We start from the raw sequence: 48,262 nt of genomic DNA, 5'->3' as shown, positions 1-48,262 counted from the left end.
AATCCTTACCAACATAGCCAATATCCATAAAAATCTCAAGACTTCAAAGGAATTACAACATCTTGTCGCTGTTATCGGTGCTTACACCAAAAAAGAGCTGGGTTTTATGTGCGAAAGTTGAGTAAGTTGATCAATTCACGATGAATTTCCTTAAATGGATTATGCATCATTGCAATAATCAAATTAAAGATAGTTTGGACCTAAACTAGATTTTAATCATTTTAGAAAAACTTTAAAGCTCATAGTGCTTTCAAACTTACTTAATATACATTTTAGTTTTCGTTTTTCTCTTAAATTCGCAGATAAAGCAAGATACGAATTCGTTCCTTTCATTTTGAGAATTTCGTCTACTTCTTGCGTGAGTTGAATTTTCTCTATAATAATATGCAAAACTAATCTGCTTTTTGTTTTGTGCTAAACTTATAAAGTTGGCATTTTAGTAATTTAATTCATTATGCATAATCCGAAAATGTCAACTATGATTTCATCCTCTCTTTATGTTATGCATTTACATAATCTTAAAGTAGTATCTTCAATTTTGTCAAACTTTTTGTTTGAACATAAAAATTTTAACTAAGAAAAGTAAATTTGTAAAAAGATGGGTAGCAATAGGGTAACAATGAAGCTTTTACGATAAGCTTAAAGAGTTGTTTTGAGCCTGTATTTTGGGGGTTTTAAAGGGTTTAAAAGTGGTGGACCCTCAGAGATTCGAACTCTGGGAGGTATTACCCTCGCCGGTTTTCAAGACTGATTTTATATAAAAATGAATAAAACTTAAACTTCATTAAATACGCTTAATCATCCCTATTTTAGGGCTTGATAAAGTGTCTGCTAATATTGTATAATACCTAATAAAAAGCGATAAAACTCTTCTAGGGGTGGAAATAGGGTGGAAAGATTTGGCTAGAGTTAAAACAAATTTAACAGGTGTATATTATAGAACATCTACTACAAATGGAAAAGAAGATAAGACATATTATATTACTTTTTATGACAATGATTCGAAAAAAAAAGAGCTAAAGATAGGAAAATACAGTGAGGGTGTGAGAGAAGCTTACTGTAATCAAAAGAGAAATGAAATCATAACAAAGTTACGACTTGGTGAAGAGCCGCCCGTTGCTTCAAAGCATAAAAAAAAGAATAAAGTTTTACTCGCGGATATTGCAGATAAATATTTTAAAAATCGAAAAGAAGGCAAATCAAAAGAAAGTGATATAGCTACTTTTAACAAACATCTTAAAGACTATTTTACAGATTTAGAAACCGTAACAAAATCAGATATCGAGAAGCTAATTTCTACTTTAGAGCAAAAAAGAAATATAAGCGGCAATACACTATCAAAGCAGACAGTAAAAAATATATTAGGTATTTTGAGTGCAGTTGTAAACTTTGGCTTAAAAGATAATCTTTTAAAAAATAATATAACGAAGTATTACAAGAGAACCGGAGTTGACAATGCCAGACAAAGCTATTTAAGTAAATCAGATATAAAAGCATTATATGAGAGATTAGAGATAGAAGAAGAATTTTATTTGATGTTTGTAAAACTCTCTTTGAATACAGGCGGCAGAGCGGCTACTATAATGAATATTAAAAAGAAAGATATAAATTTTAATCATAACACCATTACTTTAAAAGATTTTAAAAACGACAGTACTTACACGGGCTTTTTTAATGATGAACTAAAAGCTTTATTATTACGATATACGCAGAACTTGAAATTAAATGATTCACTGTTTACTTTAGGGCAAACAACACTTTTACGAAATCTAGGAAACATACTTAATGAATTGTTTAATATTGGGATAGACAGAGACGACAGAAAAAACAAAGTTGTTGTTCACACTCTTAGACACACATTTGCTTCTTATCTGGCAATAAACGGTACTCCTATATTTACAATTCAAAAATTAATGAACCATAAAGATATTTCTACGACGATGAGATACGCAAAATTAGCACCTGATAGCGGAAAAGAATCAGTAGTAGCTTTAGGGTTCTAGGATATAATTACGACGCGGTTCTGCTGTGGCTATATGCAACAGCTGTAACTGTGCATATAGTTTTAGTAAATCTTTAACCGCGAAAGGTGTTGATTTACATGTCAAAGATTGTTCTCGCAATCCTTGAAGTCATTCGTGAGATACTAAGGTATCTTAACAATGATTAAAACAAAGAGAGAGGTTTAAAAGCCTCTTTCGTATGCAAATTATAACATAAATAAAAAAATCTTCAAATTCTTCATAAAAATCTTCAAATTCTTTTACAAACTAATTTAAAAATTTAAGTTTCAAAAAAAATCAATTAAGTTTGATACATTGTTTTTAATGATTATAAAGTTTGTTTTATAGTCATTAAGTCTATAAAAACAGCATTTTGCCTTTATGGTATTTCGGCACGAATTAATCTACAATTTGCTTATATCGAATCTCTGTAATTAAGGGGGTTTGATTGAGTTAGATACGAGAGAGAAAAAAACTTTTCAGCTTGCAGGCAATCGTTTTATTCTCCCAAAGAAGATTAAAATCTTACAGTTTAAAAGCTGAAATCTCTCTTAGTATCTTTCACTAAATCAATAAAAAGATTAAAAGATGGAAGATTTTCAAGAACAAAACGAACTTAACAAAACTCTCAAGCGCTTTAACAAGATAAGACTCTACCATACTCACGGATGGATGAATATCTTACCAATGAAGTACCTCAAAAAGAACCCTCAAAGATATAATCAAATTCAGCTCAATACAGATACCCACTTTAACGCTATTATAATGGATATAGACGACGAAGAACTGCTCACGGAGTGGAACGCTGTCGGCTTACCTACTCCCACAATCCAAACATTAAACAAACACAACGACAAAGCTCATTTAGTATGGCTTTTGAATGTACCTGTAAGCAAAAAGAACCGCAAAGCAAGCAAATACTACAAAGATATAGTAAACAGCATTAAGCAGCTCATTGGAGCGGATAAAGCATACCAGAACCATCAAACTAAAAACTTTTTAAATGAAGAGTTATACAGAACCACTTACAATGATGTAGCTTATGACTTAGGCGACTTTCAAGCATTCATAATAAAAGATGAGAAATATCAAGATAATTTATCCGAGTTACAAAGCACAGGAAGCAGACATATAGACCTCTTTAATGAGCTAAGACGCTACGGCTATACAATCGCAAAAAATAAGAACCTACAAGAGAAACTAGAAAAACGAGCAGAGCTTATAAATGAGCAATTTGATGAACCTATAAAACCAAAATCAATAGTTAAATCTGTTTATCAGTTTTGTCATGAGAACTCAAATAATTTTAAATCAGCTGCTAAAGCTCAAGCAGGTGTTATGAAGTTTAAAAAGATAAAAAATCTATCTCAAGAACAATATAAAAATGAAGTACATAAACGACAAAGTAAATCAGCTGTAAGAACAGCAGATATAAAGCGTTTGAAAGCTTCTGTACGCATCAAAGTCACAGTTGAAACACTATTACGCAAAAAGATAAAACTAACCTACGCGAACATCGCAAAACACGCAAAAATGGCACTTAGAACAGTTAAAAATCACACAAAGATAGTCAAGTTTTTTACTCAAAAAATCAATGGTGCAATTAGCTCTATAAGGGTAATAGCACTTGGGGCAGGCGGCGCCTGCACTTTACCTCTAAAGTGCTTTTTTAATGAGGTTATGTGGGCAGAGAGTTTAAATTTAAAAACAAAAGGAGACAAAAGATGTCAAGTGCATCTTATATCAGGATAGATTCTCGAGAGTTTGAAGCTAGATTGTCAGCGGTACTTACACCATTTGAAGATTATGAGCATAGAGCACGGTACGGAATTATAGAAACCTATGAACCCATGGAGATAGAACCTCTTTTTTATCGCTGGAAAATAAATCTAAGCGTGATAAGAAAGAAAAAAGAGCTAACTAAAAAAGAAAGAAAGATGATTGACGATTATTTAGCTGCTCATAGTGTAACCGAATGTGAGATAGATAAAACGAGTTATGAGAACATTGATTTATACGAGTCATTAATCTTAGAGCCTTTTGAACCAGATAAAGAAGATGGTGTAAATTAAATAGCTTGACAACGAGTTATCAAATATGATAACATTTCTCTATGAATAAATGGAATATATCTTTTTATAGTGCAAGAGTTGAAAAAGAGACTTTATCGTTTCCTGATGGAATCTTAGCAGACTTTATCAGAATAGGCGAAATGATAGAGAAGCACGGACCAAACCTTGGTAAACCTCATACTGACTCTTTAGGTAATAAACTCTTTGAAATAAGAGCAAAAGCCAAAGAGGGCATAGGTCGTTCTCTCTTTTGCTATGCAATTGATAAAACTAATGAGATAGTGATACTTCATTCGTTTATCAAAAAAACTCAAAAGACACCTAAGAAAGATATAGAAATAGCACTAAAACGAAAAAAGGAGCTTGAAAATGGAAACTAGACCGTCATTTAAAGATTTTAAATCAAAAGCACTTTCTAACGAAAATGTAAAAAAAGAGTATAACTTACTAGAAGAGAGATATAAAATAATAGATATGCTTATTTCTATGAGAAAGGAAGCAGGCTTGACACAAGAAGAGATAGCCGCTGCACTCCATACTAGCAAGAGCAATATATCTAGACTAGAGAGCCATAGTTACACTTCTTCTCCTAAACTCTCTACACTTGTGGAGTATGCTCATGCAACAGGGCATAAACTAGAGTTGAGTTTTGGGAGAGCTTGAAGAGTCTTGAATTTTATTTAGCAATAGCTCTTCTATCGCGTTTGCCATATGCACGGATTGAACGCTAAATTCAATATATGGAAATATTTTATTTTCATGATATACATAGATTGAATACCCTATCAAATCACTCATTTTAAGATAGCTCCTTATATTGCTAAAATTAATTTTTTTATCACCGCTTTTTTCATGAAGAACAATCTCATTTTCGTTGATACTTATTTGCAAACCAGAGAAGTACCATCTTTTAGTCAAGGTGAGAATAATAATTATTAATATGATAATCGAGAATATTAGGGTAAAAAGAGATAAATCATATATTTCAAAATTTTTAGAAAAATAGATTTTTGGAATGGCAACGATGATACTAGCAGAACTCAAGCTTCCGATAAGTGAAAGAAAAAAGAGAGGGGCGATATTTGACCAATTCAAAACATTTTTGTGTACCTTTCGATTTTCGATTTTGCCTTTGTATGGTTTGATAATTTTCAAGGAGTAAAAATTATTTAAAGTACCAATTTCTGCTCCTTCATAATTTTGCGCAGTTTCATTATTCGAATTTTGAAAATTATTAGTTTGTATTGTCATTTTAAAACTCACATATATTTTGGTAATAGCATTGATAAATCATTTTTTAATTCATCAATTTTACCTTTTGAGACTGCAAAACTATATAAAGTATCAACAAGTTTTAAAATATTAGGTTCAATGTTTGTGATTTGACCTATGTTTTGAGTATGTGAACTTTTGCTTTTTTTACTAAAATCTTGACCTATCACATTATTACTATTTTGAAAATTATTAGTTTGTAAATCCCCAAATATCTCATTGTAAATGCCCAGTTCACGGCACTTTTTTTTGATTGCGCCTACGGAATTATTTTTTTTCCATTTCGAAAGAGCTGGTTGACCTATATCAATTTTATCAGCAAGCTGAGAAACAGATACGACATCATAGTATTTAATTAATAAATCAATTAGTTTTTCGGCATCATTCATTAAATATCCTAAAAATTACTAAATATTCCATTATTTTATTTTATCTTAAGGAAATAAATGGAATAATATGGAAAGTAAAGAAATAAAAATGTAAATTACTTACAAAATAGTAAATTACAGGAATTATAACTCACTTAACCTTAAAGGACTAAAAATGACAAAAGAAGATTATGAAAACGAAATACAAAAGCAAATAAAAGATATGGCGACTTTGGGATTCAAAAAAATGGCACTCTCTCCCGAGGATGTCTCTCAAATTTTGGATGTTGATATTTCCACTTTATATAATTGGCGCAAAAAGGCAATAGGACCTGCCTTTTCTCAACAGGACACAGGAAAAAGAAACAAGGTTATTTACACACCGCGGGCGATTGCAGCATTTCTTATGAATTCACAGCTCAAAACAGTTTAGAGAGAGAAAGCTCGCCACTCTCTCTAAATAAAGCCCTATTTTTAGAGCTTTATCGAGGATTTTATATCTCGTGTTTTTTCACTTATCAGCCCACCGCGTTGTCTATCTTGGGCTCATACACACACCACTGGCTTGGGGAGCGGAGCCATGTTTAATTCGTTATTTTTTAAAAAAGAAAAAAGAAAAGGAAAAAAAATGAAAACAACAATATTGTATTTTTTAGTGTTTTTAAACCTGCTGCTATTGCTTGGTTTAGGACTTTTGACCCGCGAATCAAACCTCATATTTTCGGAAAATTTGAGAGTTTTGGAAAAAAAAGTACACGCTTGGAGCCCTCTAAAATACGAGGGTAGTGAGCTTTTGGAAATGGAAATAAGCGATTTGAACAACCTCGATGAAATTAGAAAAGAAAAAGGAAAAAAACATGAGTAAACACATAGCAAAAATTAACAAAGTACCATATTTACTATGGTTCAATCATTCGACAATCGTTGAAGCGGATTGGAAACGAGAGCAGATATGGAACGATTTTGGAACGAAATCCAAAATTCAAAAAGTCAACAAATGGCTCATATTCCTATTAAAATATGTCCCGCTTTTCTTGCTTCTCTTGATTGGCGGCGTTGCCCCTGAAAACACACAAGATTATGGGTTTTTCACACTTGGCGGCATGATAGCTTTCCTTTCAATTTGGGTTTTTATGAAATACCCGAATTGGATTAAATTATACATAATCGCAATTTGTGGAATGGGGGTTTGGTTCCTTACGAAATCCGAGATTCATGGCATTCATGGCATTGCCTACTATATCGACCGCGTTTTTATGTTTGGAACTGAGGCATTGTTTTTAGGTTACATCGTCTATGAAATTTTAACAGGAAAATGGGATAAATATTACTTTTTAAGACACGTTTGGAGTGATATTACGCTCAAAACTGAGCGCAAGTCAAAGCCTCTCTTGAAAATCGGAAATCGTGAAATTTTGAACATCAAAACAGGCGTCGATTATGTTGCAACTGCTCGTGCAGGCGGGTTTTTCGCGATGATTGATAAGGACGAGGAGATACTCGAGGGGGAAGAAAATGAAGAGGATAATCACTAGCTTTTTGCTGCTTGTTGTGCTTGTTGCCTCTCTTTTTGGAGAGGTTGAATCGACCCACGAAAATAAGTATTTGGCTCAGGAACAGCCAGAATTTACAGAAAAGTTCACATGTCCGAAAGTGAAAGATGGCTTTTTTACGCGCATTTACTCGGTCGACTACTGGTCGGGAACGACCACTTGTCTCGTTTTTGACCAGAGCGGTGCGCTCGATAAAGTTCAACTTGCAAATCCGCTTTTGATGGAAAAAATGCAGGACAATCTCAAAAAAATCAAGGATAGTGCAATCGTTCCAAAATCTCAAAACAACGGGGTTGACCGTTATAAAAGTATTGAAAATATAAGAGAGAATTATATTTCAAATTACACAAACGGAAGCGGTTACTTAAACCTACCTTCGTTTTTGATTGCAGGCTTGACCCTCGACAACAAGGTTATTGACCTCGCCTCAACCGTTTCGACAAATACCATTAAACTTCAAAATGGGTACAGCTTGTACCCAAATTCTTACATAAATTTTGATGTTGAAAATGATTCGCACAACTTGTTTATGAGTGTTGTTTATCGAATCGGTAATGACCTAGCTGGACTAGTTGGGATTGACGCAAAATTTGGAGCAGCAACTTACGAAAAACTTGCTGAAGAGGAAGTTACGATTTTCTCCTCAACCAAAGAAATGTTGACAAACATTATCATCTTCATTATTCAATTTTTAGAACGCTACAACCCTACGATGTTGGAGATTAAGACCTTTCTATTATTTACCGTCGTGCCAATCACTACGCTCTTTTTGGTCACTTCAAAAGCCACCAAAAAGCTATCAAAAATCCAAGATAGAGACGATATTTTAGAGCGCGCAGTGGTGGCGGGAGTGGCTTTGTTTTGCTTTTATTTTACAACAAATACCGTCAAAATTGACGATGAGAGCGGTATCAATCAAGTGAATTACCAATCATGGTATCGCGGAATCTTGCGGAGCGGTTCAGGCTTTGCCGACAGCGTTGGAGAAGCCGCTCTCGATGCGTTTATTTTGTACAAAACCCGCGATGTCGGAGTAGTTGGAGAAGATACAAAGCGCGATTTGGTCATCCAAAAAAAGATGCTTGAAAGCGAAAATGAGTTTTTGGCAACAAGCTTGAAAAATGGGTGTTTCGATGTGTACAACATGGAAGAAGTGCGAAATCAAACAAATTTGCACACTAACCTAAACTTGCCATTTCCTCCAAATGAATCAATAACGCGAAGCGACGGACTTGCTCAAAATTGGTATTCTGAAAATTTTGTAAAAAATGGGAACCCATCCATCGCAATTTCGGGATGTGCAGCACTTTACAAAAAAGAAAAAGAGAATAAAGAACAACTTAAAGAGCTCGATAAGAAAATGTGGGAAGTCGCTGATGCGACGAACGACAAAGTCATCAATGAGCAAATGGAGCATCTCGCAAAGATGCAATATCGCAATTTTGGAGAACTCGGTTGGATTGCCGCGCCCATGATAGCAACAACGGATGCGGTTATGAGGCAGCTTGATAGTATCAATAATCAAACAGAGAAGCTCAACAGGGAGGAGATAGCAAGGGATAGAGAACTCGCAGGGGCAACGCCAGAGAGCAACGCAAACATTCCCTCGTCACTCGATGATGATTTGCTGAAAAATGTTCCGTATGTTCTGATACCTGGATTCAGTTCTATCAAAAACGAGATATCAGGATTCTTTCAAAAAATCCCATCTCTACCAGATAGTGGATTATTTAAAAATTTTGCGAAATTTCAAAGCTTAGGATTAGATATCGTCGCTTACTTTTGGACTTTGAGCATTGTGAAGTTTGGGGTTGCCATGCTCCCGTTTGTGATGCTGCTCACGGCTTCTCTATTGGTTATTGGGTTTTGGGCAATCAGCGTGCTTCTTTATTATATGGTAACGCCGTTTTTGGTCGCTTTTGCTCTTGCTGCAAACCAGACAGAGCTTATCAAGAAATTCCTAAAAACGGGTGTTATACTCGCATTTAAACCGCTTATGCTCGTTGTGAGTATAGTCATTGCAATTTTTGCAGTTGAGTTTTTGGGAAATCTCAACAACCTCTTAATCGATTGGAATTTCGATAATGTGAAGTTTCTTTTTACAAAAATCGATACTGATTTAATGTACTTGATGATTTTAAAAGAGCTTCTGCATATCGTAAACAGCATTGTAATTGCATTTTTGGCGTTTTATCTCGTTTTCAATGGTTCGGACATGATATTGAATTTGATTGGATTAAAAGATGTGAGCGTTGATGTTCAGGGAAGCGTTGGTGATAAAATCGATTCAAAATCCGCGAAATATTCCACATGAAAGGAGTGATATAAAATGAGACAAGTGTGTTACAAAATCAAGGATAAAGATTGTAAAAAACTGGAGAGATTTTACAACTCTCTGGTTAAAAAATATGACAGTTTTGAGCAAAAAAACGTATTAACATATGATGATGTCGAAAAAATAGAAGAGCTAGAGAGCATGATAAATAAGCTCTCTGGCTTTTTTCAAACTACTACCAAAAAGGAGGCAGCAGCATGTTAGATAAAGATACGAAAAAAACAATCGAAAGAGGAAGAGCGTTTCAAAAAGGAAAAAAGGAATGGATTTAAAAGAAGTTCAAAAGGTTGTTAATGACCTCGAATATGCAATTGGAAAGCTTGAAGCTTTTCGTGATTTAAGTGATTTGACTGATTCACTTTCAAGTATTGAAAAAAACATCAAATCTCTTAAAAAAGTATCTGCAAAAACAATTATTTCAAACGGAATTATTGGTTTGGCAGTTGGTGCAGTTGTGGGTTACGGGAGTGTCAAGATTTATGAGAGTCAAAACTTTCAAATGAAAGCACTCAAAAACTTTAATTTAACTATTGGCGAAAATGAAAATGCAATTTCTCTTTATGTGCCAATAGCTGCATTTTCAAAATATACAAATGAGGCGGTCATATTTACATATGATAAAAAACAAACAAAAAAGGATAAAAAATGACAGTAAAAATTTTAGAAATTGACGACAACAATTCAAGTAATGTGTTTACAAACAGTAGCTCTGTTGATAGCATGAGCGTAACGGTTAGAGATGGAGAAAAAGCATTTACGGAAATGCTTTTTGAGCAAATGGCTAATGGGACTAAACTTCTTTTAGACTTAGGGGGCGGGAACGACAGCAAAGCAGGGCTTGGCTATATTCGAGACAGTGGTTTAGAATTTACCTATGTCATACCAGTTGGTAACTCACTGGCACAGCTTCAAAACGCACTCGACACCTATAACATGATAGGTGACCCTAAAAACACGATTTTTGCAATAAATCAAGTGCATGATATCAAAAATATTAAAGAAGAGTTTTTGTTTTGGTTTGGTAGCGAAGAGTACGGAATAGAACCATTTTGTGAAAAAGTGAGCAAGAGCAAGACCATCTTTATCCCGTTTTCACCACTTTTTGAAATCGCGGCGATGAATGGTTTAACAATTGCGGATTTGGCAGAGTTTAGCAAAGGGATACCAAAAGATAAATCTATATCGATTCTTTATAAAGAATCGGGAGGCGATAAAGCAACTTTTACGAAGCTATCACAGCAGTACAAGCAGAGTATTCGCGCGGCAGAGTACTTAGATGCGTTCGTAACTCCTATCAAAGAGGTGTTCAAAAATACGAAAAATATTGCCGTTGTGAGCACAAAGGGTGGGGTTGGTAAAAGTACCATATCGTGGCATCTGCTTAATGTAGCCCTAAAGGGATAACAAATGAGCTCAAAGCTTGAAAAGTTCATAAAATCAAAAGTAGTAAAAAAATCTATTTTGGATACACAAAAAGATGAGATTTTTGAGCTTAAAAGATTAGAACATTCATTTGAGACAATATGTCAGTATCTGGCAACAGTTGGCATCAAAACGACAAAACAAAATCTTTGTTCTTGGTTTGCGCGTCGAAATAAAAATACCAAATCGGCAACTCACAAAGTTGTCGATTCTGTACAAGATATGCCTATCATAAAACCGAATCTACCATCTCAACAAATAAAAGTAGAAGAAGTAAATGATGATGCAATTGCAAATTTTATGAAATTTGCAACTAAAAAGCATAGCGTTGATGAGCTTATCAACCTTGGAAAAAAGAACAGCTAGAAAGCCCTATTTTACGGCTTGTCAATATGTTGTCAATATCTTGTAAACATATCGTCAACACTTTGACAACATATCGTAAATATGTTGTCAACTTAAAGAATACACACACCCCACGCCCATTCGGTGGTGCGGTTAATAAAATCATTGGAATATCGAGCATTTTTTAAAAAAATCGCTCAAATTTAAAACCAAACATAAAAAACAATCAAGGAGAAAAAAGATGAAAAAGCCAGTGCAAATCATCAAAGTTAGCAACAATCAAATAGGTGAAGAAAAGCTTCAAACAGTGAACTCAAGGGAGTTATGGCAAGAGTTAGGAGTTCAAAAAGATTATTCTGATTGGATAAAAACGCAAATAGAAACTCTTGATTTAGAGGAAAATTTAGACTTTGTGAAGCTCCCCCTAAAAGGGGAATCAAAAAATACACTTGGTAGAGGTGGAGATAGAAAATCTATTGACTATATCATAACCATAGACGCAGCCAAACATATAGCAATGGCTTCAAGAACCCCAAAAGGTAAAGAGGTTAGAAAATATTTTATCGAGATGGAGAAATATGCTCGTTTTGTTTTGGAGCAAAAAATCGAATCCGCAAACATTTTACACTTTGTTAAAAATCAACAATTCTATATTGAAAAAAGACAAGAAGTTACTTTGGAGGTAATTTCTGATTTTATAGAGTTTGGCGAAAACACGGTTAATAATTTAAGAAATCTAATAAACGCTGAATTAGATAGTTTGCTTATACTGAATAAGGCTTACGTTGATAGTATGGAAGACCCTGCAATTCAAAGAATGTTTATGTCTGTTGTGAAATCTATTGAATACAAAAGAGATAATTTATTGCAACTTATTCAAGAAAAAGTACTCGCTGTAAATAAGCACAACAAGCAAGTTTATCAATTTGAAAATAAACTTAAAGAACTTGATAAGGATTTTCAGACAGTTGTCGAAAACATGGATGTTGATGATGCTAGTTAGTCTAAAAAAATCATCAAAAAGGAGGCAAAAACCATGATGTCAATTTCAAAGTGGCAAAGTTCAACACAAGCAGAAAATTACTTTCAACAAGACCTCGACTATTACCAAAAAAATCAAGAGCTCGGCGAGTGGTTTATCACTGGAGAGATGGCAGAGAGATACTCAAATATTGAACATCAATCGGCTATTACTAAAGAGAGCTATCAAGATTTTTCAGACCTTATCAATCAAAACTTGAAAGGCAATGCAACAGGAGAACAAAGAGCAGGGTTTGATATTACATTTTCGCCTAGCAAGAGCGTCGATGTAATCTACACGGTGGCAGATGAGAATATGAAAAAATCTATCCTTGACGCACAAGACAAAGCCGTAAACATCGCACTCGAAAGAGCAAGCCAATATATAACCTACCGCATGAGAGACGGAAACGGAGGACGGGAGCATTTCCAAAACAACGGTTTAGCAATTGCCAAATTTCAACATCTTTCAAACAGAAACGAAGAAGTAAAGATACATACTCATTGTTTTATCGCAAATCAGACCGTTAACTCAAAAGGCGAACTTGTCTCAATTGACAACAAGCAGCTTTATGATAACCAAAAGCTCATCACGCAAATCTATCATCAAGAGCTTTTTAAAGAGTTGCAAAAGTTAGGGTTTGAGAGCGAGGTTTTGGATATCCAAAAAGACATAATCGAAGTCAAAGGAGTGAGCCAAGAAGCAAAAAACGCCATCTCAACCAGAACATTGCAAATCGAAGAGTGGCTCTCTGAAAACAGAGCCGAACTGATGGAAAAATATCCAAACGCAAACGAAAGTCAACTTAGGCAAATCGCAACTTTGGAGACGAGGAACTATAAGCAGTCACATAGCTATAGTGAGTTAAGTGAAATTGAGCAGAGAAACAGAGAACTTGTAGAGGCGACGGGATTCAATCAAGAATCAATCCTTTCTTTACAGCAAAACGGCAAGACTGAAGAGCAAAAGGTTTTATCGCTAGATGAAATTACTCAAAAATCAGCCGAAATCGTAACGGAGCAGGAGAGTACCTTTACAAAAGAAGAGATGCTATCCAAAGCAATCAAACTTAATGCTATCCAAGGCTACACCTACGATTTAGCACAAATCGAAGCGGCAATAGAGAGAGCAGACATCATCAAATTAGATGAAAACATTTATTCTACAAAAGAGATGATTGATATCGAAAAATCAATCTTAACTTATGCAAAACAGAACCAAAACACCAAAACAGCCGAAACCACTACAGAGCAGGCAGAGCAATTTTTAAATCAAAAATACTCTGGCATGACAACAGGTCAAAAGGCGGCTTTTACTCATCTTTTAACTTCACAAGACGGGGTAAGCGGGATTTTTGGAGATGCGGGAACAGGTAAAACCTACATGTTAAAAGCAGTTAAAGAGTTCCAAGAAGCTCAAGGCAAAGAGAATCTTATAGGACTAGCACCCACCAACAAAGCGGCGGGCGAAATTTCAAAAGAGAGCGGCATAAAAGGACAAACTATTGATAGTTTCATAGCTCAAAAAGAGCACAAAGAGAATCAAATCATCATAGTGGACGAAGCCTCAATGCTTGATTCAAGAAAGATGAAACAGCTTGTATCTATCGCCGCAGCTTCAAACTCAAAGCTCGTTTTGATGGGAGATACGAAGCAGTTCACATCGATAGGGGCAGGGGCAATATTTGAGCAGTTAAGCTCACGAGGAGCAATCCAAACAGCAATCATGGATGAATCCATGCGTGCTAAAACCGACGAGATGAGAGAGCTATATAAGCTTACCAAAGAGCAAAAAACGGATGATGTTTTAGACATTTTAGAGAAAAAGGAGCAGTTCAAAACTATCAGCGAGAGCGGCTACAAAGAGGTTTTAAACGAGTACTTGCAAAACAAAGAGGATACTTTGCTTTTGGTTATGAAAAACGAGACACGAAAAGAGCTAAACGACCTTATCCGCGAAGAGCTCAAAGTATCAAATCAACTCTCAAATCATGTGTCAATCGATATCCAAGAAAAACAACAACTTGACAGCATTGCAGCGCATCATCACAGCAGCTACACAGTTGGAAGCAGTGTACAACTTACAGAATCATACAAAGGAGGGTTTAAGAGCGGAACGGAGGCAACCATCACGGCAGTTGATGAAGAGCGAAACAGCATCACATTGCTTGATAAAAACGGAAAGAGCAAAGAAGTAAGCTTATCGGAGAATGGCGACAAGCTCTCCCTTTTTCAAAAAGCACAAAAAGAATTTAGCCAAGGAGACAAGATTATCTTTACCAAAAAAGATAAATCGCTGCAACTCAACAACGGCGATATTGCCGTTGTCAAAGAGATATCAAAAGACGGCTTTTTGACCGTCGAGAGCAACAAAAGAGAAATAAAAATCAATACAAAGGAGTACAGCTATATCGACCACGCGTATGCAATCACAAACCATAAGGCGCAGGGGCAGACAAGCGAAAGAGCTATATTCGTAGGCGATAGCCGCCTATCAAATCAAAACGCTTTTTATGTTGCTTTGACCCGTGCAAAGACACACATAAGCATATTTACACAAGATAAAGAACAATTCAGGGATGCGGTTTCACACCGTCAAACAAAGAAATCAACTCTTGATTATGACACGCAAGAGATACTAAGCAGGAGAGCAAATGAACTTAGAAAAATCAGTGAATTACATAAGTCCAGTCATAGAGAAATTGGAAGAGAACAAAAGACCCTCAACTTGTTGCACAAGTTGTCCAACATCAATCTGGTATCAAACATCAAGCGTATCAGTGACATGCTTCTGCAAAGCGATGCACTCACTAACCTATCAAACAGGTTCAGAAGAGACAGAGATACTACAGTGCGACCAGAGGTTGATAAGCCTAGCAGAACTCATGAACAATCAATAAAAGAGGAAGAAAACGACATGAAACAGAACCAAAACACTAGACCGAATAACCAAAAGGCAGAGCAAGAGGATATCGAGGCAAAGAGCCAAGAGAAAGACAAAGGACAGGAGCAAGAGCAAAGCGCACTTGATAAAACATTTGAATTTATCGAAAATGTGCAAGATGCCGTTGAAGTTGCAGAGTTCGCGGCAGAAGTCGCACAAGGAGAAGTACCGATTGATAAAGCGACCGAAATTGCTATGTCAATGGTAGGAAAAAGAAAAGAGCACGATAAGTCAATCGATATCGGGCAAGAGATGTAAGGGAGAACAGATGAATAAAAGCGATTCAAGTATCACATGGTTGATGATTATGAGTTTTGCGGGCTTTGGCTTTTTTGCAAACAAAGCGATGGAGTTGAGCGGCGGCGAAACATTCGCTCTTATGTTTTTCTTATTTGTAGCAGGTATGTATATTTATACTTCTTTTAAAAAAGTGACAAAAAACAATCGTGTATATTATGCAAATCCCGCAATGGCAGGTAGTTTTCCAAACTACGACGGCGTAACTGGCGGTACAAAGTGGACAAAAGCAAAGAGTATAAAGAGTGAAGAGGATGGTGTCTTGATAGACAAATTCAAGTTTGACAAAAGCGTAACTCATGAATTTTCCCCCATGCACGAATGGAAAGAGAGCGGACTTGAAAAAGATGTAATTATCAATCCAAAAGCGTTAACAAGAGGCTCTTTGCTCATCGGACAACCGGGAAGCGGTAAAACTGTCTTCTTAGAACCGATACTAAAACAGCAATGGTGGACGAGAGCAATCATCCATGACACAAAAGGAAGCCTTAGAGCGGTTTACTATGACCCGCGCAAAGATATCATCAATAACCCATTTGACGCAGAGGGCAGTATATGGGATTTATTTGAAGAGGCGCGGAAATACCCGCAAATCATAAAGCCGTTCTTTACAAATCTTCTTAATGGCGTCTTAAGTGAAAAAGGAAAAGGCTTTTTCCCCGCAAGTGTCGCAAACAGATACATTGATATTTTCAATAAGGTGTTAGTGCAAAACTTAGACACCAAGCAATCATGGGAACTCTTTGTGCAGTCTTGTAAAAAGTACTTTGAAATGGCGATGAGTGGCACTCAAAAGAGCGAAATGGATGTTGTTTCAACTATGAAGTTGATATTTGACTTCATTGAATATCAAAATTATCGTATTCAAGAAGATGCAAAAACATTCACGATAGGAGAGTTCATCAAGCGTAAAAACGCAAAGCTCTTTTTGCTCAACAAACAGAGTTTCGCAACATTTTTAAATCCATACTTTGGAGGATTTATCGCCGCCTATACAAATATATTCATGGATATGACAAAAGACAATACCGATGAATATACGCTCTTTTTGCTTGATGAGTATTTGACCTTTTTGCCAATGCTTGATGAAGCAACGCTTACGACATTGCATACTTTAATCAGGTCGAAAGGCGGGTGTTTGCTTCCCGCAGTTCAATATGTTCCCGCGCACAGCAAGGAGCTGATGCAAAAGCTTGTCAACAGCGTTGACCATCTTTTTGTATTCCAAACGGCGGATGCCGACACTATCAAATTTATTAAGGACACCATAGGAAAACAGGAACATCAAGCGAAATCTATAACCAAAGACGGGTTTAGCAAGTCGGCACAAACAAGTGACCTGTTGAGCGACGATATCTTAAAAAGTTTGGGAAGTGACTACACGCATGTAACTTATATCCCATCGCGAAACGTGCTTTATAAAGGCTACACAACAAAAATAGATAACAAAGCAAAATACCCAGAGTTTATCGATGCGGGATACAACGAGTACTTATCGCAAAAATACAGCTCAAATTAGCGAATTATACCGTCCATATAGCTGCGGTTATTCAAGAAACGAGCGGCTTTTTGCTCTTTGAAAATTTCAAACGGTATTTTTCCATCAAACATTTGTCCGCCTAATCCCAAGAGTTCCACCCATCACCCTTTTTTAAATGTAAGTGTAGAAAATTCTTAAATGAAACTACGCTGAAAATATTAAAAAGCGAGCATATACTCACTGCGTTGCGTTATCCCTCTCTTTTTAAATTTTAAGCTCCGTTCCAGTTAAAATTTTCTTTGTAACACTTACAAAAAGGGCGACGGGTGAAACTCAAGGGAAAAGGCAATAACCAAAAGCCAAAGAGTGAAAAATCCTAAATTTTCAAAGAGCAAAAAGAAAAAAGGCTCAGAGAAAAATCTAAGTGAAAAGCTCTTTTTTTAAAAACAAAACAAGGAATTAATTATGAAAAGATACGAGAATATAAATGAAGTTGTGGCAAATGCTACCAAAGACGAGCTTATAGCTTTGAGAGATGTTTTAGAATCTGAGATAAAAAAGAGAGATTGCTATTTTTGGGAGAGCGTGGAGCATTTGGGAGAGCTTAGAAAAAAAGCAGAGAGAGCACAGGAGGAAGTTTTTGATTTTTTGAAAAATAATCATTATTTTAGTGCAATAGGAAAAATGGGTTTCAGTGTTGTGCTCTACGATATCGACAAAGTTGGTTTCATTAATTATGAGAAAAGCAAAGAGCTTCCGCAAAAAAGCTTTTATGGGTTTGACTATAAAATTTTAGACGGTTTTGATTTTGCAAACAAAGTAAAGCCGACGGACGAAGAGATTGAGCAAATTACCGAAATTGTCGGGCAGCCCTTGTAAAAAATTTAAAAAGGAAAAAAGATGTCAAAAGAGAAAAAAGAGAAAGTGCTTTTGGAAAAGTGCGAGTGCGGCAACATGGTACATGATGATGCGCCCGCTTGTTTTAAATGCGGTAAAGTTAAGGATAAGAGCCTTTACGAAAGGATTTCATTTTGGCTAAACTGGTATATTTTTACAGTTCCTTTTATTAATTATTTTGTGTTGACTGAAGCTTTTGATGTGAAAGAAGATTTGGCAGAAAATATAAGTATTTTGCTATTCGTTGTTGGCATTATCATCGGCTTAATTGTTGGTCGCGATTATAATAAAAAATTCAAAAAACACCCATACGCTCGCCGTGATTACTGGTAATCTCGTATTTCTCTACACTCCCAATGTAGAGAAATATAATACCCACATTAAGAAATTAAACATTGAAATAACAATAATCCTTAATACCCACATTAAGGATTTTAATAATTCTCTCCCTCAAATACTTAATACCCACATTAAGTTTCTAAATCACAAAAACAAAATATATGAGCAAAAAAAAACACCTCGTCTTTACAGTCACAGAGGACACAAAGCAGAGTTTCAAAATTTAACATTTTGAAAAAGCTTTGGGTTAATAAGCGAGATTAGAAAAAGGGTTTAAAAAGCATGACTTATTTTATTAGGGTGGAAATAGGGTGGAAAGCGAAAAAATAAGTTTTCTTAAGCGGTGCTATTTTAGAAAATTTAAAAGCTTTGAAATGACTTGTTTTAGGGGTTTTTGAAGTGGTGGACCCTCAGAGATTCGAACTCTGGGAGGTATTACCCTCGCCGGTTTTCAAGACCGGTGCTATAGACCAACTCAGCCAAAGATCCACGTTTGTAAAGAAAGAAATTATTATAAAATTCTGGAGGTGCCACCCAGATTTGAACTGGGGATAGCAGCTTTGCAGGCTGCGGCCTTACCGCTTGGCGATGGCACCAGTTTCAACCGATTTTTATAATAGTGGTGCCCGAAGCCGGACTTGAACCGGCACGCCCTTACGAGCGAGGGATTTTAAATCCCTTGTGTCTACCGATTTCACCACCCGGGCTTTGGGATTTTTTTATCTTTTAAAGATATCGGATATTTTTTAAATATTTTATGGAGCGGGAAACGAGGTTCGAACTCGCGACCCCAACCTTGGCAAGGTTGTGCTCTACCACTGAGCTATTCCCGCATTTGTTTGTCACTTATTTTTTAAGTGGGTGGAATTATAGCCGTTTAATTTTCATTTGTAAAGGGTTTTTAGAAAAAAAATCGAAAAAAATGCTATAATCTCGCTATTAATAGAAGAAAACAGCTATATATGAAGGATTTTTATGAGAAGCGATACTATAAAAAAAGGTTTTGATAAAGCACCGCATCGCTCGCTGCTTCGCGCGACAGGGCTAAGGGATGAGGATTTTGACAAGCCCTTTATCGGGATAGCAAACAGTTATATCGACATTATTCCGGGGCATTTCTTTTTGCATGAGTATGGAGAAATCGTAAAAGAGGCGATTCGTGAGGCAGGCGGCGTGCCGTTTGTGTTTAATACGATTGGAGTTGATGACGGTATCGCTATGGGGCATGACGGTATGCTTTACTCTCTTCCTTCTCGTGAAATTATCGCTGATTCGATTGAAACGGTTATGAATGCACACAAGCTTGATGCGCTTATTTGTATTCCAAACTGTGACAAAATCGTCCCAGGGATGATTATGGGTGCGCTTCGTGTTAATGTTCCGACCGTATTTGTCTCTGGCGGTCCGATGCCGGCGGGTCATAAAAAAGACGGTACGCCTATAGACTTGTCCACCGCATTTGAGGCAGTCGGGCAGTTTAACGAAGGGACGATAAGCCAAGAAGAGCTTTATGACATAGAGTGTAACGCATGTCCGAGCGGTGGAAGCTGTTCTGGTATGTTTACTGCAAACTCCATGAACACTCTTTGTGAAGCGATGGGAATCGCACTTCCGGGCAACGGAACTATCTTGGCGATGACTCCTGCTAGAATCGAGCTTGTTAAAAAAGCGGCAAAGAGAATCGTGGAAATGGCTAAGGCGGATGATGCAAAGTATAATCTCAAAAATGTGTTAAACGAAAAAGCAGTTCACAATGCTTTTGTTGTAGATATGGCAATGGGCGGAAGCTCAAATACCGTGTTGCATATGCTTGCAATCGCTAGAGAAGCAGGAGTGGATTTTGATATAACGCAGATTAACCATATAGCTGACAATGTTGCGCATATCGCTAAAATTTCTCCATCATTAACAACTGTTCACATGGATGACATCAATCGTGCCGGCGGCGTCAGTGCGGTAATGAGAGAGGTAAGCCGCAGAGGAGGGCTTCTCCATCTTGACAATCCGACTGTAACAGGCGAAACGCTCGGTGAGCGTATAGCAGATGCTAAAATCATGGATGAAAGCATCATTCATACAAATGAAAATGCTTACTCACAAGTCGGTGGTCTCTCCATTCTTTTTGGAAATCTTGCAGAAGAGGGTGCGGTTGTTAAAACAGCAGGAATTGAGCCAAATATGAGACGCTTTAAAGGCAGTGCAATCTGTTTTAACTCACAGCCTGAAGCTATAACTGGTATCATGTCCCACAAGGTAAAACCCGGAAATGTTGTTGTTATCCGCTATGAGGGACCAAAGGGCGGACCGGGCATGCAAGAGATGTTAGCTCCGACTGCGCTTATTCAAGGGATGGGTCTTGGCGATAGCGTCGCTCTTATAACGGATGGTCGTTTTTCAGGTGCTACAAAAGGTGCAAGTATCGGACATATTTCTCCTGAGGCGGCAGAAGGCGGCTTAATTGCGCTTGTAGAAGACGGTGACGAGATAGAGCTTGATGTTGATAAACACATTCTTCAACTAAATGTAAGCTATGAGGTTCTTGAGCAAAGACGCCTTAAATGGAAGCCTTATGTGAATGAGGTTAAGTCAAAATGGCTCAAACGCTATCAACTTTTAGTTTCAAACGCTTCAAACGGCGCAGTGCTAAAGACAGAGATATAGAAAGGATACTATTTTGAACGCAATAGCAATAAAACACAACGGTGAAATTATAGATTTACAGACTGCAAAAGAGCTTGGATTTGAGGGAGAGCAAGTACATCTTGACAACTCGGAAGAGTCGTTAAATGTGTTGCGCCACTCAACCGCTCATCTTATGGCTCAAGCCATCAAGTCGCTCTATCCGGATGCGAAATTTTTTGTAGGTCCAAATGTAAAAGAGGGTTTTTACTATGACTTTAAAACTTCAAGCGAGATAGGTGAGGGAGACCTCAAAGCCATCGAGCAGGAGATGCTTAACATTGCTAAAAAGAAGTATGCGATAGAGAAGTACGAAATCTCTATGGATGAAGCAAAAGAGAAGTTTAAAGATGACCATCTCAAACTTTTTGTTATGCAAAGAATCCCAAGTGATAGAGTTTCTATCTATAAACAGGGAGATTTTGAAGACCTTTGTCGTGGACCGCACCTACCAAATGTCGGGTTGATTCGCTATTTTAAACTCACAAAAATAGCGGGTGCGTACTTAGGCGGAGATTCCAAAAATGAGATGCTAACGCGCATCTACGGTATCGCATTTGCCGATAAAGAGGCACTCAAAGCATATCTTGACATGATGGCAGAAGCTGAAAAACGAGACCACCGTAAACTCGGTGCGGAAATGAAGATGTTTACTTTCCGTGAAGAGGTCGGAGCCGGCTTTCCTATCTGGCTTCCCGCAGGCGGGAGACTTCGTGCAAGACTTGAATCGCTTCTCTTTAAGGCACACCGCAAACGAGGTTATGAACCGGTTCGTGGTCCCGAGATGCTAAGAAGCGACTTGTGGAAGGTTTCGGGTCACTACCAAAACTACGGCGAAAACATGTACTTTACAAACATTGATGAGCTTGAGTTTGGTGTAAAACCTATGAACTGTGTCGGTCACATCAAGATATATGAAGAAGATTTGCACTCATACAGAGACCTTCCGCTAAAATATTTTGAGTACGGTGTGGTGCATCGCCATGAGATGACGGGTGCGCTTCATGGACTTTTCCGTGTCCGTGAGTTTACTCAAGATGATGCGCATATCTTTTGTAGAGCAGACCAGATAGAGGAGCAAATCATAGAAGTTGTTGATTTTGTCGATAAAATCATGACAACTTTTGGATTTGACTACAAAATGATGCTCTCTACAAGACCAGAGAAAGCAGTCGGAAGTGATGAGGTATGGGAAGTTTCTACACGTTCACTTAAAAATGCGATGGAGAAAAATAACCTTGTTTATGAGGTAGATGAGGGTGGCGGAGCGTTTTACGGTCCAAAAATCGACATCAAAATCACTGATGCAATCGGCAGAGAGTGGCAGTGCGGCACGATTCAGCTTGATTTTAACCTTCCAAGCAGATTTGAGCTTGAGTATAACGGCGAGAACAATGACAAAATTCAGCCTGTCATGATTCACAGAGCAATTTTAGGTTCGTTTGAGCGTTTTATTGGTATATTAACAGAGCATTACGCTGGAGAGTTTCCAATGTTTATCGCTCCGACTCAAGTTGCAATCGTTCCGATAGCTTCTGCGCATAATGATTATGCAAAAGAGTTGGCGGATAAATTGATAGATTTAGGGGCAGACAGCGAAATCTACTCTAAAAATGATTCTTTGAACAAAAGAATCAGAACAGCGGAAAAAACAAGAGTTCCTATGCTTATAGTGCTGGGAGATGAAGAGGTTGCTTCTCGAAGTGTTGCGATTCGTGACAGAAGAACGAGAGAGCAGTACAATCTAAGTGAGGATGAATTTCTATCGCTTGTAAAAACTAAAATAAATGAGGTAAATTTTTGAGCAAAAAAACAGACCGTGTCATAATGAATGACGATATCCGTGTACCAGAGGTGCGTTGTAATGTGGATGGAGCAGAATCGTTGGGTATTATCTCCATTGATGAAGCTATGGAAAAAGCAAATGAGTTAGGTTTAGATTTAGTGCTTATTGCCCCTGATGCAAAACCCCCTGTCGCTAAAATTATGAACTACGGTAAGTTTAAGTATCAAGAAGAGAAAAAACTCAAAGAGCAGAAGAAAAACCAGACAAAGATTGATGTCAAAGAGATAAAACTCTCTGTTAAGATTGCCGAAAATGACATCAACTACAAAGTAAAGCATGCGAGAGAGTTTATAGCTGAGGGTAAGCATGTCCGTTTTCGTGTCTTTTTAAAAGGGCGTGAAATGGCAAATCCGGATGCTGCAAAAGATGTTCTTTTAAAAGTTTGGTCGATGATAGAAGATGTTGCAGTTATGGATAAAGAGCCTAAGTTTGAGGGTCGCTACTATAACATGTATGTCTTTCCTCAAAAATAATACAACAGAGCTCTTTTAAGGGCTCTTTTCTAAAACTATCCATTTCTCATACTCCCATATAATTTTTTAGAATGTAACAAGGACACAAAGTGATAAAAAAAACAGCAGCGGTTTTCACAAGCGTTGTAGTCGTAGTACTTTTTTGGTATTTGCTCGGAGAGGTGTTTGTCTTAAAAGACGGCAAAAACTCTTTTGATAAACTGGAGTGTGTCTCCTATGCTCCTTTTGGAAAAAATGACTCCCCTTTTTCACTCTCCAAAGGGATGGTCGTCTCGGAGGATTTGGTACGCAATGATCTAAAACTTCTCTCCAAATATACCACTTGTATCAGAACATACTCAACCGTCGGTTTGGAGATAGTTCCAAAGATAGCCAGAGAAAATAGTCTTAAGATGTATATGGGTGCGTGGGTAAGCAGTGACAAAGTGATGACACAAAAAGAGATAACCACACTCATAAAACTTGCAAAAGAAAATCAAGACATCATCAAAGGCGTGATTGTTGGCAACGAAGTGCTTTTGCGCGGCGATGCAACAGAGGCGGTGTTGTCCGGATATATCAAACAGGTTAAAGAGGCACTTCCAAATACAGAGGTTACATACGCCGATGTGTGGGAATACTGGGTGAAACATCCGCAAATCAAAGATATCACTGATTTTGTAACGATTCACATCTTGCCTTACTGGGAAGATGACCCCATGAACATAGACCAATCTATCGGGCATTTGGCAGATGTAAGGGGAGAAGTTACGGCACTTCTCAAAGACAAAAAGATTCTTATAGGCGAAACGGGCTGGCCATCTGAGGGAAGGGCAAGAGAAGATGCTATTCCAAGCAAGATAAATCAGGCGTTATTTGTACGTGAGTTTGTCGCACTGGCACAAAGAGAGAGATGGAACTACAACATCATAGAGGCGTTTGACCAACCGTGGAAAAGAGTAAGCGAGGGTGCAGTCGGCGGTTTTTGGGGGCTTTTTGATAAAGATAGAGTTGATAAACATGTATTTGGCGGGGATGTATCTAATTTTGTAAATTATAAGCTTTTGGCTCTCTGCTCAGTTACTCTTATCTTGCTTTTTTCACTGTTGTTTAAAAATACGCAAATCAGAACAAGAGAGATAATTTTATTTGGTACGTTCAACACACTTTTCGCGCTTTTGTTTACGCTTCAACTGGAGCAGTATAGCGTCACGGCAAGAACCGTTTGGGAGTTTTTATGGGCGTTTTTAGTCATGTCGGTGCATGCGCTCGTATATTATTTTACTCTTGCCTACATCGCATTTGATAAAAAGGTGCAAGTCGTGGTATTTAGAGAAATTTTTACGAAAAAAATCAAAGGTCCTGATGCCTCACTGACACTTCTTTTTTATGCTGCGTCACTATTGGCAACCATTATCACTATCTCTTTAGCGTTTGACGGAAGATACAGGAACTTTGAAATCTATGCTTTTTCAATCTCTGTCATCTCTTTTTTATGGCTTTATAGAGGGATGTATCGTGAGTTTGTATTTGGGTTGTTTGAGAAGGTGCTTTTTGTCGTTTTGGCGGTAACGACCATCATTGTTTTTGTAAATGAAACTTATCTTAACCTTTTTTCAAATTTGTGGGCTTTAATTGCTTTTGGATTTGCTTATCTGCTCTTTATGGGAAGCATAAAAGTCTCTTACGGCAAGATTAAAGAGATACTTTTTGCCATACTTGTTTCAGGGGTCGTTTTTGCATTTATTAAGTATGGATATCTCTCAAACAGTGCTTTTACAGCCGAGTGTGCCGCCGCAAAAGGCTTTTTCTTGTGCGATGCCCGTGCATGGATGGCGCATATGCTCTACTTAGGCTATTTAGGGGCTATTGCGCTTTTTGGTGCGGTTATGGCGTATTTTACGTATGACAGAGTTGTATCTTATGGAGCATTGGCTCTGAGTGTCGGTGCGATAGTGTTGCTAAATACAACACTAGGCGCAATTGCTTTTTTGCTTTCGCTTATGATAGTTGCAAAAATCGAAGAATAATTATTTTGAGATTTGTGCTATCAAATCCTCTCTTTGGATAGCAAGAGAGGCGTATTTGACGATAACCAGCTTCTCTGTATCGTTGATGTACCACTCTGCAACATGTTCATTTTCGAGATTTTGTAACTTCTTTATATCCACGCTCTCCTGTGGAAGGTATAGATGTGAGTATTTCGTAGGGTTTTGAAGCTTGAGTGTCCATAAGAGCCAAATTCCGGCAACAGCCGCAACAGAGATACCGATTGTCTCTCTATCACTAATGCCTAAAAGAAGACCGGCAGAAGTTCCGCCTATAAATGTTGCAAAGTATGCAGCGGAGTTTGAAATTCCAAGAGCCATTCCTTTTTGATGCACTTTTGCAAATTTTGTTATCATTGACTGCACAAGCGGTTCCATCATGTTAAAGGCAACAAAGAAAAGGATAACGCCTACCACAAAAAGAAGGCTTGAAGTGCTAAGCCCCATTATCAAAAATGAAGCGACAAACAGAATGATAGAGAGTAAAAAGACCTCTTTTGGCTTGTTATGCTTTTCGCCAAAAACCGCAGCAGGTCCCATAGCGGCAAGACCAAAGAGCATAGCCGGCAGATACGCCATGTAGAGATCAGACTTTTGCCATGAAAAAGTATCGCTTGTGAGTATTATCGGAATAAGCACAAATGCGATGGTCATAAGTCCTTTTTGCATCGCATTGATAATAATCATATTGAGAAGATTTGGGTCTCTTAGGATGTCAGACGTTTTTGCCTCTGCGTGATATGTATGCTTGATTTTGGGCGGAGTCGGTACTTTTGTAAACAACAATATTATTGCTAAAACTGCAAAAATAGCTGTAAGAATAAAGAGAAACCCAACACCGTACTTTGCGCCGAGAACCGGTCCAAGTCCCATGGCAAGCGCAAAACTAAGAGCAATTGAAGCGCCCATGATAGCCATAGCCTTACCGCGAACTTCCTCTGGAACCAAATCCGAAATCATAGCCGCAATAACAGAACCGATTGCTCCTGCACCCTGTAGAAAACGACCTACCATCAACATATAGATATCCGTCGCATAGGCACACATGATTGAGCCGACCAAGAAGATTAAAAGACCGATAAGAAGTGCCGGTTTTCTGCCTATCCTGTCGCTCATTGCACCAAAAGGAACCTGAAAAACTGCCTGTGTAAGTGCATAACCGCCAACAACGATACCTATAAGAAGCGGTGTTGCGCCCTCTAGTTCAAGCGCATAGATAGAAACAACCGGCAGTACCAAAAAAAGACCTAAAAACCTTAGGGAAAGAATCGCAGATAGAGGGAATACTTTTTTAAACATTGAGTACCTTAATGTAGTATATAATTCGCAATTATATTAAAAAGATTGTTTACACAAACTTTGTCAATCAAAGAAGTGTATCTTTAAAGTAAATCGTAAGGGTAAGAAGATGCAATTAATTTTAGCGACATCAAATAGGGGTAAGGTTAGAGAAATACAGGCACTTTGTGAAGATTTTGAGGTTATTCCCTATAGTCGGCTTATAGAGGAATTTGAGATAGAAGAGGATGGCAACAGCTTCAAAGAGAATGCGCTCATCAAAGCAAGAGCGGTTTTTAACGCTCTAAAGAGAGACGATATCGTTGTTATGGCGGATGACAGCGGCATAAGTGTAGATGTGCTTGATGGCAAACCGGGGATTTACAGTGCAAGACATGCAGGCAAAGATGCAAATGATAAAGACAATCTGAACAAGCTTATACAAGATATAAAAGCAAAAGGTGCGACATCTTCGCCTGCTCACTACACAGCTGCTATTGCTATTGTGACAAAAAAAGGGGAGTATGTTGTGCATGGTTGGATGCATGGAGAGGCAATCAGCGAGGCAAGAGGCGAGAAAGGCTTTGGGTATGACCCCATGTTTATCCCTCTTGGGTATGACAAAACGCTTGGAGAACTTGATGATGAGGTAAAAAAAGAGCTATCACACCGCGCAAAAGCCCTGAAATTGGCAAAAATAGTTCTTCAAACGCTTTAGGGCTTAAAAAAGAGAAGAAGCGCTATGCCAAAAATTATACGATAAACACCAAAAGAAACAAAAGTAAATCGCTCTAAAAACTTTAAAAAGAGTTTGATGGTGAGATAGGCAACAATAAAAGAGGTGACAAATCCGACACCTAAAACCATAAGATTTGCTTCACTGAAATCTTGGTAGTGTTTGAGCAAATCATAAGAGGCAACAGCGCCCATAACCGGAAAAGCAAGTAAAAAACTAAACTCCGCACTCGCTTTTCTATCAAGCCCGACAAGAAGTGCACCGATAATAGTAGCACCCGCCCTGCTAGTTCCGGGGATGAGCGCAAAAACCTGCGCCAAGCCGATAAATAGCGATTGTTTAAAGTTTATCTTTTCTACATCATTAAGTGTTTGTATCTCAGTATGGATAAAAAATTTTTCTACAACCAAAAAAATAATCCCGCCAACAATAAACATAATAGCGACTATTTCTAGGCTAAAGAGTGCTTTTATCTCTTTTGAGAAGAGAAAACCAACTATGGCAAGCGGAAGAAAAGCTAAAAAAACTTTTATCCATAAATCAATTTTTTTAAGAGTAAATTTCTCTTTATAGTTGAAAATAACAGCCAAAATAGCCGAAAACTGGATGATGACCTCATAGGCTTTGTTCACCGCATTTTGCTCTAAGCCTAAAAACTCACTTGCAACGATAAGATGCCCCGTTGAAGAGATGGGTAGAAACTCGGTAAAGCCCTCGATAACGCCCAAAATAATGGAATCTACAATAGTCATAAGAGCCTTTTGGGTAAAAATTTTGCAAAATTCTACCATAAAACTAAAGAGCCAATTTAAGTTATTTAGATATAATGCGAGGTTTTAAATTACAACTATTTAGGAATTTTTCAGATGTTACTCTTTACCCCTGGTCCTACCCCTGTCCCGCAAAATGTTCGAAATGCAATGTCAGATGAGACGATGCACCACCGCACACCCGAATTTGAAGCTATCTTTGAAAAAACCAGAAAACATCTTTTTAACCTCTTTGGTAGCGATGAGGTAGTTATGCTTGCTTCAAGCGGAACTGGAGCTATGGAGGCGGCGGTTGTAAACCTTTGCCACAATACGCTTTTAAATGTAAACTCAGGAAAATTCGGTGAGAGATTTGGAAAAATCGCTCTTGCTCATGGGCTTAAAAATGTCACAATCAGCAACGAATGGGATACTCCCGTAAGCGTTCAAGAGGTTGTAGAAGCAGTAAAAAACAACTCAGACATAGACGCCATCGCCATACAGATAAGCGAATCGGCAGGCGGACTTCGTCATCCGGTTGAAGCGATTGCAAAAGCTGTAAAAGAGATAAACCAGAATATTATGATTATCGCTGATGGTATCACTGCCGTGGGCGTTGAAAAGATAGATATTGCTAACATCGACTGTTTAATCGCTGGAAGCCAAAAAGCGCTTATGCTTCCTCCGGGGCTTGCAATTTTGGGTCTTAGCAATGCGGCGATAGAGAAAATCGGCAAAGGAAGAGGCTATTACTTCAACCTTGCTACCGAGATAAAATCCCAAAGAAAAAACACAACCGCTTGGACTGCGGCTACAACTTTGACTATCGGGCTTTTGGAGATTTTAGAGACTATTGAGAGAAACGGCGGTTTAGAGAAACTTTATGAAGAGACCGCAGCAAGAGCAAGTGCCGTTATCTGCGCACTTCAGGCTATCGGCTTGCATATCTATCCAAAAACTCCGGCACTTTCCATGACAACTGTTGATGATGAAAACGCATCACAAATCAGAAAAATCTTAAAAACCGATTTTGGCGTAAATGTTGCAGGCGGACAAGACCACCTTGATGGTAAAATCTTTCGTATAAACCAGATGGGTCTTATAGCTCCGTATGAGATTTCATGGGTTGTAAACTCTGTCGAACTCGCTCTTGCAAAACTTGGAAGAAGAGATTATGACGGTACTGCAAACAGAGTTTTCAATGAAAATTATTTTAAGTTGGCAGGTAAATGATACTAGAACACGAAATTCCTAGCGGTTCAAAACTCTACTTTGGCAAAAGTGCGAAGATAAAAAGAGAGATAGAAAAAGTCGCTAGCGATATTTTATACGCAAAAGGATTTGAGGAGATTGTCACTCCCATCTTTTCGTATCATCAGCACAAAAGCATTGCCAATGAGCGTGAGCTTATCAAAGTAAATGATGAGAAAAACAACTCCATCTCGCTTAGAGCCGATTCTACCATAGATGTTGTACGCATTATCGAGAAGAGATTGGGGCGTAACACTGAACATAAAAAGTGGTTTTACATCCAGCCGGTTTTCCGCTATCCGACAGATGAACAGTTTCAAATCGGTGTCGAGTTTATGGGAGAGAGTAAACTCTCATCTGTTTTAAATATTGCCATAGAGATTTTTGAGGCACTTGAAGTGCGTCCGCTTATCCAAATCTCAAACATGATGATACCAAAGCTCCTAGTTGAGATGTTTGACAGTCTAACTCTTGATGATTTTAGACATATAAACATTGAGAAGTTTTTAAATCTCAAGGTCGATTGGCTTGAAAAACTTGTCTATCTGCAACACCCTAGCCAAGTGGATGAGCTTCTTGAGATAGTTCCTGAAGCCGTAAAAACAGAATTGGAGAAGATGAAGAACTTATGTGAGGCTATCGGATGCCCAAACAGTGTTTTAGCACCTCTTTACTATGCAAAAATGCTCTACTATGATGAACTCTTTTTTAGAGTTATACAAAATAATGAAGTCTTTGCAAGAGGCGGAAGATATAAAAATGCAGAACTAAGTTCTGTAGGTTTTGCAATTTATACAGATGTGTTAGTAGAAACCAAAGCGAAATAGAGGAAGAGAATGAAAGCAGATTTAGTAGTCGGTATCCAATGGGGTGATGAGGGAAAAGGAAAAATCGTTGACAGATTGGCAAAAGAGTACGATATGGTTTGCAGAAGCCAAGGCGGACACAATGCGGGTCATACGATTTGGGTTGACGGTACGAGATATGCACTGCATCTTATCCCATCGGGCATCTTAAATCCAAAAGCCATCAATGTTATAGGAAACGGTGTCGTTCTTTCTCCTGAGTCTATCATCAAAGAGATGACGCAGTTTAAAGATTTGGAGGGAAGACTTTTTATCTCTGACAAGGCACACCTAAACCTTCCTTACCACTCTCTTATCGACCAAGCTCGTGAGAAGCTTAAAGGCGACAAAGCTATCGGTACAACCGGAAAAGGTATCGGACCTGCTTACTCTGACAAGATTAACCGTATCGGCGTACGTGCAGGAGAACTTTTAAACCCTGCAAAGCTTTGCGACAAAGTGCTTGAGTATTTTGAGCAAAACAGAGCGATTTTTGAGATTTTAGAGATAAAAACACCAAACAAAGAGACACTTTTACAAGAACTTCAAGGCTATAGCACAAAACTCTCTTCTTTTATCACAGACACAACGCAGCTTCTTTGGAAGGCGCTTGATGAGGATAACAAGAGAGTTCTTTTAGAGGGCGCGCAGGGTACTATGCTTGACATTGACCATGGAACTTACCCTTATGTGACTTCAAGCTCGACCGTAAGTGCGGGAGCATGTACTGGGCTTGGCATTAACGCAAAAGATATCGGCAAGGTAATCGGTATCGTCAAGGCGTACTGTACCCGTGTCGGAAACGGTCCATTTCCGAGTGAAGATTTGGGCGAAGACGGAAAGCTTATCGGCGAAAGAGGGCATGAGTTTGGTACGACAACAGGGCGTGCGAGAAGATGCGGCTGGTTTGATGCGGTTGCATGCCGCTATGCAAGCCGTCTTAACGGTTGTGATGAACTAGCACTTATGAAACTTGATGTTTTAGATGGATTTAGTGAAGTAAAAGTTTGTGTTGCTTACGATTTAAACGGCGTAGAGATTGACTATCTGCCTGCAAATCTGGATAATGTAAAACCTATTTATAAGTCATTTAAAGGGTGGGATAATTCTAAGGGTGCGAGAACTTTTGATGCACTTCCAAAAGAGGCGCAAGAGTATATCCGTGCTATAGAAGAGATTACAAAAACAAAAGTCGGTATCATCTCGACATCGCCGGAGAGAGAAGATACCATTATTTTATAACCCCTTTCTCAAAGGAGAGAGCCTATGAAAAGCCGCTTTAGCCCGCTTGTAAAAGTCAAAAAAAATCTCTTGCAAAAGAGTGAGCGGTTTTTACAAAAGGCTACCGTGAACCTAAATAGCGCATCAAGCGCACTGGAGCTCTCTTACAACACTCTCAAAGATATCACCCCTCCAAGCCGCGGCACCATGAGCCAAATGCTCGCCTCAAGAACGCTTCTTAGCTCTCAAAGAGAACTTATAAAACACAATCAAGAATGGGTTGCCTTCGCCAAAAATCAGGTAGAACAGGCAAGAGTGCAACTAAAAACAGACATGATAGAGCTTGAAAAATTTCAATATTTAGAGCTTCAAGAGATAAAACAGGAACTCAAAAAAAAGGCGATGCTAGAAGCGAAAAATCTTGATGAGGTTGCGCTTATGGCATATATGGGAAAAAACGGATGAAAAAAATAGCAATATTGATTATACTGGGATTTGTATCTTTGTATGCACTTGAAACAAGCGATAAACTTTTTGAGTGTACGGAGATTTTTAAAGCCAGAAAGAGTGAACTTCTTATAGAACTTGAACGAATCGATGAGCAAAAGCAGTCTCTAAGCGCACTCAAAACCGCAACTGAAGAGCTTTTAAAAAAGAGAGAAGCCAAAATAAGCGAGCGTGAAGAGAATGTAGCGAAACAGCTAAGTGAGATAAGCGCCAAAGAGGCATCTATCAAAGGGATGGTTGAAAAAAATGAGCAGCTTCTAAAAGAGCTAAAAGAGGTAAAGATGGGCAAGATGGCGGAGACTTTTGCAAAGATGAAAGCAGCCAATGCGGCAAGCGTACTCTCTGAGATGGACGTAAAAGATGCCGTGGATATTCTTTCTTCGCTTAAACCTAAAACAACGGGAGCTATACTGAGTAAAATGGAAGCGAAAAAAGCTTCTGAACTTACAATTCTTTTGGCGAAGTAATTTTTAAGAAAAATAAGATAAAATTATCACAAAAAACAAAAAAAGAGTAGTTTTTTGCTGAATAATATAAATTTTTATAATTTTATGCATAGACAGATTGTTGTGCTTATAGTTCTTTTTGCCTCAACCGCAACCTCCTATATCTTTTTTGGTATCATGTATGGTTCATATATTGCCGAGCCATTGTGGTATCTGTATGTTTTGGCACTCTCCCACTGGGGTTATAAGCTCTACAAAGAGTATTCCGACACAGCATATACTATCCAAGAGAAGAAGCGTTGGCTTGGCAAACTGCGCTATTTTATCTTTTTCTACTTTTTTTCATGGACAATTATGTTTGTTGTCTATACTTTACGTTCCAATATAGAGCTGCACTATCTTGCTATTTTTACCCAACTAGGTGTCGCTGTTGTCGCAACGACTATCCTTGTATCGGAAAAAAAATTAGCTATCTTTATTCTTGCCTCTTCAATGATTCCTATTACGATTTATCTTTTGCTGATTGGCAAGTTTTACTCCAATGTTATCGCCGCATTGACGATTGTTCTAGCATGGGTACTTTTTTACGGCTCACGCAATACTTACAAATATCTGCAAAAAAACCAGTTTGAGGCATACCATGACTACCTCACAAAACTAGGCAACAGACGCTATTTTGTCGAGCTTATAGAGGATGCTATCAAAACACAAAAGAGTAATGCAAAGTGCATGTATCTGCTTTTGATAGATTTAGACTATTTTAAGACTATTAACGACACTTTAGGGCATGATATCGGAGATAAGCTTCTTGTAGAAGTTGCACAAAGAATGAGCAAGCTTGCAAAAACGCATAAAACAACTGTCTCAAGGCTTGGCGGTGATGAATTTTGTATGCTGAGTGCCTCTTTTGCGGACAAAGAGGAATGTTTAGAGAGTGCGTATAATTTTGCCTTAGACTTATTGCATGCTATTAAGCAGACGTATGTCACAGAAGGACATCATCTCTACATTAGTGCGAGTGTCGGCGTAAGCATCATTGATAACCCAAACATAACAGCAAACACTCTTATCAAAGAGGCTGATATCGCCATGTATGAGGCAAAATCAAAAGGTAGAGACGGTGTTATACTCTTCAATGATGAGCTCTCCGTGAGAATAGAGAGAAAATTGGAAGTAGAGAGGTTGTTGCGCTTTGCACTGCAAAACAGAGAGATAACGCTTAATTATCAGCCTCAAGTCAACGGCATTGGAGAAATTGTAGGGTGTGAAGTGCTTGTGCGATGGCAAAATGAGCAGCTTGGCAACGTACGACCTGATGAGTTTATCCCGATTTCAGAACAGACAGGATTTATCGTTGAACTTGGATACTATATCTTGGAAGAGGCATTTAAAACTTTAAGCGAGTGGGATGAGAAAGGGATAGTGTTACAGCAGCTCTCTATCAACATCAGCATGCGTCAAATGTTTCATAGTGCTTTTGTGGATGATGTAAAGGTGTTATGCGGAAAATATCTGGATGAACGGCTAAGTTCAAAAATTATTTTTGAGATGACAGAGACGAGTGCCGCTGAAGATATACCTAAGCTTATAGAGACCATGAATAAGATTAGAAACTGTGGAATCCGTTTTTCCATGGATGATTTTGGCACAGGTTATTCATCGCTTAGCTATCTTCGCCAAATTCCGATACATGAACTTAAAATAGATAAATCTTTCATTATGGAGCTGGAGAACCCACAGCAAGATACAAGTTTGGTAAAAACCATTCTAAATATCGCAAAAAATCTCGGTTTAAGCGTTGTTGCGGAAGGAGTAGAGACGCAGATGCAGAAAAATTTTCTCATTTCAGAGGAGTGCAATATACTGCAAGGATACCACTTCTCAAAACCGCTGGCAAAAGAGAAGTTTGAAGAGTATGTTTTGCAAAAAAACTCTCCTCTAATCCTAAACTAACCTTACTTATAGTAAAATCACAAAATTTATATTTACACAAGTAGGGTCTTTGGATGAAAATATCACTTAAAACTATACCTCATATAGCCAATAAGATTGCGATTGATTTGAACAAGAGTGGTGTTGTCACTATGACAAAAGGGCTTGAGCCTATAGCAAAAGAGGCACAAAAGATACTTGAAAATGACATCAAGCAGGAGATGGCGCTTGAAGAGAAAACACATCAGATATGTGAAGCCAATGAAGAGCAGATAGAGTTTAATCTTGTCGATGAGAGACAACTCTTTTTTATGATTAAAAAGAAGCTTGCTCCGGAGTTTGGCATTATTCTAAATTATGAAGAGCGCTACTCTGACCTCTCTCACAAGATTTTGGATGAGCTTTACGAAGAAGACCTTATCCATTTTGATGTAACTGAAAACCGCATCAAAAATATTATCTACAACTCCATCGCATCATTTGTTACGGAGGCATCTGCGCTTGATAATATCATCATGGAGAAAATCAAGACTTACAAAAAGAGATATATCCCTGGGACAGATGAATTTGATATTTTATATGAAAAACTTTACAAAGAAGAGTTAATAAGAAGAGGTATGGAGTAATGAGCATGCAAAATTTGAAACAAAAAGCTTGGATTTATCTGGAAAACGGAACTTTTTTAGAGGCAAACAGTTTTGGTGCAAATGGCACTGTTGTCGGCGAGATAGTTTTTAACGTCTCTATGAGCGGATATCAAGAGATTATGTCCGATCCATCTTATGCGGGGCAGTTTGTTACATTTACTGCACCGGAAATCGGCAACGTTGGAGTCAATGCTGAAGATATGGAAAGCAAGGCTGCACATGCAAAAGGGATGATTGTCAGAAAGTATCAAGAGCGTTACTCAAACTTTAGAGCAGAGGGATCACTCGCAGACTTTTTAAAAGAGCAAAATGTTATGGGGATTTGTGACATCGACACACGCTATATCACGAAGATGCTAAGAACCGAGGGCGCTATGATGATGATAGCATCTACCGAGGTGGGCGACAAAGCAGAACTAAAAAAGATTTTAGAAGCAAGTCCGAGAATAGAGGATGTAAACTACATTGAGCAGGTAAGTACAAAAGTGCCTTACAAGCATACGCAGTCTGTTTACAACGATAGAGAGTTTAAGTATGATGCGGCACCGACACCGGAAGCAAATATTGTTGTTTTGGATTTTGGAGTGAAAACAAATATCCTCAATGAGCTGGTAGCAGCAAATATCGGTGTAGAGGTTATCCCAAACAGTTTTGACGGTGATGAGCTTGTAAAAAGATACAATGCAAAAGAGATTGACGGCGTCTTTTTGTCAAATGGTCCGGGGGATCCGCTTGTGCTTAAAAATGAACAGCGTGAAATCAAAAAGCTTATTGATGCAAAAGTGCCTATGTTTGGAATTTGTCTTGGACATCAGCTTCTCTCTATCGCTCACGGGTATGACACATATAAACTAAAGTTTGGTCACCACGGCGGTAACCAACCCGTAAAAAATCTAAAAACAGGTTTGGTAGAGATTACCGCACAAAACCACAACTACAATGTTCCAAACAACATCACAGAAGTTGCAGAAGTGACGCACGTAAACCTTTTTGACAACACAATTGAAGGGTTGAAGTACAATGACGCTCCGATTTTTTCAGTACAGCACCATCCGGAGTCCAGCCCCGGTCCAAAAGAGAGCAGATATATCTTCAATGAGTTTCTATCTTTAATCAAAAGATAGGGCTCTACTCACTAAACCCCTCAAAAATTTTAAGAACTAACATTTTTTTGTTAATAGAGTGTTAAAAAACAGAAATTTTTTTGAAAAATGTCGAAAAAATGTCAATAATTAAGAAATCTTAAACATTTATACTGTTATCATACCTTAGTTATTTAGTTTAATAAAAATAAAGACTTCTTGAAAAATTTAAAATCAAGTGAACTTATTTTAAATTTTTCAAGAAGTCGCATTAGACTTAATTGCTTTGAATCTTTAAGGAGGCTATATATGGAAAATCGTCCATTAGAGTACGACTATACAATTGCTAAGATGTTTATGCTTACAACTATCGCTTTTGGGATTGTCGGTATGCTCATTGGTGTAATATTGGCGTTTCAGCTTGCATTTCCGGGGTTGAATCTCATGTTGGGAGATGGTTTGGCTGAATATACAAACTTTAGTCGTCTTCGTCCGCTGCACACAGATGCAGTTATCTTTGGCTTTACGCTAAGTGGTGTTTTTGCTACTTGGTATTATGTTGGTCAGCGTGTTTTAAAGGTGTCGATGGCAGAATCAAAACTGCTTATGACACTTGGAAAACTTCACTTTTGGCTCTATCTTGCAGTTGTTGTAGCTGTGATTGTATCGCTTTTTGCAGGTGTAACAACTTCAAAAGAGTATGCAGAGTTTGAGTGGCCAATTGACATTGCTGTTGTTGTTGTTTGGGTACTTTTTGGTATGGGTATATTTGGTCTTATCGGTATTCGCCGTGAAAAATCACTCTATATTTCTGTTTGGTACTACATAGCGACTTTCTTAGGTATAGCGATGCTTTATCTCTTTAATAACATGGAGATTCCTACATTTTTTGCTACATCTCCTTCAGGCGAGAGCGGCATAGGTGCGTGGTACCACTCTGTTTCTATGTATGCAGGCACAAATGATGCGCTCGTTCAGTGGTGGTATGGACACAATGCGGTCGCATTTGGTTTTACAGTGCCTATCGTTGCGATGATTTACTATTTCTTACCAAAAGAGTCCGGTCAGGCTATCTACTCTTATAAGCTTTCACTGCTCTCTTTCTGGGGATTGATGTTTGTTTATTTATGGGCGGGTGGGCATCACCTTCTTTACTCAACTGTTCCGGACTGGATGCAGACGATGGGGTCCATCTTCTCTGTTATCTTGATTCTTCCGTCTTGGGGTTCGGCAATTAACATGCTTCTTACTATGAAGGGTGAATGGCAGCAGGTTGCGGCTTCTCCGCTTATCAAGTTTATGGTTTTAGGTTCGACTTTCTATATGTTCTCAACACTGGAAGGTCCGATTCAGGCGATTAAATCAGTCAATGCCATAGCACACTTTACTGACTGGATTGTCGGACACGTACATGACGGTGTTCTTGGATGGGTTGGCTTTATGATTATGGCGGCACTGTACCACATGGCACCTCGTGTCTTTAAACGTGAGATTTACTCTAAGTCTCTTATGGCGGCACAGTTCTGGATTCAAACACTTGGTGTTGTTCTTTACTTTACGTCTATGTGGATTGCGGGTATTACGCAAGGTATGATGTGGCGTGCACATGATGAGTTCGGTAATCTTGCCTACTCGTTTATCGATACGGTAACGGTTCTTCATCCATACTACGCTATCCGTGGTGTTGGCGGTCTTTTATACTTAGTTGGTTTCTTGATGTTTGCTTATAACATCTACAAAACTATGTCTTCTCGCCCTGTTGAAGAGCGTGAATTACAAAACGCATCGCCTATGGGCGCTTAATTGAAAGGATAAAATATGTTTCATTGGTTAGAAAAACATCCGTTCTTTTTTGCGGTAGGTGTATTTGTTGTAATTGCGTTTGCAGGGTTAATTGAGATTCTTCCAAACTTTGCTCAAGCTTCCCGTCCTGTTATCGGAACTGCTCCTTACTCTACTTTAGAGTTGGCGGGTCGTCATGTTTATATAAAAAATAGTTGTAATGCTTGTCACTCTCAGCTTGTACGTCCATTTAAGTCTGAAACAGATCGCTACGGTCACTACTCACTTAGCGGCGAGTATGCGTACGATAGACCGTTTTTATGGGGTTCTAAAAGAACAGGTCCGGATTTGATGCGTGTAGGCAACTATAGAACTACCGACTGGCATGAGAATCACATGAAAAATCCGGCTTCGGTTGTTCCGGGGTCAATCATGCCTGCTTACAAATGGCTCTTTACAAACAGTGCCGATGTCGATACGGTTTATGCAGAACAGCTCACAGTTGCAAAGCACTTTGCAGTTCCGTATAATCAAGAGGTACCTATGAAAGACGGTTCTGTAAAAAATGTAAAGATGGCGAATAGTGTCGCAGAAGCACGCTCACTTGCACTTGAAGAAGCAAAAGTGGTAGCTGCCGACATGAAAGATCAAGATGTTAAAGATGCAGTTGCTCGTGGGGAGATTCCAGAGATAGTTGCGTTGATTGCATATATGAACAGTCTCAAGTAGGAATTTGAAGTGGGTATTGCAGAGCTTCAGGCGTATGGATATTTTGTACTGACATTTTTTCTTGTAGTGGCGTTGTATGGGTACATATATCACCTCTACACAAAAAAGAGAGATGCAAGCGGGGTTGACTACGAAAGCTATAGCAATATGGCGCTAAAAGATGATATAGATGATACTCCCGTATCAGCTCTATCGGATGAGAAGGTACCCGTAGAGGGTAAAAAGAAATAGGAGAGATATATGAATAAGCTTTATCTTGGGGGAGTTGTTTTTACTGCTTTGATGCTACTGCTGACATTCTTGTCTGTTGGTACAACAAAAGGTGGTTTGAACGATGACATCGTTAACATGCTTGCAATTGCAGGAGCAGTTGCTCTAGTTATAATTACAGTTTTTGTTGTAATTAAATATGTACGTCAGATGCAGGTGGATAGCGCATCCGGCGAACTTGCCGATGAAAATTGGGATGGAATCGGTGAGTATAAAAACGAACTGCCTATGGGTTGGGCAGTTATGTTTTTACTCACTATGATTTGGGGTATGTGGTATTTTACTATCGGCTATCCGGTAAATGCTTACTCTCAAGTAGGCGAGTACAATGAAGATACAGCTGCACACAACACAAAATTCGAGGCAAAGTATAAAGGTCTTACCGGTGATAAACTTGTCGAGATGGGTGAGTCTGTTTTCTTGGCAGAGTGTAAAGTGTGCCACGGTATTAATGCTGATGGAATTGACGGTAAAGCGGCAAATCTTAACAAGAGAATCAATGCGGCTTCTGTAAAGTATGTAATCGAACATGGCTCAAACTATAAACTTCTCGGTACAGATATGCCAATGCCTGATCGTAACGGACTTTTCAATGCAAACACGGGTGCACTCATAACTGATGCGGAGATAGAGACGGTGTCTGCTTATGTCGCAAACGGTATGAAAGGTGATGGTGCAGAGATTTTTGTAGGTGCGTGTTCAAGTTGTCATGGTCCTGATGGAAAAGGGATGGAGTTTGTCGCTCCAAATCTTGCAGGATATACGCCGGCATTAGTGGCAAATATACTTAATAACGGTAAAAAAGGTGCTATCGGTGTCATGCCAAAGTTTGATAGACTTAACGACAAACAAAAAGAAGCTGTTGGTGCTTATATCACTAACATAAGCAAATAAGGAGTCCGTAATGAATGAAAATAGAAGTATATTCTCTATCGATGGTATAACGGGTATGTTGATTGCGACTGTGCTGCTTCTGACTATTTTGGTCGGATTGACAGCGTGGGGCATAAATGTCCAAACAGGCAGTGCGGCAAATTTTTATGATATCAAAGATGAAGCATCTATTAAGATGATTGGCTCAAAGCAAGCTGACCATGTTATAGATGTGAAAAAATAGGGGGCAAAGTATGGATAAGATTATTTCATGGGGCTTAGTGCTCATGGCTATTTATACGCTCTATGCGGTTTTAACGCCAAATCATCTTTTTATCGGTTAGGAAATTTCATTGAATTTTTCAAGAGGGCTTGTTGCCCTCATCCTCACACTCTCTCTACACTCTTCGCTTTTTGCAAACTATCTTTATAAAGATGAGCTTATATTTAACCCGGCATTCAGCGCAGAGGTTGAAAAACTTGGTTCGGAACTTTACCAAAAGACGGGTATATCATTAAGACTTCTTATGCTAAAAGAGCTTCCGCACGGCAAAGATATGGTTGCTTATGAGAAAGAGGTGCTAAGTGAATTTGGGCAGCCTACGATTTTGCTTACATTTTCTCAAATGGACACAAAAGTAGATATTTTGGCAAATGAGTCTTCTTTATATAGCTTGTTTGACAAAAAACAGATCTTAAGCCCTGTTGCTTCTCCCGTTCAGGCATTTTTTATAGCACTTTTTTATAGCGACTCGTTTGACTCTTTTAAAGAACTCTCTGGCAGTTATGGCGGTACAATCATCCCTCTGTTGGCACAAAAAGCAAAAGAGAGTGAGCTTTTAGGCAAGTACTCCGGTTCGATGTTTAACGGTTATGCGGATATCGCTGAACAAATCGCCGCAAACAAAGGTATCATTTTAGAAAATGCAGTGGGAAATACAAACAAAGATAGCATATTTGTTGTAAAAATACTTTTTTACGGCTTTATACTCTATGCACTTTTTGTGTATGCTAAGAAAAAAATTTACATGAGAAAACAGAATGAAACTAAGTAACCCAAAAATCTGGCCCTATGCCATAGGTGCTTCAATCATCGCAGTTTTTGGTGCATGTGTTGCAACTGTATTTGTTGCTAACACTCTTCCGGTAGAAAAAAGCGATACCTATATGATGGGTTATCATGAAGCAGACGCAAAAGCAAACGAGATACTCCAAGCAAAGATACTCTTTGAGAGACACTATAAAGTTGAGTATATTACTAAGGAATTTGGTACCCAAAAAGCAATACTCAGCTACAAAGTGAGTGATAAAGATGCAAATCCCATCGATAACGCAAATATCAAAGTAGTTGTAACAAGACCAAATAACCACAAGCATGACCAAGAGCTGAACAACCCAAAAGTTCAAAACGGTATCTATACATTTGAGCCGATTACACTACCGCAAGAGGGAAGATGGGACATCATGGCAAAAGTAAGTGTAGGCGAATTTAATAGATTTTATAACATAAAAACAGACACAAGAGGGATGCAAGCGGTGGAATATTAGGCTATAATCCATCTATGAACAGTTCTCTTATAATCCTACCGACCCAACGCGCCATCCGTCATAAACAGTTTGACGCCGAGGGCGAAAATCTTTTTCTTCCTAACTATATCACGATGCATGATTTTCTCTCAAGAGTTTGTGTTGCCCATAGGCTCAAAGCCCTTGATGCGGATAGCAGAGTTTTGCTTCTTTTGGAATCAAGTGACTTTAAAAATTTTCAAAACCTCTCCATTGAACGCAATTTTTTCACATTTACAAAAAACGCTTCCTATATTTTTGGTTTTTTTGAAGAGTTGAGTGCAGAGATGTATGATATAGAGGCACTTGAGAGAGCAGATGTCTATGGAGAGTATGAGGAGCATATCGCCATACTTCTTGAGCTTTATAGACGCTATGAAAAACTCTGTAACCAAAGGGGAGTGCTTGATCCCATTTTTTTGCCTAAAAATTATCATTTTAATGAAGATTATGTAAAAAAATATAAAAAAATCGAGCTTTATGCAGAGGGGCATCTAACCAACTTTGAGTTTGAGGTGCTTGAGAGGTGTTGTGCGTTTTGTGAGGTGGAGATACATCTGAGTGCAAGCAGATTTAACACAAAAATGGTAAAAAAGTTTGCAACATTGGGCATAGAACTAGAGACGGGATTTGGCTACATAATCTCACTGGACAAAAAAGCCGTTGTTACAAAGAAGAGGATAAAAGAGAACAAAAGCATAGAGTGCCACTCCTTTAGCGAGAATATTCTGCAAGCCGCTTATGTCAAAAAAAAGGTATATGACTTTATCCAAAAAGGGTACAAGCCCGAAAATATAGCAGTAGTTCTTCCAAATGAAAAATTTGCCGATACACTAAAGCTCTTTGATGCAAAGTCAAACTTCAACTTTGCTATGGGTGCGCCTTTTAGCACCAGTATGATGTACAAAAAACTTGATGCGACATGTACGTATATAGAACAAAACTCCAAAGAGAATGAAGCCAGAATGCAAAGAGCAGGCTCGGAGTTTTACCATCCGCTACGCTCTATTTATGCTCAAATGAGCCAAGATGTGGATATTTTGGGTTTTTTAAAAGAGTACAAAGAGAGCTTTGGCGATAAAAAAGAGATAAAGATTTTTGAAGAGGAGCTTTACTCTTTTGGGCATATTTTGCCATTTATGTATGATATGAGCGTAAAATCGGTCTTAAATCTATTTTTGCAAAGAGTATCAAGCAGGTCGCTTGATGATGTGCGTGGCGGTAAAATTACGGTAATGGGGGTTTTAGAGACACGTTTGGTCGCCTTTGACGCAGTTGTGATAGTCGATTTTAGTGATGGCAATGTCCCAAAAAAAAGCGACAAAGATATGTTCTTAAACACAGCCATCAGAGAAGCAGCAAATCTTCCCACCATGAGCGATAGAGAAAATCTGCAAAAACACTACTATGAGAGGCTCATCAACAACTCAAAAGAGGTTGCCATAAGCTTTGTTGCTTCAAATGAGAGCAAGGGTTCGAGATTTTTAAAGCAGCTTGGCATAAAAGAGACCAATCTTCATGATGAGCAAGACTACGCCTCTGTACTTTTTGCAAAAGCAGATATGCCGCCAAAAGAGGAGCAAGAGATAGTTGTCGAGTGGAGTTTTAAGGAGCGAAAACTCTCCGCGACGGAGTTGAAAACATTTTTGACATGCAAAAGAAAGTACTACTACAGCTACATCGAACATATTAAAAATCATGAAATTCCTAAAGATATGCCAAAAGAGCACGAAATCGGCTCTGACGTACATAATGCGCTAAAAGAGCTTTACGGTAAAAAAAGCTTTTACGATGATAGACATGAGCTTTTGCGAGATTTGCGAAAAGAGCTTGAGAATGCATGCGGCGAGAGCGAGCTGGAACACTATCTTATGGCACTGCAAGCCAAAAAAATGGAGCAGTTTTGTCACAATGAAGTTGAGAGATTTGGTGAAGGGTGGAGTGTAGCGTATTGCGAAGTAAGCGCAGAGAGAGAGTTCGCAGGTATGATGCTCACAGGACGCATCGACAGGATAGACAGACGAGACAACCGACTTTACATCATTGACTACAAAACTGGCACTTACGCACTTTATACGGAAAAAAACTTTATGGAAGCGACCGATTTTCAACTAGAGTTTTACTATCTGCTGACCCAAAATTTCGGCGATGTTGCAGGTTGCGGATACTACGACCTAAAAAAGTCTAAGATAATCGACGAGCCGTTTCTAAAAGAAAAATTGGCGGTTTTGGAGTCTCATATGAGGGATTTGCAAAATATAGAATCTATTGAGTGCAGCAAATGTGAAGAGATAAAAAACTGCTTATATTGCGAGTATAAAATTATGTGCGGACGTCAACAATAAAAAAGTTAGTCAATAAGCATAGATGGTGAATTGGTAGATAAAATTGTACAATGGATTTGACGAGAGATAAAAGTTCGTAATTTATGGAGTTTTCTAAAGAAAGATGGTGCGGATGAGAGTATTCTGAAATCCACTCAATACCGTATTTATGGGAAGTATAGAGTTTTTTTACACTACCTTATCGGTGCTTACACCAAAAAAGAGTTAGGTTTTATGTGCGAAAGTTGAGTATATTATATTTTCGTGATTTATTAAAAGTTGTAAACGCTATAATACTGATTATGCAAATAGATGGAGCATTTTATGAAGAGCAATCAACCTATAGGCAAGCTTCTATGGAGCATCGGGTGGATAATAATTTTTGTCAATCTCGCAACATTTTTGATCACTTTTTTTATGGAAGCAGCTTGGGATGGATTGTTACTTAACTCTTTTATCGGCAGTTTGCCATATGTCTTTTTGGGTTTGATGCTTATTTGGGTTGGAAAAGGTATGCAAAAAGAAAGCAAGTCATCTAATGAAGAAAGCGCCGTACCAAGCAGTATTTTAAGAGCAAAAAATACAAAAGTATTTGGTTGGATCGTTACAATACTTGCCTCTGCTTATACAAGTGTAGGGTATGTAGCTATGGGTTCTGATGTTTATGTAACATTAATTTTATTTGTTGGAATACCGTTTATTGGCTTAGGGTTGATAATAATTTGGGCTGGAATGCGTATGCAAAAAAAATCCTAAGAGGATTAAGCAAAGAGTGTGATGGCATATGATATTTATATATTTCTTCTGTTAATGGTTCAGAAACTTTAATAAAAAAAATAAAGTTTAAAGTCAGAAATGACCTTGTAGTAAAATTTTTTGAGTTTTCTTAAAGTGAGAGTAAATCCCTTGAAGTTCCCTATTTAAGGGATGGTGCGGATGAGAGGACTTGAAAAATAGTATTTTATCAAGTTTCTTAAAGTATCGTCAACTACACTCAAATAACATTCTTTGCTTAGATATCTTTCTCTGGAATTATCAATTTTCAATGGCTTAGTTTTTTTCAGAGGGTTAATATTTACCATGCCCTTATCAATAGCATAGTTAAAGATTGTACTCAACTCCCCTAAAATCGTATTAACCGTTTTTGGAGCAAACTCTTTTAATTTTAAGGCTTGTAGTTTTTGGGTATCTTCAGCAGTAATGTTTTTTATATCTTTTTTACCCAACATAGGAGATATATGCATCTCATACTTTCTTTTTGAGAGTTTATTATTACGATTATGATTCTCTTTTGACTTATAATGTTCTAATGCCACACTATCAAGTGCGACTATATCTTTTTTCTTTTTTTTGAGAACTGAAGGCGGTTCTTCGCCAAGCTTTATTTTATTTATAAACTCATTCCTTTTGTTATAAGCATATGTTTCGGTAATACCGTTTGATTTTTTGCCTACCGTAAACCAAACTTTTTTATTATCTGTATCTTTATAGTTTATTGAGTATGTAATATCACCGTCTGCCAATTTATTGAGATAAACACCTGCATATTTTTTACTTTTTACTCTTGCCAAATTGTTACCCTATTGCTACCCAAAATTTAAAAATCTATATAAAAGTATAGCAAACTTGATATAATAACAACAAGCCTTAAACCCCTAAAATAAGGGACTTTAGAAGACAATAGAAAAGTTTAAGGAACTTAAGAAATTGTTATAATTAGAGTTCGAATCTCTGATGGTCCACCACCAATCTTAAAATTTTCTTTTACCCACGCCCATTCAACAATCAAGTGCAACACGGTTATTTTTACGCCAATTGGCGGTATATATATCGCCCGTATTATTATTTGGTATCATTTTTGCTTGCAATGTTAAAATATAAATAAGGTCTGGATAGTGACTTGCCCAAACTGCGAAACAGATAATGTAAAAATATTTCATGATAGCGTTTGGTCCATTGAAAACGGCAGGGTGTATCAGTGCAACGAATGCACCCTTACATTTATTCATCCAATGATGAGTGAAAAAGAGGAGTATGAGTTTTACAAAAATTTCAACGCGCATATAAAAGCGCGCGGTCTGGCTACCGGAGAATCACTGCAAGACTATCATAAAAAAAGTATCTCCATCGCTAAAGAGCGTATGAATGTGGTTTCAAACTACTTTCATGATGGAATAAAAGTCTTGGAGATAGGTTCAAGCACCGGAGCATTTCTGTCACTTCTAAATAATTGTCACACCTCCGCTGTAGAGCCGTCTGATGACAACAGAGAGTTTTCTAAACAATTTATAACCGATAGAGCTTACAGTTCTATTGAAAAAATCCAAGAGAGCGAAAAATTTGACGTTATTTGTATGTTTCATGTTTTTGAACATATAAGGGAACCTAGCAAATTTTTGGATAATTGTAAAAAGCTTTTAAAAGACAACGGTATTATTTTAATAGAAGTACCGCATATCGAAGATCCCCTTATTTCAATTTATGATATAAAAGAGTTTAAAGATTTTGTCTTTCAGCCCATGCATCCAATGATCTATTCCGTACCCTCGTTGGACTATATCTTTAGTAAAAACGGATTTTTATCTACGAATGTAATTTATTATCAACGCTATGGTTTAAGCAATCATTTAACATGGTTAAAATACAAAAAACCCGGCGGAGATAAAAAATTTGATGAAATATTTAAAGAGGATAAAGAGTATAAAAGATCTATTGAATTTGTAAAAAAAACCGATACTATATTTTACATTGTAAAAATATCTTCAAAAAGTAAAGAAATATGAAGCTCGATATAATAATAAAACGTGATAGAACTATTTTAGAAGCACTACAAAAACTTCAGGATAATAAGAAGAGATTTTTGCTCTGTGTTGATGAGTTTGACAAGGTAGCCGGAATAATTACGGACGGTGATATTAGAAGAGCTTTTTTAAATAAATTCCATCTTGATGACAAAGTTTATGATATTTATAATCAGCAATTTGAATATTTAGAACTAAGTTCTTCATTTGATACTGTTTGTGAAAAATTCAAATTAGATAAAATTGATTTTTTACCGATACTGAATGAGGACAAAAAGTTAGTAAATATTATTAGAAAAAAACAATTCCATATTATGCTTTTAGAGAATTTTCGATTTGATTTAACTTATGATTTTTCAAGATTTGACAATAATACTTTAGAGTATGAGATATATAATAAACCTTGGGGATTCTACAAAAGCACCTTTTTAACATCTCACGCACAATCAAAAATAATAACAGTTTTTGCCAACGAAGAACTAAGCCTCCAAGAACATAAGAAAAGGGAAGAACATTGGGTAATTATAAAAGGACATGCCAAAGTTATTTTAGGAGAGTCTGAGCTATATTTAAATTCGGGAGCGCACGTTTATATACCAAAGGGAGTCAAACATCAACTTATTAACTTATCTAGTGATGAAAATTTGATTTTAGCAGAAGTACAGCTAGGCGAATATTTTGGGGAAGACGATATTGTAAGATACAGCGATAAATACGGAAGAAAATAAAATAAGGATAAAAAAATGGCGTTTAAATTTAACTATAAAGAACCTAAGGTTATCGCTGAGATAGGGTGTAATCACATGGGTAACTTTGAGATTGCAAAAGAGCTTATTTATCTGGCAAAAGAGAGTGGCGCAAAGTATGTAAAGTTTCAAAAAAGAAACAATAAAGAGCTTTTAACACCTGAGCAGTACAATGCACCGCATCCTGTTCCTGCTAATGCTTATGGAGATACCTATGGAGCCCATAGGGAATTCTTGGAGTTTGACAAAGAACAGCATCGTGAATTAAAAAAATATTGTGATGGGATAGGCGTGGTTTATTCTACATCGGTTTGGGATGTTACCAGCGCCAGAGAAATGATAGAATTTGCTCCTGAGTTTTTAAAAGTACCATCGGCGTGTAATAATAATTTTGAGATGTTAAGAGTTTTAAGAGACGAATTTAAAGGGCAGGTACAGCTTTCAATCGGAATGACAAGCAGGGATGAGGTTGAAGAGATTGTAAAATTCTTCGAAGAAACGGGTCAAGCAAAATCAAGATTGTTGATATACTCCTGCACATCCGGCTATCCAGTACCTTTTGAAGATGTATCACTCTTAGAGATTAACTGGCTTTATGAAAAATATGAATCAAGAATAAATGAGATAGGATTTTCCGGGCATCATTTGGGTATTGCCGTTGATGTTGCCGCATACACCTTGGGTGCAAGATGGATAGAGAGGCATTTTACAAAAGATATAAGTTGGAAAGGTACGGATCACGCAGCTTCACTCCAGCCTGATGGCATGAAAAGATTAGCAAGAGATCTTGATGCCGTATATAAAGCATTGAGATATAAAAGCGATGAGATATTGCCGATTGAACAAGTTCAAAGAGATAAATTAAAATACAAGAGATAAAAAATGATTTTGAATAATTTTGATACGAAAAAAATGTTTGAGTATGAAAATGCATATTATGCAACGGCAACTGAGGCTAGATTTGGTAAATTTTTAACACATGAGCCACTTGCAAATTCAATCCCCACCAAGTAGCTAATTTTTCATTGTAGCTATTTTTTACTTTAAAAAAATCATTCTCATTTTGCTTTCGCGTTGTTTTGCTCTAATTAACTCAATTTTCTTA

49 protein-coding genes and 4 tRNA genes are annotated in these 48,262 nt (G+C 37.8%); 43 read left to right on the top strand and 10 right to left on the bottom strand.

The genetic code is table 11. From position 1 onward, the window contains the following. Positions 1–899 precede the first annotated feature (899 nt). From PHY84_RS10250 to PHY84_RS10230, 5 genes are all read left to right on the top strand, one after another. Positions 900–2,003 carry a site-specific integrase gene (locus tag PHY84_RS10250; protein ID WP_299859486.1) on the top strand — a complete coding sequence of 368 codons (1,104 nt, stop codon included), beginning with the start codon at positions 900–902 and terminating at the stop codon, positions 2,001–2,003. A 588-nt stretch (positions 2,004–2,591) separates the two neighbouring features. Beyond that, the gene (locus PHY84_RS10245; RefSeq protein WP_299859485.1) at positions 2,592–3,755 is read left to right on the top strand and encodes a replication initiation protein; all 1,164 of its coding nucleotides are present in this window, start codon (positions 2,592–2,594) and stop codon (positions 3,753–3,755) included. After that, on the top strand, positions 3,728–4,075 hold the full coding sequence (locus PHY84_RS10240; protein ID WP_299859483.1) for a hypothetical protein: 348 nt from the start codon (positions 3,728–3,730) through the stop codon (positions 4,073–4,075). The genes PHY84_RS10245 and PHY84_RS10240 overlap by 28 nt, the downstream gene beginning before the upstream one ends. A 41-nt stretch (positions 4,076–4,116) precedes the next feature. Continuing rightward, the gene (locus tag PHY84_RS10235) at positions 4,117–4,455 is read left to right on the top strand and encodes a type II toxin-antitoxin system RelE/ParE family toxin (RefSeq protein WP_299859482.1); all 339 of its coding nucleotides are present in this window, start codon (positions 4,117–4,119) and stop codon (positions 4,453–4,455) included. Next, complete coding sequence (locus tag PHY84_RS10230) at positions 4,445–4,738, top strand: helix-turn-helix transcriptional regulator (protein WP_299859480.1); 294 nt, start codon at positions 4,445–4,447, stop codon at positions 4,736–4,738. Before PHY84_RS10235 ends, PHY84_RS10230 begins: the two co-directional genes overlap by 11 nt. Here PHY84_RS10230 and PHY84_RS10225 read toward each other — a convergent pair. Next, entirely contained in the window at positions 4,712–5,326 is a 615-nt protein-coding gene (locus tag PHY84_RS10225) for a hypothetical protein (protein WP_299859478.1), read from the bottom strand. The two genes, PHY84_RS10230 and PHY84_RS10225, sit on opposite strands and share 27 nt — an antisense overlap. Positions 5,327–5,334: 8 nt before the next feature. Further along, complete coding sequence (locus PHY84_RS10220) at positions 5,335–5,736, bottom strand: hypothetical protein (protein ID WP_299859476.1); 402 nt, start codon at positions 5,734–5,736, stop codon at positions 5,335–5,337. A gap of 154 nt (positions 5,737–5,890) precedes the next feature. Here PHY84_RS10220 and PHY84_RS10215 point away from each other — a divergent pair, with 154 nt between their 5' ends. The 11 genes from PHY84_RS10215 to PHY84_RS10165 all read left to right on the top strand — a co-directional run bounded on the left by PHY84_RS10215 (position 5,891) and on the right by PHY84_RS10165 (position 17,150). Next, positions 5,891–6,148, top strand: a complete 258-nt coding sequence (locus tag PHY84_RS10215; RefSeq protein WP_299859474.1) for a helix-turn-helix domain-containing protein — start codon at positions 5,891–5,893, stop codon at positions 6,146–6,148. A 195-nt stretch (positions 6,149–6,343) separates the two neighbouring features. Next, complete coding sequence (locus tag PHY84_RS10210; protein WP_299859472.1) at positions 6,344–6,580, top strand: hypothetical protein; 237 nt, start codon at positions 6,344–6,346, stop codon at positions 6,578–6,580. Further along, on the top strand, positions 6,573–7,250 hold the full coding sequence (locus PHY84_RS10205; protein ID WP_299859471.1) for a hypothetical protein: 678 nt from the start codon (positions 6,573–6,575) through the stop codon (positions 7,248–7,250). The genes PHY84_RS10210 and PHY84_RS10205 overlap by 8 nt, the downstream gene beginning before the upstream one ends. Continuing rightward, positions 7,231–9,582 (top strand): hypothetical protein, encoded by a 2,352-nt coding sequence (locus PHY84_RS10200; protein WP_299859469.1) that lies wholly within the window; start codon positions 7,231–7,233, stop codon positions 9,580–9,582. Before PHY84_RS10205 ends, PHY84_RS10200 begins: the two co-directional genes overlap by 20 nt. Before the next feature lie 15 nt (positions 9,583–9,597). After that, positions 9,598–9,807 carry a hypothetical protein gene (locus PHY84_RS10195; protein WP_299859467.1) on the top strand — a complete coding sequence of 70 codons (210 nt, stop codon included), beginning with the start codon at positions 9,598–9,600 and terminating at the stop codon, positions 9,805–9,807. Positions 9,808–9,865: 58 nt separating this feature from the next. Next, on the top strand, positions 9,866–10,252 hold the full coding sequence (locus tag PHY84_RS10190; protein WP_299859465.1) for a hypothetical protein: 387 nt from the start codon (positions 9,866–9,868) through the stop codon (positions 10,250–10,252). Further along, complete coding sequence (locus PHY84_RS10185) at positions 10,249–11,007, top strand: hypothetical protein (RefSeq protein ID WP_299859463.1); 759 nt, start codon at positions 10,249–10,251, stop codon at positions 11,005–11,007. Before PHY84_RS10190 ends, PHY84_RS10185 begins: the two co-directional genes overlap by 4 nt. 3 nt (positions 11,008–11,010) lie before the next feature. Then, positions 11,011–11,391 carry a hypothetical protein gene (locus PHY84_RS10180; RefSeq protein ID WP_299859461.1) on the top strand — a complete coding sequence of 127 codons (381 nt, stop codon included), beginning with the start codon at positions 11,011–11,013 and terminating at the stop codon, positions 11,389–11,391. A 220-nt stretch (positions 11,392–11,611) separates the two neighbouring features. Beyond that, a complete protein-coding gene (locus tag PHY84_RS10175) occupies positions 11,612–12,373 on the top strand; it encodes an antA/AntB antirepressor family protein (RefSeq protein ID WP_299859459.1) in 762 nt (253 codons plus the stop codon). 33 nt (positions 12,374–12,406) lie between these two features. Beyond that, positions 12,407–15,592 (top strand): MobF family relaxase, encoded by a 3,186-nt coding sequence (gene mobF / locus PHY84_RS10170; RefSeq protein WP_299859458.1) that lies wholly within the window; start codon positions 12,407–12,409, stop codon positions 15,590–15,592. A gap of 10 nt (positions 15,593–15,602) precedes the next feature. Continuing rightward, positions 15,603–17,150, top strand: coding sequence for a type IV secretion system DNA-binding domain-containing protein (locus PHY84_RS10165; RefSeq protein ID WP_299859457.1), 1,548 nt, complete (start codon positions 15,603–15,605; stop codon positions 17,148–17,150). On the opposite strand, the gene PHY84_RS10160 is transcribed toward PHY84_RS10165, so the two are convergent. Next, positions 17,147–17,269 carry a hypothetical protein gene (locus PHY84_RS10160; protein ID WP_299859456.1) on the bottom strand — a complete coding sequence of 41 codons (123 nt, stop codon included), beginning with the start codon at positions 17,267–17,269 and terminating at the stop codon, positions 17,147–17,149. The genes PHY84_RS10165 and PHY84_RS10160 overlap by 4 nt on opposite strands. Before the next feature lie 307 nt (positions 17,270–17,576). On the opposite strand from PHY84_RS10160, the gene PHY84_RS10155 reads away from it, so the two are divergent. Together PHY84_RS10155 and PHY84_RS10150 are read left to right on the top strand one after the other, a co-directional pair. Beyond that, positions 17,577–17,990 (top strand): hypothetical protein, encoded by a 414-nt coding sequence (locus PHY84_RS10155; RefSeq protein WP_299859454.1) that lies wholly within the window; start codon positions 17,577–17,579, stop codon positions 17,988–17,990. 21 nt (positions 17,991–18,011) lie between these two features. Continuing rightward, a complete protein-coding gene (locus tag PHY84_RS10150) occupies positions 18,012–18,341 on the top strand; it encodes a hypothetical protein (protein WP_299859452.1) in 330 nt (109 codons plus the stop codon). 406 nt (positions 18,342–18,747) lie between these two features. On the opposite strand, the gene PHY84_RS10145 is transcribed toward PHY84_RS10150, so the two are convergent. The 4 genes from PHY84_RS10145 to PHY84_RS10130 all read right to left on the bottom strand — a co-directional run bounded on the left by PHY84_RS10145 (position 18,748) and on the right by PHY84_RS10130 (position 19,180). Continuing rightward, positions 18,748–18,836 (bottom strand) — tRNA-Ser (locus tag PHY84_RS10145). A 33-nt stretch (positions 18,837–18,869) separates the two neighbouring features. Further along, a tRNA-Cys gene (locus tag PHY84_RS10140) sits at positions 18,870–18,943 on the bottom strand. A gap of 24 nt (positions 18,944–18,967) precedes the next feature. After that, positions 18,968–19,054 (bottom strand) — tRNA-Leu (locus PHY84_RS10135). A 51-nt stretch (positions 19,055–19,105) separates the two neighbouring features. After that, positions 19,106–19,180 (bottom strand) — tRNA-Gly (locus tag PHY84_RS10130). 142 nt (positions 19,181–19,322) lie between these two features. Between PHY84_RS10130 and ilvD the strand changes: the two genes are divergently transcribed. The 4 genes from ilvD (at position 19,323) to PHY84_RS10110 (ending at position 25,354) form a co-directional block, all read left to right on the top strand. Next, complete coding sequence (ilvD, locus tag PHY84_RS10125; RefSeq protein ID WP_299859450.1) at positions 19,323–21,008, top strand: dihydroxy-acid dehydratase; 1,686 nt, start codon at positions 19,323–19,325, stop codon at positions 21,006–21,008. A 28-nt stretch (positions 21,009–21,036) separates the two neighbouring features. Continuing rightward, positions 21,037–22,830: a threonine--tRNA ligase gene (thrS, locus tag PHY84_RS10120; protein ID WP_299859490.1), complete on the top strand. Its 1,794-nt coding sequence runs from the start codon at positions 21,037–21,039 to the stop codon at positions 22,828–22,830. 23 nt (positions 22,831–22,853) lie between these two features. Next, positions 22,854–23,345, top strand: coding sequence for a translation initiation factor IF-3 (infC, locus tag PHY84_RS10115; RefSeq protein WP_299859488.1), 492 nt, complete (start codon positions 22,854–22,856; stop codon positions 23,343–23,345). 89 nt (positions 23,346–23,434) lie between these two features. Next, on the top strand, positions 23,435–25,354 hold the full coding sequence (locus PHY84_RS10110) for a glycosyl hydrolase (RefSeq protein WP_299859448.1): 1,920 nt from the start codon (positions 23,435–23,437) through the stop codon (positions 25,352–25,354). On the opposite strand, the gene PHY84_RS10105 is transcribed toward PHY84_RS10110, so the two are convergent. Further along, the gene (locus tag PHY84_RS10105) at positions 25,355–26,671 is read right to left on the bottom strand and encodes an MFS transporter (protein ID WP_299859446.1); all 1,317 of its coding nucleotides are present in this window, start codon (positions 26,669–26,671) and stop codon (positions 25,355–25,357) included. It lies immediately after the preceding gene. A 109-nt stretch (positions 26,672–26,780) separates the two neighbouring features. On the opposite strand from PHY84_RS10105, the gene rdgB reads away from it, so the two are divergent. Beyond that, positions 26,781–27,368, top strand: coding sequence for an RdgB/HAM1 family non-canonical purine NTP pyrophosphatase (gene rdgB, locus PHY84_RS10100; RefSeq protein ID WP_299859445.1), 588 nt, complete (start codon positions 26,781–26,783; stop codon positions 27,366–27,368). Here rdgB and PHY84_RS10095 read toward each other — a convergent pair. Then, complete coding sequence (locus PHY84_RS10095) at positions 27,365–28,138, bottom strand: undecaprenyl-diphosphate phosphatase (protein WP_299859444.1); 774 nt, start codon at positions 28,136–28,138, stop codon at positions 27,365–27,367. The two genes, rdgB and PHY84_RS10095, sit on opposite strands and share 4 nt — an antisense overlap. A 114-nt stretch (positions 28,139–28,252) precedes the next feature. Between PHY84_RS10095 and PHY84_RS10090 the strand changes: the two genes are divergently transcribed. The 17 genes from PHY84_RS10090 (at position 28,253) to PHY84_RS10010 (ending at position 44,366) form a co-directional block, all read left to right on the top strand. Next, a complete protein-coding gene (locus tag PHY84_RS10090; RefSeq protein WP_299859442.1) occupies positions 28,253–29,368 on the top strand; it encodes an alanine--glyoxylate aminotransferase family protein in 1,116 nt (371 codons plus the stop codon). Further along, a complete protein-coding gene (locus tag PHY84_RS10085; RefSeq protein ID WP_299859440.1) occupies positions 29,365–30,213 on the top strand; it encodes an ATP phosphoribosyltransferase regulatory subunit in 849 nt (282 codons plus the stop codon). Before PHY84_RS10090 ends, PHY84_RS10085 begins: the two co-directional genes overlap by 4 nt. Positions 30,214–30,222: 9 nt before the next feature. Further along, positions 30,223–31,473, top strand: coding sequence for an adenylosuccinate synthase (locus PHY84_RS10080; protein ID WP_299859438.1), 1,251 nt, complete (start codon positions 30,223–30,225; stop codon positions 31,471–31,473). 24 nt (positions 31,474–31,497) lie between these two features. Then, a complete protein-coding gene (locus tag PHY84_RS10075; protein WP_299859436.1) occupies positions 31,498–31,917 on the top strand; it encodes a flagellar export protein FliJ in 420 nt (139 codons plus the stop codon). Continuing rightward, positions 31,914–32,426, top strand: a complete 513-nt coding sequence (locus PHY84_RS10070; protein ID WP_299859434.1) for a PDP protein — start codon at positions 31,914–31,916, stop codon at positions 32,424–32,426. Before PHY84_RS10075 ends, PHY84_RS10070 begins: the two co-directional genes overlap by 4 nt. Before the next feature lie 54 nt (positions 32,427–32,480). Continuing rightward, positions 32,481–34,358 carry a GGDEF domain-containing phosphodiesterase gene (locus tag PHY84_RS10065; protein WP_299859432.1) on the top strand — a complete coding sequence of 626 codons (1,878 nt, stop codon included), beginning with the start codon at positions 32,481–32,483 and terminating at the stop codon, positions 34,356–34,358. 53 nt (positions 34,359–34,411) lie between these two features. Next, entirely contained in the window at positions 34,412–34,963 is a 552-nt protein-coding gene (locus PHY84_RS10060; protein WP_299859430.1) for a DUF507 family protein, read from the top strand. Between the two features lie 5 nt (positions 34,964–34,968). Then, complete coding sequence (carA, locus tag PHY84_RS10055; protein WP_299859428.1) at positions 34,969–36,108, top strand: glutamine-hydrolyzing carbamoyl-phosphate synthase small subunit; 1,140 nt, start codon at positions 34,969–34,971, stop codon at positions 36,106–36,108. A gap of 267 nt (positions 36,109–36,375) precedes the next feature. Next, positions 36,376–37,869 (top strand): cytochrome-c oxidase, cbb3-type subunit I, encoded by a 1,494-nt coding sequence (ccoN, locus tag PHY84_RS10050; protein ID WP_299859426.1) that lies wholly within the window; start codon positions 36,376–36,378, stop codon positions 37,867–37,869. A gap of 15 nt (positions 37,870–37,884) precedes the next feature. Further along, positions 37,885–38,577 carry a cytochrome-c oxidase, cbb3-type subunit II gene (gene ccoO, locus PHY84_RS10045; protein ID WP_299859424.1) on the top strand — a complete coding sequence of 231 codons (693 nt, stop codon included), beginning with the start codon at positions 37,885–37,887 and terminating at the stop codon, positions 38,575–38,577. A 9-nt stretch (positions 38,578–38,586) separates the two neighbouring features. After that, complete coding sequence (locus PHY84_RS10040) at positions 38,587–38,808, top strand: cytochrome c oxidase, cbb3-type, CcoQ subunit (RefSeq protein WP_299859423.1); 222 nt, start codon at positions 38,587–38,589, stop codon at positions 38,806–38,808. Positions 38,809–38,817: 9 nt separating this feature from the next. After that, a complete protein-coding gene (locus PHY84_RS10035; RefSeq protein WP_299859422.1) occupies positions 38,818–39,741 on the top strand; it encodes a c-type cytochrome in 924 nt (307 codons plus the stop codon). 10 nt (positions 39,742–39,751) lie between these two features. Then, positions 39,752–39,964, top strand: coding sequence for a DUF4006 family protein (locus PHY84_RS10030; RefSeq protein ID WP_299859421.1), 213 nt, complete (start codon positions 39,752–39,754; stop codon positions 39,962–39,964). Positions 39,965–40,073: 109 nt separating this feature from the next. Further along, a complete protein-coding gene (locus tag PHY84_RS10025; protein WP_299859419.1) occupies positions 40,074–40,775 on the top strand; it encodes a 3-dehydroquinate dehydratase in 702 nt (233 codons plus the stop codon). Further along, positions 40,762–41,268: a FixH family protein gene (locus PHY84_RS10020; protein WP_299859417.1), complete on the top strand. Its 507-nt coding sequence runs from the start codon at positions 40,762–40,764 to the stop codon at positions 41,266–41,268. The genes PHY84_RS10025 and PHY84_RS10020 overlap by 14 nt, the downstream gene beginning before the upstream one ends. Positions 41,269–41,282: 14 nt before the next feature. Next, positions 41,283–43,631 (top strand): PD-(D/E)XK nuclease family protein, encoded by a 2,349-nt coding sequence (locus PHY84_RS10015; protein ID WP_299859415.1) that lies wholly within the window; start codon positions 41,283–41,285, stop codon positions 43,629–43,631. Between the two features lie 303 nt (positions 43,632–43,934). After that, a complete protein-coding gene (locus PHY84_RS10010; RefSeq protein ID WP_299859413.1) occupies positions 43,935–44,366 on the top strand; it encodes a hypothetical protein in 432 nt (143 codons plus the stop codon). 164 nt (positions 44,367–44,530) lie between these two features. Here PHY84_RS10010 and PHY84_RS10005 read toward each other — a convergent pair whose 3' ends face one another. Beyond that, on the bottom strand, positions 44,531–45,181 hold the full coding sequence (locus tag PHY84_RS10005) for a hypothetical protein (protein WP_299859411.1): 651 nt from the start codon (positions 45,179–45,181) through the stop codon (positions 44,531–44,533). 324 nt (positions 45,182–45,505) lie between these two features. Here PHY84_RS10005 and PHY84_RS10000 point away from each other — a divergent pair, with 324 nt between their 5' ends. The 3 genes from PHY84_RS10000 to PHY84_RS09990 are packed head-to-tail and all read left to right on the top strand — an operon-like array spanning position 45,506 to position 48,036. Beyond that, on the top strand, positions 45,506–46,393 hold the full coding sequence (locus tag PHY84_RS10000; RefSeq protein WP_299859409.1) for a class I SAM-dependent methyltransferase: 888 nt from the start codon (positions 45,506–45,508) through the stop codon (positions 46,391–46,393). After that, positions 46,390–47,139, top strand: coding sequence for a CBS domain-containing protein (locus PHY84_RS09995; protein WP_299859407.1), 750 nt, complete (start codon positions 46,390–46,392; stop codon positions 47,137–47,139). Before PHY84_RS10000 ends, PHY84_RS09995 begins: the two co-directional genes overlap by 4 nt. A gap of 15 nt (positions 47,140–47,154) precedes the next feature. Then, positions 47,155–48,036 carry an N-acetylneuraminate synthase family protein gene (locus PHY84_RS09990; protein ID WP_299859405.1) on the top strand — a complete coding sequence of 294 codons (882 nt, stop codon included), beginning with the start codon at positions 47,155–47,157 and terminating at the stop codon, positions 48,034–48,036. Positions 48,037–48,262: the final 226 nt, after the last annotated feature.

The sequence above is a fragment of the Sulfurimonas sp. genome (assembly GCF_028694605.1).
GTDB lineage: Bacteria > Campylobacterota > Campylobacteria > Campylobacterales > Sulfurimonadaceae > Sulfurimonas.
Note: the sequence above shows the minus strand (reverse complement) of the source record. Positions and strands in the feature narration are given on the sequence as shown.

What these genes read in the sequence shown, in the direction of transcription:
- PHY84_RS10210 (WP_299859472.1), top strand. Translation starts at nt 6,344, where the DNA reads ATGAAAACAACAATATTGTATTTTTTAGTGTTTTTAAACCTGCTGCTA.
- PHY84_RS10105 (WP_299859446.1), bottom strand. Translation starts at nt 26,671, where the DNA reads ATGTTTAAAAAAGTATTCCCTCTATCTGCGATTCTTTCCCTAAGGTTT.
- PHY84_RS10165 (WP_299859457.1), top strand. Translation starts at nt 15,603, where the DNA reads ATGAATAAAAGCGATTCAAGTATCACATGGTTGATGATTATGAGTTTT.
- PHY84_RS10175 (WP_299859459.1), top strand. Translation starts at nt 11,612, where the DNA reads ATGAAAAAGCCAGTGCAAATCATCAAAGTTAGCAACAATCAAATAGGT.
- PHY84_RS10150 (WP_299859452.1), top strand. Translation starts at nt 18,012, where the DNA reads ATGTCAAAAGAGAAAAAAGAGAAAGTGCTTTTGGAAAAGTGCGAGTGC.
- PHY84_RS10245 (WP_299859485.1), top strand. Translation starts at nt 2,592, where the DNA reads ATGGAAGATTTTCAAGAACAAAACGAACTTAACAAAACTCTCAAGCGC.
- PHY84_RS10075 (WP_299859436.1), top strand. Translation starts at nt 31,498, where the DNA reads ATGAAAAGCCGCTTTAGCCCGCTTGTAAAAGTCAAAAAAAATCTCTTG.
- PHY84_RS10185 (WP_299859463.1), top strand. Translation starts at nt 10,249, where the DNA reads ATGACAGTAAAAATTTTAGAAATTGACGACAACAATTCAAGTAATGTG.
- ccoO (WP_299859424.1), top strand. Translation starts at nt 37,885, where the DNA reads ATGTTTCATTGGTTAGAAAAACATCCGTTCTTTTTTGCGGTAGGTGTA.
- PHY84_RS10195 (WP_299859467.1), top strand. Translation starts at nt 9,598, where the DNA reads ATGAGACAAGTGTGTTACAAAATCAAGGATAAAGATTGTAAAAAACTG.
- PHY84_RS10070 (WP_299859434.1), top strand. Translation starts at nt 31,914, where the DNA reads ATGAAAAAAATAGCAATATTGATTATACTGGGATTTGTATCTTTGTAT.
- ilvD (WP_299859450.1), top strand. Translation starts at nt 19,323, where the DNA reads ATGAGAAGCGATACTATAAAAAAAGGTTTTGATAAAGCACCGCATCGC.
- PHY84_RS10035 (WP_299859422.1), top strand. Translation starts at nt 38,818, where the DNA reads ATGAATAAGCTTTATCTTGGGGGAGTTGTTTTTACTGCTTTGATGCTA.
- PHY84_RS10240 (WP_299859483.1), top strand. Translation starts at nt 3,728, where the DNA reads ATGTCAAGTGCATCTTATATCAGGATAGATTCTCGAGAGTTTGAAGCT.
- PHY84_RS10010 (WP_299859413.1), top strand. Translation starts at nt 43,935, where the DNA reads ATGAAGAGCAATCAACCTATAGGCAAGCTTCTATGGAGCATCGGGTGG.
- PHY84_RS10215 (WP_299859474.1), top strand. Translation starts at nt 5,891, where the DNA reads ATGACAAAAGAAGATTATGAAAACGAAATACAAAAGCAAATAAAAGAT.
- PHY84_RS10225 (WP_299859478.1), bottom strand. Translation starts at nt 5,326, where the DNA reads ATGACAATACAAACTAATAATTTTCAAAATTCGAATAATGAAACTGCG.
- PHY84_RS10060 (WP_299859430.1), top strand. Translation starts at nt 34,412, where the DNA reads ATGAAAATATCACTTAAAACTATACCTCATATAGCCAATAAGATTGCG.
- PHY84_RS10205 (WP_299859471.1), top strand. Translation starts at nt 6,573, where the DNA reads ATGAGTAAACACATAGCAAAAATTAACAAAGTACCATATTTACTATGG.
- PHY84_RS10085 (WP_299859440.1), top strand. Translation starts at nt 29,365, where the DNA reads ATGATACTAGAACACGAAATTCCTAGCGGTTCAAAACTCTACTTTGGC.
- PHY84_RS10020 (WP_299859417.1), top strand. Translation starts at nt 40,762, where the DNA reads ATGAAACTAAGTAACCCAAAAATCTGGCCCTATGCCATAGGTGCTTCA.
- mobF (WP_299859458.1), top strand. Translation starts at nt 12,407, where the DNA reads ATGATGTCAATTTCAAAGTGGCAAAGTTCAACACAAGCAGAAAATTAC.
- PHY84_RS10190 (WP_299859465.1), top strand. Translation starts at nt 9,866, where the DNA reads ATGGATTTAAAAGAAGTTCAAAAGGTTGTTAATGACCTCGAATATGCA.
- rdgB (WP_299859445.1), top strand. Translation starts at nt 26,781, where the DNA reads ATGCAATTAATTTTAGCGACATCAAATAGGGGTAAGGTTAGAGAAATA.
- PHY84_RS10155 (WP_299859454.1), top strand. Translation starts at nt 17,577, where the DNA reads ATGAAAAGATACGAGAATATAAATGAAGTTGTGGCAAATGCTACCAAA.
- PHY84_RS10235 (WP_299859482.1), top strand. Translation starts at nt 4,117, where the DNA reads ATGAATAAATGGAATATATCTTTTTATAGTGCAAGAGTTGAAAAAGAG.
- PHY84_RS09990 (WP_299859405.1), top strand. Translation starts at nt 47,155, where the DNA reads ATGGCGTTTAAATTTAACTATAAAGAACCTAAGGTTATCGCTGAGATA.
- PHY84_RS10080 (WP_299859438.1), top strand. Translation starts at nt 30,223, where the DNA reads ATGAAAGCAGATTTAGTAGTCGGTATCCAATGGGGTGATGAGGGAAAA.
- PHY84_RS10220 (WP_299859476.1), bottom strand. Translation starts at nt 5,736, where the DNA reads ATGAATGATGCCGAAAAACTAATTGATTTATTAATTAAATACTATGAT.
- ccoN (WP_299859426.1), top strand. Translation starts at nt 36,376, where the DNA reads ATGGAAAATCGTCCATTAGAGTACGACTATACAATTGCTAAGATGTTT.
- PHY84_RS10015 (WP_299859415.1), top strand. Translation starts at nt 41,283, where the DNA reads ATGAACAGTTCTCTTATAATCCTACCGACCCAACGCGCCATCCGTCAT.
- PHY84_RS10180 (WP_299859461.1), top strand. Translation starts at nt 11,011, where the DNA reads ATGAGCTCAAAGCTTGAAAAGTTCATAAAATCAAAAGTAGTAAAAAAA.
- infC (WP_299859488.1), top strand. Translation starts at nt 22,854, where the DNA reads ATGAATGACGATATCCGTGTACCAGAGGTGCGTTGTAATGTGGATGGA.
- PHY84_RS10230 (WP_299859480.1), top strand. Translation starts at nt 4,445, where the DNA reads ATGGAAACTAGACCGTCATTTAAAGATTTTAAATCAAAAGCACTTTCT.
- carA (WP_299859428.1), top strand. Translation starts at nt 34,969, where the DNA reads ATGCAAAATTTGAAACAAAAAGCTTGGATTTATCTGGAAAACGGAACT.
- PHY84_RS10095 (WP_299859444.1), bottom strand. Translation starts at nt 28,138, where the DNA reads ATGACTATTGTAGATTCCATTATTTTGGGCGTTATCGAGGGCTTTACC.
- PHY84_RS10030 (WP_299859421.1), top strand. Translation starts at nt 39,752, where the DNA reads ATGAATGAAAATAGAAGTATATTCTCTATCGATGGTATAACGGGTATG.
- PHY84_RS09995 (WP_299859407.1), top strand. Translation starts at nt 46,390, where the DNA reads ATGAAGCTCGATATAATAATAAAACGTGATAGAACTATTTTAGAAGCA.
- PHY84_RS10200 (WP_299859469.1), top strand. Translation starts at nt 7,231, where the DNA reads ATGAAGAGGATAATCACTAGCTTTTTGCTGCTTGTTGTGCTTGTTGCC.
- PHY84_RS10090 (WP_299859442.1), top strand. Translation starts at nt 28,253, where the DNA reads ATGTTACTCTTTACCCCTGGTCCTACCCCTGTCCCGCAAAATGTTCGA.